Annotated in this window: 45 protein-coding genes (1 of these 45 running past the window's edge); 16 read left to right on the top strand and 29 right to left on the bottom strand. The window is 68.3% G+C overall.

The features are described 5' to 3' along the window. On the bottom strand, positions 1-606 hold the 5' portion of the coding sequence (locus tag ACWDRB_RS17170; RefSeq protein WP_449894794.1) for an intradiol ring-cleavage dioxygenase. It extends 294 nt beyond the left edge of the window; 606 of the gene's 900 nt are visible here — the first part of the coding sequence; its start codon is at positions 604-606; its stop codon lies off the left edge, out of view. Positions 607-714: 108 nt separating this feature from the next. After that, positions 715-1,506: an intradiol ring-cleavage dioxygenase gene (locus ACWDRB_RS17165; protein ID WP_449894792.1), complete on the bottom strand. Its 792-nt coding sequence runs from the start codon at positions 1,504-1,506 to the stop codon at positions 715-717. A gap of 327 nt (positions 1,507-1,833) precedes the next feature. Between ACWDRB_RS17165 and ACWDRB_RS17160 the strand changes: the two genes are divergently transcribed. Together ACWDRB_RS17160 and ACWDRB_RS17155 are read left to right on the top strand one after the other, a co-directional pair. Then, positions 1,834-3,225: a glycoside hydrolase family 43 protein gene (locus tag ACWDRB_RS17160; RefSeq protein ID WP_449894789.1), complete on the top strand. Its 1,392-nt coding sequence runs from the start codon at positions 1,834-1,836 to the stop codon at positions 3,223-3,225. Next, complete coding sequence (locus ACWDRB_RS17155) at positions 3,222-6,461, top strand: MGH1-like glycoside hydrolase domain-containing protein (protein WP_449894786.1); 3,240 nt, start codon at positions 3,222-3,224, stop codon at positions 6,459-6,461. The genes ACWDRB_RS17160 and ACWDRB_RS17155 overlap by 4 nt, the downstream gene beginning before the upstream one ends. 48 nt (positions 6,462-6,509) lie before the next feature. Here the strand turns inward: ACWDRB_RS17155 and ACWDRB_RS17150 are convergent, their stop codons facing one another. The 4 genes from ACWDRB_RS17150 to ACWDRB_RS17135 all read right to left on the bottom strand — a co-directional run bounded on the left by ACWDRB_RS17150 (position 6,510) and on the right by ACWDRB_RS17135 (position 11,297). Further along, complete coding sequence (locus ACWDRB_RS17150) at positions 6,510-7,232, bottom strand: SDR family oxidoreductase (RefSeq protein WP_449894784.1); 723 nt, start codon at positions 7,230-7,232, stop codon at positions 6,510-6,512. Between the two features lie 5 nt (positions 7,233-7,237). Continuing rightward, positions 7,238-8,071 (bottom strand): oxidoreductase, encoded by an 834-nt coding sequence (locus tag ACWDRB_RS17145; RefSeq protein ID WP_449894781.1) that lies wholly within the window; start codon positions 8,069-8,071, stop codon positions 7,238-7,240. A gap of 71 nt (positions 8,072-8,142) precedes the next feature. Beyond that, the gene (locus ACWDRB_RS17140; RefSeq protein WP_449894779.1) at positions 8,143-8,961 is read right to left on the bottom strand and encodes a helix-turn-helix transcriptional regulator; all 819 of its coding nucleotides are present in this window, start codon (positions 8,959-8,961) and stop codon (positions 8,143-8,145) included. 98 nt (positions 8,962-9,059) lie between these two features. Continuing rightward, a complete protein-coding gene (locus ACWDRB_RS17135; RefSeq protein ID WP_449894777.1) occupies positions 9,060-11,297 on the bottom strand; it encodes a pectinesterase family protein in 2,238 nt (745 codons plus the stop codon). A gap of 207 nt (positions 11,298-11,504) precedes the next feature. On the opposite strand from ACWDRB_RS17135, the gene ACWDRB_RS17130 reads away from it, so the two are divergent. After that, positions 11,505-14,474, top strand: coding sequence for an endo-1,4-beta-xylanase (locus ACWDRB_RS17130; protein WP_449894775.1), 2,970 nt, complete (start codon positions 11,505-11,507; stop codon positions 14,472-14,474). Between the two features lie 350 nt (positions 14,475-14,824). Here ACWDRB_RS17130 and ACWDRB_RS17125 read toward each other — a convergent pair whose 3' ends face one another. Next, positions 14,825-15,904: a serine hydrolase domain-containing protein gene (locus ACWDRB_RS17125; protein WP_449894773.1), complete on the bottom strand. Its 1,080-nt coding sequence runs from the start codon at positions 15,902-15,904 to the stop codon at positions 14,825-14,827. A gap of 208 nt (positions 15,905-16,112) precedes the next feature. Next, positions 16,113-16,835 (bottom strand): TetR/AcrR family transcriptional regulator, encoded by a 723-nt coding sequence (locus tag ACWDRB_RS17120; protein WP_449894770.1) that lies wholly within the window; start codon positions 16,833-16,835, stop codon positions 16,113-16,115. A gap of 115 nt (positions 16,836-16,950) precedes the next feature. On the opposite strand from ACWDRB_RS17120, the gene ACWDRB_RS17115 reads away from it, so the two are divergent. The 4 genes from ACWDRB_RS17115 to ACWDRB_RS17100 all read left to right on the top strand — a co-directional run bounded on the left by ACWDRB_RS17115 (position 16,951) and on the right by ACWDRB_RS17100 (position 22,149). Beyond that, the gene (locus ACWDRB_RS17115) at positions 16,951-18,219 is read left to right on the top strand and encodes a hypothetical protein (protein ID WP_449894768.1); all 1,269 of its coding nucleotides are present in this window, start codon (positions 16,951-16,953) and stop codon (positions 18,217-18,219) included. A gap of 74 nt (positions 18,220-18,293) precedes the next feature. Further along, positions 18,294-19,316 (top strand): LacI family DNA-binding transcriptional regulator, encoded by a 1,023-nt coding sequence (locus tag ACWDRB_RS17110; RefSeq protein WP_449894765.1) that lies wholly within the window; start codon positions 18,294-18,296, stop codon positions 19,314-19,316. Positions 19,317-19,724: 408 nt separating this feature from the next. Continuing rightward, positions 19,725-21,014 carry an FAD-dependent monooxygenase gene (locus tag ACWDRB_RS17105; protein WP_449894763.1) on the top strand — a complete coding sequence of 430 codons (1,290 nt, stop codon included), beginning with the start codon at positions 19,725-19,727 and terminating at the stop codon, positions 21,012-21,014. A gap of 217 nt (positions 21,015-21,231) precedes the next feature. Continuing rightward, complete coding sequence (locus ACWDRB_RS17100) at positions 21,232-22,149, top strand: endonuclease/exonuclease/phosphatase family protein (RefSeq protein ID WP_449894760.1); 918 nt, start codon at positions 21,232-21,234, stop codon at positions 22,147-22,149. Positions 22,150-22,278: 129 nt separating this feature from the next. On the opposite strand, the gene ACWDRB_RS17095 is transcribed toward ACWDRB_RS17100, so the two are convergent. The 4 genes from ACWDRB_RS17095 to ACWDRB_RS17080 all read right to left on the bottom strand — a co-directional run bounded on the left by ACWDRB_RS17095 (position 22,279) and on the right by ACWDRB_RS17080 (position 29,851). Further along, complete coding sequence (locus tag ACWDRB_RS17095; protein WP_449894758.1) at positions 22,279-22,614, bottom strand: prevent-host-death protein; 336 nt, start codon at positions 22,612-22,614, stop codon at positions 22,279-22,281. 381 nt (positions 22,615-22,995) lie between these two features. Next, the gene (locus ACWDRB_RS17090; protein ID WP_449894756.1) at positions 22,996-24,048 is read right to left on the bottom strand and encodes a LacI family DNA-binding transcriptional regulator; all 1,053 of its coding nucleotides are present in this window, start codon (positions 24,046-24,048) and stop codon (positions 22,996-22,998) included. A gap of 154 nt (positions 24,049-24,202) precedes the next feature. Beyond that, positions 24,203-28,465, bottom strand: a complete 4,263-nt coding sequence (locus tag ACWDRB_RS17085; protein WP_449894754.1) for a caspase, EACC1-associated type — start codon at positions 28,463-28,465, stop codon at positions 24,203-24,205. A gap of 141 nt (positions 28,466-28,606) precedes the next feature. Then, positions 28,607-29,851: a C39 family peptidase gene (locus ACWDRB_RS17080; protein ID WP_449894752.1), complete on the bottom strand. Its 1,245-nt coding sequence runs from the start codon at positions 29,849-29,851 to the stop codon at positions 28,607-28,609. Positions 29,852-30,165: 314 nt separating this feature from the next. On the opposite strand from ACWDRB_RS17080, the gene ACWDRB_RS17075 reads away from it, so the two are divergent. Next, positions 30,166-30,819 (top strand): adenylate kinase family protein, encoded by a 654-nt coding sequence (locus ACWDRB_RS17075; protein ID WP_350725282.1) that lies wholly within the window; start codon positions 30,166-30,168, stop codon positions 30,817-30,819. On the opposite strand, the gene ACWDRB_RS17070 is transcribed toward ACWDRB_RS17075, so the two are convergent. Next, positions 30,813-31,070, bottom strand: a complete 258-nt coding sequence (locus ACWDRB_RS17070) for a hypothetical protein (RefSeq protein WP_449894750.1) — start codon at positions 31,068-31,070, stop codon at positions 30,813-30,815. The genes ACWDRB_RS17075 and ACWDRB_RS17070 overlap by 7 nt on opposite strands. A 62-nt stretch (positions 31,071-31,132) precedes the next feature. Then, on the bottom strand, positions 31,133-31,858 hold the full coding sequence (locus tag ACWDRB_RS17065) for a class I SAM-dependent methyltransferase (RefSeq protein WP_449894748.1): 726 nt from the start codon (positions 31,856-31,858) through the stop codon (positions 31,133-31,135). Between the two features lie 130 nt (positions 31,859-31,988). Between ACWDRB_RS17065 and ACWDRB_RS17060 the strand changes: the two genes are divergently transcribed. Then, positions 31,989-33,224 (top strand): hypothetical protein, encoded by a 1,236-nt coding sequence (locus ACWDRB_RS17060; RefSeq protein WP_449894746.1) that lies wholly within the window; start codon positions 31,989-31,991, stop codon positions 33,222-33,224. Positions 33,225-33,227: 3 nt separating this feature from the next. Here ACWDRB_RS17060 and ACWDRB_RS17055 read toward each other — a convergent pair whose 3' ends face one another. Then, entirely contained in the window at positions 33,228-33,686 is a 459-nt protein-coding gene (locus ACWDRB_RS17055) for an Lrp/AsnC family transcriptional regulator (protein WP_397367196.1), read from the bottom strand. Between the two features lie 155 nt (positions 33,687-33,841). Here ACWDRB_RS17055 and ACWDRB_RS17050 point away from each other — a divergent pair, with 155 nt between their 5' ends. Then, a complete protein-coding gene (locus tag ACWDRB_RS17050; protein ID WP_449894742.1) occupies positions 33,842-37,195 on the top strand; it encodes an indolepyruvate ferredoxin oxidoreductase family protein in 3,354 nt (1,117 codons plus the stop codon). Next, the gene (locus ACWDRB_RS17045; protein WP_449894740.1) at positions 37,192-38,331 is read left to right on the top strand and encodes an acyl-CoA dehydrogenase family protein; all 1,140 of its coding nucleotides are present in this window, start codon (positions 37,192-37,194) and stop codon (positions 38,329-38,331) included. The genes ACWDRB_RS17050 and ACWDRB_RS17045 overlap by 4 nt, the downstream gene beginning before the upstream one ends. 75 nt (positions 38,332-38,406) lie before the next feature. Here the strand turns inward: ACWDRB_RS17045 and ACWDRB_RS17040 are convergent, their stop codons facing one another. The 8 genes from ACWDRB_RS17040 to ACWDRB_RS17005 all read right to left on the bottom strand — a co-directional run bounded on the left by ACWDRB_RS17040 (position 38,407) and on the right by ACWDRB_RS17005 (position 42,908). After that, the gene (locus ACWDRB_RS17040) at positions 38,407-38,589 is read right to left on the bottom strand and encodes a hypothetical protein (RefSeq protein ID WP_449894738.1); all 183 of its coding nucleotides are present in this window, start codon (positions 38,587-38,589) and stop codon (positions 38,407-38,409) included. A 264-nt stretch (positions 38,590-38,853) separates the two neighbouring features. Next, positions 38,854-39,258, bottom strand: coding sequence for a hypothetical protein (locus ACWDRB_RS17035; RefSeq protein WP_355207822.1), 405 nt, complete (start codon positions 39,256-39,258; stop codon positions 38,854-38,856). 232 nt (positions 39,259-39,490) lie between these two features. After that, positions 39,491-39,844 carry a cupin domain-containing protein gene (locus ACWDRB_RS17030; RefSeq protein WP_449894736.1) on the bottom strand — a complete coding sequence of 118 codons (354 nt, stop codon included), beginning with the start codon at positions 39,842-39,844 and terminating at the stop codon, positions 39,491-39,493. A 138-nt stretch (positions 39,845-39,982) separates the two neighbouring features. Continuing rightward, positions 39,983-40,798 carry an ExeA family protein gene (locus tag ACWDRB_RS17025; RefSeq protein WP_449894734.1) on the bottom strand — a complete coding sequence of 272 codons (816 nt, stop codon included), beginning with the start codon at positions 40,796-40,798 and terminating at the stop codon, positions 39,983-39,985. Further along, entirely contained in the window at positions 40,795-41,127 is a 333-nt protein-coding gene (locus tag ACWDRB_RS17020; RefSeq protein WP_355207814.1) for a hypothetical protein, read from the bottom strand. Before ACWDRB_RS17020 ends, ACWDRB_RS17025 begins: the two co-directional genes overlap by 4 nt. Before the next feature lie 255 nt (positions 41,128-41,382). Beyond that, positions 41,383-41,508, bottom strand: coding sequence for a hypothetical protein (locus ACWDRB_RS17015; RefSeq protein WP_449894731.1), 126 nt, complete (start codon positions 41,506-41,508; stop codon positions 41,383-41,385). 237 nt (positions 41,509-41,745) lie between these two features. Further along, positions 41,746-42,450: a DUF4386 domain-containing protein gene (locus ACWDRB_RS17010; protein ID WP_449894729.1), complete on the bottom strand. Its 705-nt coding sequence runs from the start codon at positions 42,448-42,450 to the stop codon at positions 41,746-41,748. Between the two features lie 110 nt (positions 42,451-42,560). Further along, positions 42,561-42,908 (bottom strand): nitroreductase family deazaflavin-dependent oxidoreductase, encoded by a 348-nt coding sequence (locus ACWDRB_RS17005; RefSeq protein WP_449894727.1) that lies wholly within the window; start codon positions 42,906-42,908, stop codon positions 42,561-42,563. 226 nt (positions 42,909-43,134) lie between these two features. Between ACWDRB_RS17005 and ACWDRB_RS17000 the strand changes: the two genes are divergently transcribed. Beyond that, on the top strand, positions 43,135-43,824 hold the full coding sequence (locus ACWDRB_RS17000; protein ID WP_449894725.1) for a TetR/AcrR family transcriptional regulator: 690 nt from the start codon (positions 43,135-43,137) through the stop codon (positions 43,822-43,824). Positions 43,825-43,885: 61 nt separating this feature from the next. Here ACWDRB_RS17000 and ACWDRB_RS16995 read toward each other — a convergent pair whose 3' ends face one another. Beyond that, positions 43,886-44,074, bottom strand: a complete 189-nt coding sequence (locus ACWDRB_RS16995; protein WP_449894723.1) for a hypothetical protein — start codon at positions 44,072-44,074, stop codon at positions 43,886-43,888. A gap of 266 nt (positions 44,075-44,340) precedes the next feature. Here ACWDRB_RS16995 and ACWDRB_RS16990 point away from each other — a divergent pair, with 266 nt between their 5' ends. Both ACWDRB_RS16990 and ACWDRB_RS16985 read left to right on the top strand, forming a co-directional pair. After that, on the top strand, positions 44,341-45,429 hold the full coding sequence (locus tag ACWDRB_RS16990) for a serine/threonine-protein kinase (protein WP_449894721.1): 1,089 nt from the start codon (positions 44,341-44,343) through the stop codon (positions 45,427-45,429). After that, a complete protein-coding gene (locus tag ACWDRB_RS16985; protein ID WP_449894718.1) occupies positions 45,419-45,733 on the top strand; it encodes a hypothetical protein in 315 nt (104 codons plus the stop codon). The genes ACWDRB_RS16990 and ACWDRB_RS16985 overlap by 11 nt, the downstream gene beginning before the upstream one ends. A 262-nt stretch (positions 45,734-45,995) precedes the next feature. On the opposite strand, the gene ACWDRB_RS16980 is transcribed toward ACWDRB_RS16985, so the two are convergent. The 3 genes from ACWDRB_RS16980 to ACWDRB_RS16970 form a co-directional block, all read right to left on the bottom strand. Beyond that, positions 45,996-47,324: a tyrosine-type recombinase/integrase gene (locus ACWDRB_RS16980; protein ID WP_449894716.1), complete on the bottom strand. Its 1,329-nt coding sequence runs from the start codon at positions 47,322-47,324 to the stop codon at positions 45,996-45,998. A 371-nt stretch (positions 47,325-47,695) separates the two neighbouring features. Further along, complete coding sequence (locus ACWDRB_RS16975; RefSeq protein WP_449894714.1) at positions 47,696-48,811, bottom strand: hypothetical protein; 1,116 nt, start codon at positions 48,809-48,811, stop codon at positions 47,696-47,698. A gap of 633 nt (positions 48,812-49,444) precedes the next feature. Then, positions 49,445-50,464: an SLATT domain-containing protein gene (locus ACWDRB_RS16970; protein ID WP_449894713.1), complete on the bottom strand. Its 1,020-nt coding sequence runs from the start codon at positions 50,462-50,464 to the stop codon at positions 49,445-49,447. 849 nt (positions 50,465-51,313) lie between these two features. Here ACWDRB_RS16970 and ACWDRB_RS16965 point away from each other — a divergent pair. Continuing rightward, positions 51,314-51,898 (top strand): hypothetical protein, encoded by a 585-nt coding sequence (locus ACWDRB_RS16965; protein ID WP_449894711.1) that lies wholly within the window; start codon positions 51,314-51,316, stop codon positions 51,896-51,898. 554 nt (positions 51,899-52,452) lie between these two features. On the opposite strand, the gene ACWDRB_RS16960 is transcribed toward ACWDRB_RS16965, so the two are convergent. Beyond that, positions 52,453-53,751, bottom strand: coding sequence for a hypothetical protein (locus ACWDRB_RS16960; protein ID WP_449894709.1), 1,299 nt, complete (start codon positions 53,749-53,751; stop codon positions 52,453-52,455). A 1,033-nt stretch (positions 53,752-54,784) separates the two neighbouring features. After that, positions 54,785-55,390, bottom strand: a complete 606-nt coding sequence (locus ACWDRB_RS16955) for a hypothetical protein (RefSeq protein WP_449894706.1) — start codon at positions 55,388-55,390, stop codon at positions 54,785-54,787. A 598-nt stretch (positions 55,391-55,988) separates the two neighbouring features. Here ACWDRB_RS16955 and ACWDRB_RS16950 point away from each other — a divergent pair. After that, the gene (locus tag ACWDRB_RS16950; RefSeq protein ID WP_449894703.1) at positions 55,989-57,611 is read left to right on the top strand and encodes an NB-ARC domain-containing protein; all 1,623 of its coding nucleotides are present in this window, start codon (positions 55,989-55,991) and stop codon (positions 57,609-57,611) included. The last annotated feature ends 60 nt before the right edge of the window (positions 57,612-57,671 follow it).

Genomic DNA, 57,671 nt, shown 5'->3' with positions numbered 1-57,671 from the left:
GCCGTCGGCGTTGGTGACCTGCGCGCCGCGGAGGTAGCGCTTGTCGTCGGTGGGCGTCAGATCCGCCATGTCGCCCCCACCGTTACCGGACCCGCCACCGGGACCGCCGCTGGGACCGCCACTGGGCGGGGCGCCGGTGGGCGCGCCGCTCGGGGGATTGCCTCCGCCGGGCGGGTTGCCGCCGCCCCCGCCGGTCGAGGCCGCCTCGGCCCCCGAGTAGAGCCCGGCCGCGTCGCAGTGCCAGATCTCCACGACCGCGTTGCCCAGCGGCTTGCACGTCTCGCTGTCCTGCACCTTGACGGCCACCCGCAGCCGCACGCCCTGCTTGTCCTCGCGGATGTCGCTGCGGATCTTGTCGGCGTCGAAGTAGTAGGGGCCCTGCGTCGTCGTGCTGGTCAGCTTGCAGGTGCCAGCCCCGTCGAACAGCGAGGTGAGGTCCTTGGCCGTGGTGGCGGCCGGCGTCACGCTCGCGCCCGTGGACGTCGTGACGGTCGCCGTTCCCTCGGCGCTCGAACAGGCCGCCAGCAGGCTGCCGAGCCCGAGCGAGCTGATGCCGGCGAACAGCCGTCTCCGGCTGACGCGCTGACCTTCGTGATCGTGTCCCACTATGGTGTCCTTGTCCGGGATGCTGTGGTGTTCCGGACCTCACCGTAGGACGGGACCTCTTGGGACCTCCTTTACCGCGGATGAAGTTCTCATGAGTTGGGGACGGGGTCAGCCGCCGTCCGTATCGGAGTCGGCGGACAGGATGATCGTGCCCAGGTAGCCGTCGCCGTCCTCGATGACCTGCAGCATCATGCCGTCACGGAAGATGTTGTCGGCGCTGTTGAAGGTGTCGCGCCCGGTGTGCGCCGCGTAGGGCGGCGTGGCCAGCACCCTGGCGTTGAGCGCGTCGTCGAACATGATCTGCGTGTTCAGCACGCGCCGGTCGCTGAAGTGGACCATGGTGTGGATGTGGACCGTCCGGCCCGGGTACCAGCCCGGCCAGATGGTCGTGAACTCCACGATGCCGTCGGCGTTGGTGACCTGCGCGCCCCGCAGGTAACGGTAGTCGTCCGAGGGCTTCATGTCGCTCATGAAGGCCACGTCGGTGAAGCCGCCCGGGGGAGGGCCGCTGGCGGCGTCGTCCTTCGACTCCTTCTCCGCCCCCGAGTAGACCCCCGCGGCGTCGCAGTGCCAGATCTCCACGACGGCGTTGCCCATGGCCGAGCACGTCTCGCTGTCCTGCACCCTGATGCCCATCCGTAGCCGCACGCCCGGCTTGTTCTCCCGGATGTCGCTGCGGATCTTGTCGGCGTCGAAGTAATAGGGGCCCTGCGTCGCCGTCGGGGTCAGCTTGCACACCCGCGAGCCGGCGAGCAGCGAGGCGAGATCCCCGGTGGCCGTCCTCGACGCCGCACCGGCCCGGGCGCCGGGCGCCGACAGTACGGCGCCGAGCCCGAGCGAGCTGATGCCGGTGATCAGCCGCCGCCGGCTGACCCGCTGACCTTCGTGATCGTGTCCCACTGGAGTTCCTTCTGGCGTTCCTGCACTCAGACGAACTTCTCACGGGAGGGCGGCCTTTCAACGGAGGCGCGGCCTGCGCTCGATGACAGTCGAGTCGAAAACCTTTTCTGTGTTATGAAACTGTAACTAGATGGCTCGCGAGCTGATCAGCGACCGTAGGGCCAGATAGGCCCAGTTGAAAGGACCTGCACACAGTTGCAGTGGCCGATTGACAGCCCCTGTCCGGTCGTTCTACTTTCCCGAAAACCTTTTAGGTTCACCGCTTCGATCCCTGTCCGTGATGTTAGCGCTAACAAAAGCAATCGCTAGATTGTAAGGGGCGAACACATGAGACGACGCTGGGCAGCGGCCCTCACCGCGGCACTCGTGCTCATCCTCGGCAACGCGACGCCCGCGTACGCGGGCGCGCCGATCACCACCTCGATCTACACGGCCGACCCGGCCGCGCTGGTCGTGGGTGACACCCTGTACCTCTACACCGGCCACGACGAGGCCCCCGCGGGCGGCACGAACTTCGTCATGCGCGACTGGCACGTCTTCACCTCGAGCGACGCCGCCAACTTCACCGACCAGGGCGCCAAGCTCTCGATCTCGAACTTCTCCTGGGCGGGCGCCGACGCCTGGGCGGGCGAGGTCGAGCGCGGCGCCGACGGCAAGTACTACTGGTACGTCCCCGTCAACGGCAACGGCGCCGGCTGGATGGACATCGGCGTGGCCGTCGGCGACAGCCCGCTCGGCCCGTTCCGCGACGCCAAGGGCGGCCCGCTGATCAGCGACAGCACCCCCAACTCCTCGCCCCTCAACATCGACCCCACCGTCTTCACCGACGACGACGGCCAGGTCTACATGTACTGGGGCTCCTACTACGGCCTGCGCGCGGCCAAGCTCAACGCCAACATGACCTCGCTCAACGGCTCGGTCGTCACCCCGAGCGGCGTGTCGAACTTCTGGGAGGCCCCCTGGATGTTCAAGCGCAACGGCGTCTACTACCTCGCCTACGCGGCCAACGACTCGGCCTGCTCCGCGCCGGGTTACGCCTGCATCAGGTACGCCACCGCCGGCAACCCGCTCGGCCCCTGGACGCACCGCGGCGTCGTGCTCGACCAGGTCAGCTCGACCACCAACCACCCGGCGATCATCGAGTACAAGGGCCAGTGGTACATGGTCTACCACAACGCCGCCGCCCCGGGCGGAGGCAACTTCCGCCGCTCGGTGACCATCGACAAGCTCTACTTCAACGCCGACGGCACCATGCAGAAGGTCGTCCAGACCAGCGGCGGCCCCACCACCCCGGGCAACCTGGCGACCAGCGCCACCCCCTACACCTCGTACGTCTCGTCCTGGGAGACGCTCGGGGCGATCAATGACGGCTACACCCCGGCGAACTCGGCCGACCACAGTCACGGCGCCTACGGCAACTGGGACCACCAGGGCACCGAGTGGATCGAGTACCGCTGGCCCAGCGCCCAGAACATCTCCAAGATCCAGACCTACTGGTTCGACGACGACCTGGGCATCGACCTGCCGGCCTCCTGCCAGGTGCAGTACTGGAACGGCAGCGCCTACGTCAACGTGCCCGGCCAGTCGTCCTGCGGCGTGGCGGGCAACACCTTCAACACCACGACGTTCACCTCGGTCAACACCACCCGGTTGCGGCTGAACATCACCTCCAAGTCCGGCTTCTCGACCGGTGTGCTCGAATGGAGGGCCTTCTCATGAGGCGCGCCCTATTAGCCCTGCTGCTGGTGGCGGGATTGGTCGTCGCCGGTGCGCCGGCGCACGCGGACCAGACCATCGGCTATCCGACCTTCAGCGGCCCGGCCGTCCCCGCTCCGCCGGGGTCGTACACGACCGGCAACACGATGCAGGCCATCTACGACGCCGAGAGCTCCGGCACCGACTTCTGGATGGACCGGCTGCTGGCCCGCTCGGGCAACGACCCGGCCGGCACGTGGCTCATGACGCGCGGCCGGGCGCTGTTCATGAAGACCCACACGCCCGGCACGCTCGGCTTCGCCGGGCAGGTGGCGTACTGGGAGAGCATCAACAACAACAACGCCTTCACCGTCGCCGTCACCCCCGGCACGTTCACCGAACAGGTGAACTCGCGCTGGCAGGCGCCCAGCTACTGGAAGAGCCGGCACACCAGCGGCTCGATCACGATCGACCAGACGAAGTTCATCACCGACAACAACGTGGCGGTGGCCAACCTGGCCATCACCAACGGCGGCTCCGCCTCGACGACGCTGCAGCTGCGGGCCACCTCGCCGTATGCCACCTCCGGCAGCGGCAGCGAGCTGACCGGCCAGGTGAACGCCTACAACAACCTCACCACCCTCTACCCGAGGCTGACCGGTGACGGGTTCACCGTCTCCAGCGGCGGGCTGAACAGGTCCGTCACGATCGCCGCCGGGGCGACGACGACCGTCAAGGTCGTCATGGGCTTCGTCACCAACGAGATCCCGGCCTCGCGCACCGACTACGACGCCTACGCCGGCTACACGCCCGCCACCGCGTTCGCCACGCACGTGCGCGCCTACAACAAGTGGTGGGCCGACAACATCCCCTACATCGACGTCCCCGAGCCCGGCATCAAGAAGAACATCTACTACCGCTGGTGGCTGATGCGCTTCAACAACCTGGACGCGGACATCCCCGGACAGACCTTCCAGTTCCCCACCTCCGTCGAGGGCGCGCTGGGCTACAACAACGCGATCGCGCTGACCCAGCCCATGCACATCGACGACCTCAAGTACCTGCGTAACCCGATCTACTCGTACGGCGACTGGCTGAGCGTCGGGCAGATCTCCAAGAACGGCCGCTTCCTGGACAACCCCGGCGACCCGGAGAACTGGTCGAACAGCTACACGCAGTACATCGGCGAGGCGGCCTGGAAGAGCTACCAGATCCACGGCGGCCAGCCCGCCATCGCCGCGAACCTGGCCCGCTACGCCGAGCAGGACGTCAAGGGCCAGCTCTCCTACTACGACCACGACAACAACAAGCTCATCGAGTACGACTGGGGCGCCCTGACCGGCAACGACGCCGACGCCGTGTCCTTCCACTGGAAGCCGGGCAACATGGACCGCGCCGAGTCCGCCTACCAGTACAGCGGGGCGCTGGCCGCCGCGCAGGCGTACGACGCGGTCGGCAACACGGCCAAGGCCAACGAGATGCGCACGCTGGCCACGCAGATCCAGAACGCCATCGTCAACGTGCTGTGGAACCCGAACAGGCAGCTCTTCGAGCACCGGCTGAAGTCCACCAACGAATGGGTGCCGTGGAAGGAGATCAACAACTACTACCCGTTCGCCGTCGGCGCGATCCCTAACACCTCCACCTACAAGCAGGCCCTGCGCCTGTTCGACGACCCGGCGCAGTACCCGATCTTCCCCTTCTACACCGCCAACCAGGCCGACAAGGCGGCCTCGGGCACCGGCAGCAACAACTTCTCCACGATCAACTCCACGGTGCAGTTCCGCCTGCTCTCCGCGGTGCTGCGGAACTACCCCAACGAGTGGATCGACCCGACCTGGTACAAGAAGCTGCTCTACTGGAACGCCTGGGCGCAGTACATCAACGGCAACACCCAGTGGCCGGACGCCAACGAGTTCTGGGCCGACTGGAACGGCTCGTCCATCACGTACCGCTCGTGGATCCACCACAACATCCTGGGCAGCAGCAACTGGACCGTGGTCGAGGACGTCGCCGGCCTGCGGCCGCGCAACGACGCCAAGGTGGAGCTCTCGCCGATCAACATCGGCTGGACCCACTTCACCGTCAACAACCTGCGCTACCGCAACGCCGACCTGACCATCGTCTGGGACGACCCGTCCGACGGCGTCGTGCGCTACCCCGGCGTGCCCGAGGGCTACTCGATCTACATCAACGGCAACCGGGCGGCCACGGTGTCGTCGCTGGTGCCGTTCACGTGGGACCCGGCCACCGGTGACGTCACCACCAGCGGGTCCGTCACCTACCACGTGGCGGTGCCCGGGCTGCAGGCGCCCGCGCAGGTCACCCAGAACAGCGCCCGCATGGTCGACATGCTGGCCAAGGCCGGCGTCGACCTGACCGCCAACCTCACCAACCTCGCCTCCGGCGCCACCGCCACGGCCTCCACCACGGCCTCGGGCAGCACCACCGCGGGCGCGGTGGACGGCTTCCCGATCAACGAGCCGTTCTGGGGCGGCACGACCGCCGGGCAGGACTGGTACGAGCTGAACTTCGGCTCCGCCAAGACGGTCAACGAGGCGCGGCTCTACTTCAAGGACAGCCGCCCGGCCAGCGCCACCTACCGGGCGCCGGCGTCGTACGACATCCAGTACTACAACGGCAGCGCCTGGGTGAGCGTGCCCGGCCAGGCCAAGACACCGTCCGCGCCGCGGGCCAACTACAACGTGGTGCAGTTCTCCGCGGTCAGCACGCAGCGCCTGCGGGTGCTGGCCACGGCCGCCTCCGGGGCCAGGACGGGGCTCACCGAGATCAAGGTGTTCAACCGGGGCGGGACGCAGCAGCCGAATCCCACCAACCTGGCGTCGTCGGCCACGCCGTCGGCGTCGAACACCTCGTCGTGGGAGAGCGTGGCCGCGATCAACGACGGGATCGACCCGCCGTCGTCCAACGACACCGTCAACCCGCGCTGGGGCTGCTGGCCGGAGACCGGGCAGCAGTGGGTGGACCTGACCTGGGGCTCGGCCCAGAACCTGAACCGGGCCGAGGTGTACTTCTTCGACGACGACGAGGGGATCGACATGCCCGCGTCGTGGAAGCTGCAGTACTGGAACGGCAGCGCGTACGTGGACGTGCCGGGCGCCTCGGCGTACACGCTGACCAAGAACGCCTACAACAGCGTCACCTTCAACGCCACGAGCACGACCCGCCTGCGGGTCCTGCTCACCGGTAACGGCAGCAACTCCGTGGGCCTCCTGGAGGTCAAGGCCTACGGTCCGTGACGCCGCGTGGGGGCGCGCCTCGGCGCGCCCCCACCCCGTCCCGCCCCGTCAGCGCTGCCTGGCCGGGCGGATGATCATCTCGTTCACGTCCACCTCAGCAGGCCGGCCGATCGCGTACGCGATGGCGTCGGCGATGGCCTCCGGCGGGATCGAAGCCGCCCGGTACGCGCGCATCGCCTCCTGTGCGCCCGGCTCGGTGATCGTGTCGGCCAGCTCCGACTCCACGACGCCCGGGGAGACCGTGGTGACCCGGATGCTCGGGTCCAGCTCCTGGCGCAGCCCCTCGGTGATCGCCCAGGCGGCGTACTTGGTGGCGCAGTAGACCGCGGCCGTCGGCACCACCCCGTGCGCGCCGATCGAGGCCACGGTGACGAAGTGGCCGCCGCCCTGCTGCTGGAAGTGGGGCAGTGCCGCGGCGATGCCGTGCAGCAGGCCGCGCACGTTCACGTCGATCATGCGCTCCCACTCGTCCACCAGCAGCGAGTCCAGCCGGGACAGCGGCATCACCCCCGCGTTGTTGACGATCACGTCCACCCGGCCGTGCTGCTTCGCGGCCGTGTCGACGAACCTCGTGACGTCCGCGCGGTCCGTCACGTCGAGGCGGCGCACCTCCACGCTGCCGCCCTCGTTCCTGATGTCCTCGGCGACGGCGGCCAGCCGGTCCTCGCGGCGGGCGCCGATGACCAGGTGGTGGCCCTCGCGGGCGAGGCGCACCGCGGTGGCCTGCCCGATGCCGCTGCTGGCGCCGGTGACCAGGACGATCTTCGTCATATCAGTCAGTTCCCTTGGTAGTCGGTGCTGAGCGTGATGTGGCGCCACGCCTCGAATCCGGTCCTGAGCGTGTCGAGCCGCGCGGAGGCGATCTCGTACGCGGCCCGGCCGAGCAGCAGGCGCAGCGGCGGCTCGGCCGCCCCGACCGCGGTGATGATCGCCTCGGCCGCGCGCACCGGATCGCCGGGCTGGTGGCCGTAGGTGGCCAGGGTGGAGGCGCGGCGCGTGCCCGCGCTCTCCGCGTAGTCGTCGATGCGGACGGGAGACTGCCGCATGGAGGGGCCGGACCAGTTCGTACGGAACGCCGCGGGCTCGACGATCGTGACCTTGATGCCCAGCGGCGCGACCTCCGCCGCCAGCGACTCCGACAGGCCTTCCACGGCGAACTTCGTCGCGTGGTAGTAACCGGTCGCCCCGAACGCGGCCAGCCCGCCGAGCGAGGAGACGTTGACGACGTGGCCGCTCCCGCGGGCGCGCATGCCCGGCAGGACGGCCTTGGTGACGTCGACCAACCCGAACACGTTCGCGTCGAACAGTGCCCGGACCTCGTCGTCCCGGCCCTCCTCGACGGCGGCCAGGTAACCGTACCCGGCGTTGTTGACCAGGACGTCGATGCGGCCGAAGGCGGACTCCGCCCGCTCGACCGCCGCCGCGATCTGGGCCTTGTCGGTGACGTCGAGCGGCAGGGCCACGGCCCGGTCGCCGTGCTCGGCGACGAGGTCGGCCACCTGCAGGGGGTCGCGGGCGGTGACGGCCGCGCGCCCGCCGCCTTCCAGCACGGCGGTGGCCAGCGCGCGGCCCAGGCCGGTGGAACAGCCGGTGATGAACCAGACGGACATGGTGGTATATCTCCAGGTAGATAGGCATGGCGAAATGGCGCCCCGGCCGGGCGCGGTTGGTGAAGGGTTGTTCAGCCGGCGGTCAGGGAGCCCAGCAGGGACAGCGACTCTTCCGACGGGCTGCCCGGGTCGGCGTGATAGACGACGAGCTGCTGCCCGGGAGCGCTGTTCACGGTCAGCGACTCGTAGTGCAGGGTCAGCTCGCCCACCAAGGGGTGGCGGAAGCGCTTGGTCTCGTGGGTCTTCTGGCGGATGTCGTGGCGGGCCCACAGCCTGCGGAAGGCCTCGCTCTTGACCGACAGCTCGCCGACCACCTCGATCAGCAGCGGGTCGTCCTGGTCGGCGCCCGCGCCGGCGCGGAGCCCGGCGACGGTGTTGACCGCCACCCGGTCCCAGTCGGGATAGAACTCCCGCGCGTCCGGGTCGAGGAACACCAGCCGGACCAGGTCCCCGCTGTAGGCGTGGCCGTCGAACAAGGCTCTGCCGAGCGCGTTGGCGGCCAGCACGTTCAGGCAGCGGCCCAGGACCACCGCGGGGGTGTGCGGCCAGCCCTCCATCATGCGCAGCAGGTTCGGGCTGACCCGCTCCCGCCTGGCCGGCGCCCGCCTGCGCCGGACCGGTTGGGCCAGCCGGTGCAGGTGCGCGACCGCGTCCTCCTCCAGGGCCAGGGCGTGGGCGAGCGCGTCGACCACCTGTGCGGAGGGGTGGCGCTCGCGGCCCTGCTCCAGCCGTACGTAGTAGTCGGTGCTCACGCCCGCGAGCCGGGCGACCTCCTCGCGGCGCAGCCCCGCCACGCGGCGCCGGGTCGTGACCGGCACGCCGGCCTCCTCCGGCTGGAGCAGCTCGCGGCGGGCCCGCAGGAACTGGCCGAGTGGGTTCTCCCTGTCCATGTCTTCGAGACTAAGCGCGGCCCGGGGTGCCATGGGGGCTTAAGGTGGCCGCGCCACTCCCACCTTCGGCCCCGTCAGCTGATCGGGCTCGGGCCGCCTCAGCGCAGGCGGCCCGCTCCGGCTCTGGCCGGGACGAGGGCGCGCAGCGCCTGCGGCGGGTGGACGCGGGTGAACAGCGCCGGGGTCCAGCCGGCGTCCGAGCCGATGGCCGTGCCGTGCGCGGCGTTGTACGCGGCCACCACGTCGGCCGGTGCGCCGTCCACCAGGTTGCCCTTCGCGGTGATCGCGGTGCCGTTGAACACCGACAGGACCTTGTCCGCCGCGATGCCGTCGAAGGCGTTGTTCTCGGCGTAGACCTTGGAGCCGAAGCCCACGCCGATGCTGTAGCCGTGGCCGTCGCCGCCCTTGTAGTAGTTGTTGTAGGCGTGCACCTGGCCGAAGCGCACCCTGGGCGTGCGCTGGCCGAGGCCCTCGAAGTAGTTGTGGTGCAGGGTGACCTTGAGCTTGTCCTCCTCGCCGTACCGCGTGGGGCTGTCGGTGTTGCCGATCAGGGTCACCTTGTCGTGGTCGCTGAGGTGGTTCCAGGAGAGCGTCACGTACGTGGAGGCGCGGACCACGTCCAGGAGGCCGTCGTGCACCTGGTACGGGCGGCCGAAGTAGCGCGGCTGGCCCGCGTCCGGGTTGTCGCCGTCGTTGAGCGTGTTGTGGTCGAGCCAGACGTGCGTGGAACCGGAGACCTCGACGTTGTCGAAGGAGGCGTTCCAGTTGCCGTCCGCGCCGTCGGTCGGGTCCCACTGCGGGAAGCAGTCGGAGGTGTCGGTGATGGTGAGGTTGCGGACGATGACGTTGTCGGCGTTGCTGACGCGCACGCCGAAGCTCTTCAGCGCCGCGTCCGCGCCGAGGCCCATGAGGGTGACGTTGGAGCCGACGGTGACCGTGACGTGCTCGGCCATCTTCGCGTACGACGTCTTGCGGGCGTCCTCCAGCGGACCCGAGGGGACGCTGGTCCGGCCCCAGACGGCCGGGTCGTACGCGGCCAGGTATGCGGGCAGGCCGTAGCCGTTGACGGCGTAGTCCTCGCAGGTCAGCGGGGTGCCGTCGGGGGCGGTGTCGGCGTCTATGGCGCCCTTCACGTACACGATCCTGGGGGTGTTGTCGGCCGGGTCGCCGAGCGCCGCGACCAGCTCGGCCCTGGTCCTGACCACGTGGACGTCCTCGGGGCGGGCGGCCGAGCCGCCGGTGGTGCCGGTGGTGGCCGCCGCCCAGCCGTCGTCGCGGGGGAGCACCTCGCGGCCGGGCTCGCGCGGGACGGGGCGGTGACGGCGGACCGGGTTCCAGCCGTCGGCGCCCGCCAGGTACCGCTCCGGGGTGAAGGCGGCCGCCTGGTCGGACGTGAGCTGCGGCCGGTCGTCGTTGACGGTCGCGCCGGGGCCGTGGTTGCGGTACTCGGACAGGCGGGCGTCCCGCCAGCTCAAGCCGGACATGTCGGTCCAGGGGGCGTCCTTGATCTGCTGGCCCAGCCACGACTCGCGCACCAGCACCTGGCCCCGGGCCGTGGTGGAGCCGCCGGCCGGCCACGGGCGGCCCAGGTGGAAGGTGCGGGCGGGCGCGTCGCTGGTGAGGTGGCTGCGGTAGATCAGGAAGCCGTACGGGTTGCTCAGCTCGGTGCTGGCGGCGGTGACGTAGCCGTTGTTGTCCGCGCTGCCGCGCGTCCTGCCCTTGATCAGGCAGTGGTCGAAGACGGCGGTGGCGCGGCCGAAGATGAAGTCGACGTCGCCCTCGACGTAGCAGTCGGTGAAGTACTGCCTGGCGACCGTCGTGGCCGAGGCGGTGTTGGCGTACAGGGTGTCCTGGTTGCCGATGAACCGCACGTTGTCGTACACCTGCCGGTCGCCCGTCGTCCGCACGGCCACGGCCTGGCTGTAGCCGTGGGCGGCCTCGTCGTAGGCGTTCTCGAAGGTGAGGTTGCGGGCGGTGAAGTCGGGGGCGCTGATCGTGTACGAGGCGCTGCCGGAGGTGCCGTACGGTCCCGAGCCGTCCGGCTTCTGCGCGGCCGCCGAGGCGTCGAACGTGAGCACCACCTCGCGCGGGTCCCGCGTGGCGCCGACCAGGGAGATGTGAGGTTTGTCGGCCGGGATCACCACCTGCTGCCGGTAGGTGCCCTTGCGGACCAGGATGGTGACCGGGCGGGTGTTGCCGGCGGGGACGGCGTCGACCGCGGCCTGCACGGTCGTGTGGTCGCCCGAGCCGTCCGCCGCGACCACGATGGCGGCGGGCGCCGGGGCCGCTGTCACAGGAGGCAGGGCGAGCAGGGGGAGAAGTAACAGGAAGCGCATGAGGCGACCTCGCCGATGGGGGTGCGGCAATCGGTTGCATGAAACGCTGACTCAGCCGCCTCACTCCGTCAATGCCCTGCAGTGAAACTGCACCACGCTGCAACAAGCGATTGCAAGATTATGAGTGATCTTGACCACGGGAGCGCGCCGATCTACAGTCCGCCTGATATTTATCGGCGCTTCGCTGAAACTTTCATCGGGAGCATCGTGCGCACCCTTCGAGCCCTGGTGGCCGCCGCCCTGTTATGCCTCGTTCCCGCGCTCTCCGCGCACGCGGCGGCGGACCTCACGTACGACTTCGAGAACGGGACCACCCAGGGATGGGGGCCACGCGGCGGCGGCGTCTCCGTCACGGTGACGCCGGACGCCGCCCACGGGGGCACGAGCAGCCTCCTGACCACCGGCCGGACCGCCACGTGGCACGGCGCGTCCATCTCCGCGCCGTTCGTCCGAGGTGTCGGCTACACCGTGACCGCGTACGCGCGGCAGGTGAGCGGCCGGCCCGCCGCCACGATCGCGCTGACCGTCCAGCGCACCCCGACCGGGGGCAGCACCACGTACGAGCGGGTCGCGGCGGCCACCGTGACCGACGGCGGGTGGACGCGGCTGTCGGGCAACTACCTGTTCACCGCCGAGTCCGCCGACGTGCAGCTCTACGCCGAGAGCTCCGACGCCACCGGCGAGTTCTACCTGGACGACATCGTCGTCACCCCGCTGGGCGACCCCACGCGCGAGCCCGTCAGCAGCGACTTCGAGGACGGCACCGCGCAGGACTGGGCGCCCAGGGCCGCCGCCACCCTCCAGCCGAGCGCGGAGGCCGCTCACGCGGGCAGCCGCTCGCTGGCCGTGAGCGGCCGCTCCGCCTCCTGGGACGGTCCCGCCCTCAACGTGTTCGGCCGGATGGCCAAGGGCGACAAATACGCCCTGTCGGTGTGGGTGCGGCTCGGACCGGAGGCCACGGCGGGCCGGCTCGGCCTGTCGATCGAGCGCAGGGCCGGCGGCACCCCCAGCTACGAGCGCGTCGTCTCGCCGAAGGACGTGCCGGCGGGGGAGTGGGTGCAGCTGTCCGGCACGTACACGCTCGCGTACGACGTCGACTTCCTCAGCGTCTATGTCGAGTCCGACACCGGCACGTTCCCCTTCTACCTGGACGACTTCTCCATGAAGTACATCCAGCCCAAGCCGATCCAGACCGACATCCCCGCGCTCAAGGACAAGGTGCCGTTCGTCATGGGCTCGGCGCTCACCAGGCCCGACGCGCTCGGCGTACACGGCGAGCTGCTGGCCAGGCACTTCAGCGGCGTCACCCCCGGCAACGAGCTCAAATGGGACGCCACCGAGCCCCGTGAGGGCGAGTTCACCTTCGCCGACGGCGACTTCCTGGTGGACTTCGCCACCCGGCACGGCATGACGATCCGCGGCCACACGCTCGCCTGGCACAGCCAGACCCCCGACTGGGTCTTCCAGAACGCCGACAAGGAGCTGCTGCTCAAGCGCCTGGAGACGCACGTGCGCACGCTCGTGGCCAGGTACAAGGGCAAGATCGCGGCCTGGGACGTGGTCAACGAGGTCGTGGACGAGAACCAGCCCGACGGCCTGCGCCGCTCCAAGTGGTACGAGATCGCCGGCCTCGACTTCATCCGCACCGCCTTCCGCGTCGCCCACGAGGCCGACCCGGACGCCAAGCTCTTCATCAACGACTACAACACCGAGTTCCCGCGCAAGCGCGAGGCCCTGTACGCGCTGGTCAAGCGGCTCAAGGCGGAAGGGGTGCCGATCGACGGCGTGGGCCACCAGCTCCACCTGAACATCGAGTACCCGCCCGCCGCCTCCGTCGAGGCCACGATCGAGCGCTTCGCCCCGCTGGGGGTGGACCAGCAGATCACCGAGCTGGACGTCAGCGTCTACACGGACTTCGTGTCGTCGTACGACACGATCCCGCCCGAACTGCTCGTCCAGCAGGGCCACCGCTACAAGGAGCTGTTCGACGTCTTCAGGCGGCAGGCCGCCAAGCTCAGCTCCGTGACCGTCTGGGGCGAGTCCGACGACGTGAGCTGGCTGCGGTCGTGGCCGATCCCGCGGCTGAACGCGCCGCTGCTGTTCGACGACGACCTGCAGGCCAAGCCCGCCTACTGGGGCGTCGTGGACCCGTCGCGGCTGGCCCCGCCGGTGCGCCGGCTGGAGGCACCCGCCGGGACGCCCAAGGTGGACGGCAAGCGGGACCTCGAGTGGGACCTGCTGCCGGACTCGCCGATCGCGCGGGTGGGCGATGTGTCGGCCGGGTTCCAGGCGCGCTCGTCGGGCAAGGGGCTGTACGTGCTCGCCGAGGTCACGGATCCGACGGCGGGCAAGGATGATCGAGTGACGTTCACGGTCGACGGCACCTCGTACGTCGTCAAACGAACCGGCGGCCCCAAGGCGGCGGTGCGGCCGACGCCGACCGGCTACCGCGTCGAGGCCCTGATCGCGACCGGCACCGACGCGGACGTGACAGCAAGCGACTCCCCGGCCTCGCCCGACACTGACGTGGAGGTGACCGTGAGCGACTCCGCCGGCGCGAGCACCTCCTGGACGGGGAAGGTGACCGCCGCACCCGCCGTCAAGCTCACCTCCGCCGCCCACCGCACGCCCGTGCTCGACGGCGCCGTGGACCGGGCCTGGTCGGCCGCGCCGGAGATCCGCACCGCGACCTGGATCCAGGGCACGTCCGGCGCGACCGCCAAGGTGCGCTCGCTGTGGAGCGGATCCACGCTGTACGTGCTCGCCCAGGTCGCCGATCCGACGCTGAGCGAGGAGTCCCCGAACCCGTGGGAGCAGGACTCCGTCGAGATCTTCGTGGACCCGGGCAACGGCAAGACCAAGGGCTACGAGGACGACGACGGCCAGTACCGGATCAGCTTCTCGGGCCGGATCACGGTTGGCGGGACGTTCGACGCGGGTGGGGTGAAGGACCACGTGAAGGCGGTGACCAGGACGGTGCCCGGCGGGTACGTCGTCGAGGCGGCTATCGACCTGCCCACGATCACACTCGCACCGGGGACGCTGCTGGGCTTCGACGCCCAGGTCAACGACGCCACGGGCACCGCCCGTACCAGCGCCGTGACCTGGAACGACAACACCGGCCGAAGCTACCTGGACACCAGCCACTGGGGCGTCCTCCGGCTCACCCAGGGGTAGGTGGGCCGGCTTCCACCCTCCCGTTGCCCGACTGGACGGTGGGCCTGCCGACACCCCCCAGGCCAAAGGGCCTTGCTCCGCTCGGACTGCCCTTCCCGGGGCGCGCCTTCGGCGCGACGCACCTTCGGCGTCCGGCCGAGACCGCCCGTTGCCCAGTTACCGGCTGGGCCTGCCGATGCCCATCCAGGACCGGGGCCCTCCCGGGCCGTGCTGCAACTACCGGGACCCCGTCGAGATCGAAACCGACAGAACCAAGCAGACGACCTGTGAAGGCACGGCAGTTCGTGCTGTCGTTCCCGGGGTGCGACGAGCGGCTCTGAGCTCAAGCGGTCCGCTCGGCCGACCCGGACTCAGCGGTCGCACATGGCGGCGACGAAGGCGTCGATCAGGTGCTGCCGCTTCTCGGGGACGCCCGTGACGTAGACGGTGGCCGCGCGCCCGGCCCGGTCCCGGCCGCTGAACACCGCTGCCCCCGGCATGTCGCCGGCGCCGAAGTAGGCATAGCCGCAGCCCGACTCCATCCGGGCCACCCCGTAGCCGTAGCGGGCGCCTTCGGGCCAGCCTTCCTGCTCGACCGGCACCGTTCTGGCCATCATTTTGCCCAGCGGGGCCTTACGCCAGAACCGGTTGAGGTCCTCCGGGGTGGAGACCAGACCGCCGCTGGGCCCGAACTCGTACGTGGGCAGCCGGTCGGTCAGATCCACCTCGCCGTCCTGCGGGCGGCCGGGGTGCACCCCGTAGGTGTGGGCGTGCGGGCCGCGGATGCCGTAGTCGCCCTTGGCCGGCCAGTACGTGTCCCGCATCCCGTACGGCTTCAAGATCAGATCTCGGCTCGCCTGCCGGAAGTCCTTGCCGGTCACCTCGGTCACGATCATGCCGAGGACCAGGTAGTTGGTGTTGGCGTAGGCGAACGAGTCGCGGGGCGTGGGCTTGAGCGCGAGCGCCACCTGCAGGAAGTCCGGGAACGGCTCCTTCCACTCGATCGCGTTGAGGAACTCGGGCAGGCCACTGGTCTGCTGCAGCAGCATCCGCACGGTGATCTTCCGCCCGTCGATCGCCGCACCGTCGCCCCGGCCGCGCAGCACGCCGGGCAGATAATGCTCCACCGGCGCGTCCAGGTCGATCTTCTTCTGATCGACCAGCCGCAGCACGGTGGCGGCGATGATCGGCTTGCTCGCGCTGGCGATCCGGAACCGGCCCTCGGGGCCGATCATCGGCTGGCCGGTGCCCCGCTCCGCGGTGCCGGAATGCAGGGTCACGGTCGTGCCGTCCGGGGTCCGTACCTCGCTCAACGCGCCCGCCAGGCCGTCCTCGGTGGTGAGCAGGTCAAGGCGGGACTGCGGCGAGGGCGTTGCGGCGGCAGCGAAGGCGGGAGCCACAGGGGCGATGACCAGACAGCCGGCGACAGCGGCGGCGAGCAATCTCTTCATGCCTCTAATGTGGCGAGAAGATCACTCATGTTCAGTCATGCCTACCTGCCTGTTGGGGTGGAGGTCTTCCCTACCTTGTCCACCCCGAGCCGAGGCCAAGCACCCGCTGACATTGACCATCACGCTCGCTGCTTTGTGGCTGATCAGGTGCGGGAGAAGCCCTCCGATCTCCCAGGGCCCTGACCGGATGTGGCCACGCCGGCCGACTTCACCCCAGGCGCAGGTTGGGGCTCCGCTTGAGCCCGAGGAGGCCGAGCAGGTCATCGATCATGTGCTCGAACAGCGGCTGCAGGTCGTCGAAGGCGAACTTGTGGTGCCCGTACACGGCCATGCAGAGCAGCCCGTAGATCTGCCGCCAGCAGACGACCATGAGGAACACCACGCCGATGGGGAACTCCAGGCCGACTTCCGAGCGGTAGGTGCGCAACTGGGCTGCCAGGACGGGGTCGATCTCCTCGTCCGCCGGGCAGGTCAGCCGCCCCTCGTTCCACAGGCGGGCGAACAGCTGCCCGAACAGGCCGCCCAGCTCGCGCGCGATGACCACCGGGATGCCCTCCTCCGACTCGGCGATCTTGGCGAAGCCGGCGCCCATGAGCAGGTCGAACTCGACCCTGTTGGCCAGCGACCAGTCGAGCACGGCCTGGGTGGCCGCGTGCAGCTGGGCGCTGACGTCGTCAGGGTCCTGGCGCCGCGCGGCCCGGTCCACGGTGTCGATGAACTCCGCGGTGATGTCGTCGTAGATGGCGCGGATGAGGCCCGCCCTGCCGTTGAAGTAGCGGTATAGGGCCGGGGGCGTCACGCCGACGCCGCGGGCCACGGCGGCGAGGGTGAGGCCCTCGATGCCCTCCTCCGCGGCGATCCTGCGGGCGGCGGCCTTGGCGTCGTGTTCGAGCTCGGCCCGCAGTCGTTCCCGTCGCGTCAACGCTGTCACCCGACCATCTTGTCTGGTCTCGCCTGCCGCGGCCACTTGCGGTGAATAGGCGACATATGGTTAATGGTATTCACTCTTTTAAGGATCATCATTGAAGGCGTGAAGGAGATCTTGGATGAGTTCCCGTAGCGGTGGCTGGCCGGCGACGGCGGTCGCGCTCCTCCTGGCGGCAACCGGCTGTTCGGCGGCCTCCGGCCCCGTCGCCCTGTCCCAGCCGAGCCCGCGCGTCTCCACCCCCACTCCGGACGCCAGGAAGACGGCACTGGCCGAGGCGGCGAAGAGCCTTCCGGCCGTGCTCGCCGCCCAGGGGCCGGTCGCCTGCTCGTGGAATGACGACGGGTGGCGGGCCACGGCCTACGACGACGCCTTCCGTACCGGTGTCGCGAGCTTCTCCGGCGTGACGCTCGCGCCGCTCCTGACCGAGATCGCCGCGACGGCGGGCGGAGAGAAGGCCGTCGTGCGCAGCCTGTGCGGTGAGGAGGGAGATCCCGGCGTCAGCCCGGTCTCGCCGGACGGCCGCCGGGTCGCCGTCCAGGTGGACTTCCCGTCCAGCGGCGACCCGACGCACGTCGGCTGGCTCGACCTCGGCACCGGGACGTTCACGGACCTCACCGACAGGTCGAACAAGAAGGGATACGTCAAGGAGACGTTCTCCGACAAGTACCCCGGATTCGCGCCCGACGGGTCGTTCTGGTTCCTGCGCGACTCCCAGCAGTACTTCTCGGCGGACCCGAACGGCCGGCTGACTCCGCGCAAGATCAGCCTGGCCTGTTTCACCAACAGCAACGACGACACCTTCTACCGCGTCGTGGGATCGGTCGCCGTCATGTGCCCGGGCACCGTCCATCCCTCCGGGAGGTTCGCGGCGAACCCCAGCCGGGCGGCCGTGGGGATCAACCTGGTCCAAGGGGCCGAACTGGAGATCCTCGGGAACACGGTGGACCGCTATGAGGACGCTCCGCTCCAACTGCCGTTCGGCATGAAGATCGTCGTACGTGACGGCGGCCTGCGCCACTGCGACCCGCTCGCCTGGATCAACACCACCGACCTGCTCTGCGCCGGCGGGAGCAACGACTTCTACACTGCGCGGATCAACCCTCGGCTTGCCCGGAACGACATCGATTACGTGCAGCACACCGAGGTGAAGGTGAAGAACGAGATCGCCCCGGCGACCGAGTCGTCGATCATCACGGTGGCCGTCTCCCGGGACCGCCGCTCCCTGATCATCGCGGCCAACGAGAACGACGACCCCGCCACGGCCAAGCTCTACCGCGCCGACCTGATCTCCCCCTCCGCTCCCGTGGAGATCGGCCCGATCCCGGCCGAGTCGAGGGAGCACTTCACCCTCCTGAACAACTACCAGCAGCCCGTACGAGCCGACTGACCGGCACTTCCGGGGACCTGGAGCTTCGGGAACTGCTCCCGACCTCCGCTCCTGGGCCCGACTACCATGTGACCGTGACCACGAGCCCCCGACATGTCCGTAAAGGGGCCGTCCCGAGCATCCGCGACGTCGCCGCCGCGGCCGGCGTCTCGCATCAGACCGTCTCCCGCGTGCTGAACGACTCACCTCGGGTGCGGCCCGACACCCGGGCCGCGGTGCTGGCCGCGATCGACCGGCTGGGGTTCCGCCCCAACCGGGCCGCCCGGGCGCTCGGCCTCGGCCGCGCCAGCGGCGTCACCGTCGTGACCTCCAACACCATGCTGTACGGGTACGCCTCCACCCTCCAGGGCATCGAGGAGGCAGCCAGGACCGAGGGCGTGGCGCTGGGGATCAGGGTCGTGGAGTCGGCCGAGGTCCGGCAGACGGTCGACTACGTCAGCGATCCGAGCGCGGGCGGCCTGGTGGTGATCGCGTTCGACCCGCTGGGCACGGCGGTGGCGCAGGCGCTGCCGCCGCACATCCCGGCCGTGGTGGCCGCCGAGCCGGTCGCACCCGATCTGGGGCGGGTGGCGATCGCGCTGGACGAGCGCCGGGCCGCCGCCGACGCCACCCAGCACCTGCTCGACCTGGGGCACCGTACCGTCCACCACGTGGCCATCCCGTCCGAGGGCCGGGCCGGCGGGCGGCACGCGGGGTGGCGCGACGCGCTGCGGCAGGCGGGAGCGGAGATCCCCTCGGTGCTGGGGTGCGGGTGGGACATCGAGTCGGCGTACGCGGCGGGGGAGCGGCTGGTCCGCTCGCCCGGGGTGACGGCGATCCTGTGCGGCAACGACGACATCGCGCAGGGGGTACGGCGGGCGCTCTACGACGCGGGCAAGGACGTTCCCGGGGACGTCAGCATCGTGGGCTTCGACGACATCCCTGGCTCGGCCTTCTGGACCCCGGCGCTGACGACCGTACGGATGGACTTCGTGGGGCTGGGCCGGGCATGCTTCCACGCGGCGCTCGCCGAACTGAGCGGCCAGCCGCAACCGGACATCTCCCTGGTCCCACCCCGCCTGATCATCCGCGAGTCCACCGCCCCACCACGGCAGTAGGTGCGCCTGGGCTCGCCCACCCCTTGACCGTCTGGGTGGTTGACCGACTGATGCCCACCGCTCGCGAAACGTTCGGACTAACCCTGCATCGGGAGGGATCGCGGCTGTCCGTTCTCACCGGTCCTTTCAGCGTCTCACTGTGTTGCGCGCAGATCTGGCGAATTCTCAGGTGGCGGCCTAGTTCGCCTGGTTTGCACCAGTCTGGGCTGACGTGAGTCTCGTCGGAGTTGGCGTTTCTCATCAATGTCTGCCGAGGCCGAGGCGATCATGACCATGCCCGTCGCACGCACATGCCGAGTTCAGGGTGTTTGCGGGAGCGTGGACGCGATTTCGGTCGTGCCGATGAGTTTTGTGCGGACCCGTGGTCGATACGGCTGGACACACCGACAGAAGCATGTGGAGGCAGTGATGAGCGTCGACGACTCCAAGCAGGAGCACACCATCCGGACTGGCGGGCAGGGGATGCGGGTGAGCGGTCCCAGGGTGTTGGTGGCGGGGGCGAGCATCGCGGGACCCGCGCTGGCCCATTGGCTGCGCCGGTGGGGGGCCGAGGTGACCGTGGTGGAGCGGGCTCCTGAGCTGCGTCCCGGCGGGCAGGGGGTGGACGCGCGCGGGGTCGCCAGGGAGGTCATCGGGCGCATGGGGCTGGACGCGGCGGTGCGTGCGGCGTGCACCGACACCGCCGGCGCGCACACCGTGGACGCGGACGGGCAAGTGCTGGAGACCTTCCGTGCCGACGACGACGGTGGCGACGGGTTCATCGCGGACATCGAGATCCTGCGCGGGGACCTGGCCCAGGTGCTCTACGACGACACCCGCGACGGCGTCGAGTACGTCTTCGGCGACCGAATCGCGGGGCTCGCCCAGGACGCGGACGGGGTCGACGTGGTCTTCGCGGGCGGCGACCGGCGGCGCTTCGACCTGGTGGTCGGGGCCGACGGGTTGCACTCGGAGCTGCGAGCGATGGTCTTCGGGCCGCATGAGCGGTTCCTCCGCCACCTCGGGCACGTGCTGGCCTTCTACAGTGTGCCCAACGAGTTCGGGCTGGACCGCTGGCTGCTCGAGTACCAGGATCAGGAGTCCGGGCGCTCTGCCCTCCTGCGGCCCATCCAGGACGCCACCCGGGCGATGGCCATGTTCTACTTCGCCTCGGCCGACGTCGACGTCGACTACCGTGACGTCGCGGCCCAGAAGGTCCTGCTGCGTGAGCGGATGGCGGGCCTGGGCTGGTTGACCCCGGACATCCTCGCGCACCTGGACGACACCCCGGACTTCTACCTCGACCAGGTTGCCCAGGTGGTGATGGAGCGCTGGTCGAGTGGACGGGTGGGACTGCTGGGGGACGCGGCGTTCAGCTCCTCGCCGATGTCGGGGCAGGGCACCGGGCTGGCGCTGGTCGGCGCCTACGTGCTGGCCGGAGAGCTGGCCGCCGCCGGATGGGACCCCGACGCCGGGTTCGCCCGCTACGAGGCGCGGATGCGCTCGTTCGTCGGGGCCAACCAGGAGATCGGCCGGTTGAACGCCCGCAGCCGCGACGTCTCCGGGCCAGACGCCGAGCCGAGCCCCGATTTCGCCGGCGAATGGTTCGCCGAGCTGGTCGGGCGCGCGATCAACGGCATCGAGCTGCCCGACTACGCGGGGGTGCCGGACTCCGCAGCCCCGGCCGGATCGTCGATCACCTCGTCGGCCAAGCGGTAGGTGTCACATAACGTGTCGAGAGGGACCACGCTTCGGTGGGACACCGCCGGACGACCTCCGCTCATGCCGCGTAGTGCGCGTTGGAGCGCCCGTTCGGCGGCCACGCCACGTTCCGACCGGTGGAGGGCCTTGCCACCGGATGGCCATGGAGCAGTGAATATGCGCGACATGATCAAGAGGGGATCCGGATCGCACCAAAGCCTGCAAGGATCTCGCCGTGCCGATCTTCCGTTTACTCCTGGTCGCACTCGCGGCGCTGACCGCGACCGTCATCGCCTTCCCCCGATCCGTGCCGAATGGGATCGGTCACCTCGGCAGCCTGGCCGAGACGTTCCTACCATGGCTCGCGCTGGCCGTCCCGGTGCTGCTCGGCCTGGCCTGGTGGCGGCGCTCCATGGCGGGCGCGCTGGCCGCGCTGGTGCCGACGGTCGCCTGGCTTACCCAGTTCGGCGGGCATTTGTTGCCCCGTGGGGACCAGCCGCATCACCTGGTCGCGGTACAGCACAACGTCAGTGACGAGAACGCCGACCCGGCCGGCACCGCGCGCAAGCTGATCGCGGCCCGGCCGGACGTCATCGGCCTGGAGGAGCTCGTGCCGGCGGCGCGCCCGGCCTGGGATGCCGCGTTGGGCGTCGAGTACCCGTATCGGACGGTGCAAGGCACGGTCGGCCTCTGGTCCCGCTATCCCCTCGCCGAGGCGGCTCTGGTGGACATCCGTCCGCACGGCGTCGGCCCAGACTGGAACCGCGGCCTGCGCGCGGTAGCCCGAACCCCGCAGGGTGACATCGCGATCTACGTCGCTCACCTGCCGTCGGTGCGAATCGGTCTGGGAGGCTTCGATTCCGTACGCCGAGACGAGAGCGCCCACCGGCTCGGCGCCGTGCTGGCAGCCGAGCCGGTCGATCGCATCCTTCTGCTCGGCGACCTCAACAGCACCGTGGACGACCGGGGGTTGCGCCCGGTCGCCTCGCTGATGGCAGCCCCACCTCGCGATTTCGCCTTCAGCTGGCCGGCGCGTGCCCCGCTGGCGCGCATCGACCAAATCCTGACCCGCGGAATGACCGTGACCAAGATCCGATCGCTACCCAGGACGGGCAGCGATCATCTACCGATCGCCGCCGACATCCGCCTCTGATCCACGACGCGGCGAGTTACCCAAAGATCAGGTGGCCCGCGCGGCTTCGCCCGCGAGCGTCCCGTGCCGGACGCCGGCCTTCGATCCGACAGAACCGATCGTGGCCCTCACGCGTGGGCCGGGGCCAGGTCACCGGGCCTTCCCCACCAGCCATTCACGCAGCTGATCGTCATCACTGAGGCTGATCAACTGCACCAGCCCCCAGTTCTCGCGGTGGTCGGGGGCGTCGAGCAAGCGGTCCTGCCAGTCTTCGGCGTATTCGCGCAGCGCATCGACCATCTCGATGACGGCCTCATCGAAGGTCCGGCCGTCGGCTGCGAGGGGCAGGCCAGGAATGAAGATCGACCAGCCGCCGTCCTCGGGAACCGTTTGTGCGCGCGATGGAGTGAACGCGGCGAGATGGTGGCGCAATCTATCGACGTCTACGAGGGCTGTCGTGGCCGACTCGCGACGCACTGTGGCCACACGGCCGCGTTCAGCCGCGTCCAAGAGTGCTTTGAGATGCGCACGGGCTCGGTGTAGCCGCCGAAATGAACGGCAGTCATTGTGACACCTCCGCTGAACGTGCCTCTACGAGGCCTTCCTTGGTCAAGTACGTCGTACGCTACGTGCCTGTGACGACGCCTCGGATGACGTTCCGAACTTTGGCTCGCTAGTGCTCTTATCCGTTCGCGGGTTGCGCGGACATGAGACCGATTCTTTCCCCGGATCGGGCTTGGCGTCTGGACGTACTTCGGCGACTCGGCCGCCGACTACGCCATTGCCCATCGGTCAACGACGGTGCCGGGGCGGGGTCCAGCAGGCCTACCACCCAGACGGGCAACGGGCGGGTGAGCCCCGGCCCACCTACTGCCCTCGCAGCGGGGGACGGACGGAGTTGCGGACGACGATGTGGGTGCCGAGGACCACGTGCTGGCGTTCCTCGCGGTTCAGCGCGAGCCGGACCGCCGTCCGCCCCAGCTCCTCCGTCGGGATGTGCACCGTCGTCAGCCCCGGCTCCAGGTCGGCGGCGAACGGGATGTCGTCGTAACCGACGAGCGACACGTCGTCGGGCACCCGCAGCCCCGCCTCCCGCAGTGCCGCCAGCACCCCGATGGCCACCATGTCGGTGGCCGCGAACACCGCGGTGAACCGCGTCCCGAGCGCGATCAGCCGGCGCGTGCCCTCGTAGCCGTCGGCCCGGCCGAACCCCGCCGGGATGACCAGGGCGGGGTCGTACGGCACCCCGAAGGACTCGTGCGCCCGCACGAACCCGCGTTCCCGGTCGACCTTCGTGGTGCTGCGGTCGGCGGGGGACGAGGCGCCGAGCAGGGCGATGTGCCGGTGGCCCTGCGACAGCAGGTGGCTGGTCATGGCGTAGGCGCCGCCCTCGTTGTCGTACTCGACGACGGTCGTGGGCACGTCGTCCCCGAGCGGCGGCCGCCCGCACAGCACCAGCCGGGAGCCCGCCTTGTCGAGGGCGTGGGCAAAGTGGGACATGCGCTCGCGGTACGTGTCGTCCAGCGAGCCGCCCCCCACCAGGATCACCGCGTCGGCCCGCTGCTCGCGCATCGCCTCCACGACGGCCAGCTCCCTGGCCGGGTCGCCGTGGGTGGTGCACACCATGCACAGCCGCCCCTCGGCGGTGGCCTGCTGCTCGACGCCCTTGGCCACGTACGCGAAGGACGGCCCCGTGACGTCGTCCAGCACGAACGCCACCGTCTTCGTGCTCGCCCCCGACAGGGCGCGGGCGTGCACGTTGAGCACGTAGTCGAGGTCGCGCATCGCCCGCAGCACCCGCGTCCTGGTGGCCTGGGCGACCGGGTAGTCACCCTTGATCACCCTGGAGACCGTGGTGGCCGACACGCCTGCCCGGGCGGCCACGTCGCGGATCGTGACACGCTCGTCGTCGGTGAGCACGCCTTTTGTGCTTACTTTTCGCGACAAGGTCGGCCCTTCACGGTTTTCGGCAGACGGAGCAGTGCGGGTGGATCATGGGAGATTACGCCATCTCCCCGAAGTCTATGGCCAGGGAGATCCGCAGGCGCAAGACGCGCGATCTCCACGACCGGCGTCACCCGGCCTGGCAGGGCGGGCTGTACGGGAGCCCGGGCACGTACTGGGCCCACTCGCTCCGGGTGATGGTCATTCCGGACACCTCGCAGACGTGCTGCCGCGCCCGCTCCACGTCCATGCTCCAGAGCTGCGCCGTCCCGTTGCCCGACGCGCTGGCCAGCACGTTCCCGTCCGGTGTGAACGCCACTCCGTTGACCCAGTTGGACCCGGCGAGCACCGCCCACGTGACCGGCCGGGTCCGGTCGGCGAGGTTCCAGATCCGGATGGTGCCGTCGTGAGCCCCCGTGGCCAGCCTGCGCCCGTCGGCGGCGAAGGCCACGCTGCCCACCGCGCCCGTGTGCCCCAGCAGGACCGCGACCTGCGCCGGCCGCTCGGGGTGGGTGAGGTCCCAGAGCCGGGCCGTCCCGTCGGAGCCCACCGACGCCAGCATCCTGCCGTCCCGGCTGTACGTGAGCCCCAGCACGCTGTTGGTGTGCGCGGGGTAGTTGGCCAGCAGTCGCGGAGCGGCGGGCTTGGACACCTCCCAGAGCCGGATGGCCCCGGTCCCCGAGCCGATCGCGAGCATGCGGCCGTCGGGGCTGAACATGGCGGCGTTCAGCCAGTTGTCGGCGTCGCCCGGCGAGGAGACCAGCTTGGGAGCCTGGGGATCGGCCAGGTCCCACAGGTAGGTGCGGCCGTCCCGCGACGTCGTCACCACCGTCCGCCCGTCCGGGCTGAACGCGCCGGACTCCACGACGTTCACGTGCTTCCTGATCGTCGCCAGCAGCTTCGGGGCGGCCGGCCGGGAGACGTCCCACAGCTTGGCCGTCTGGTCGGAGGAGCCGCTGACGAGCATGCGGCCGTCCGCGCTGAAACGGACCGTCTGGACGATGTCCGTGTGACCGGACAGCGTGGACAGCGACCTGGCCAGGCCCGGGTCGGAGACGTCCCAGAGCTTGACGGTCTTGTCGCCGGAGGCCGTGGCCATGATCCGGCCGTCCGGGGAGATCGAGAGCGCGTTGACGGGGCCGGTGTGCTCGCCGAGGCCGGCGCGGTAGGAGACGCGGGCGGGGTCGGAGACGTTCCACAGCCTGGTCATGGTGTCCGCCGACGACGTGGCGAGCGTCCGGCCGTCCGGGCTGAACGCGGCGGCGGTCACCGTGTTCGCGAACCCGGTCAGGGCGGTCGTGCGCCGCGGCTCGGCCGGGTTCGAGACGTCCCACAGGGTGACGGTGGCGTCGGTGGCGGCGCTGGCCAGCAGCTTGCCGTCGGGGCTGAACGTGACGTCGTACACGAAGGAGCCCTGGCCCCGCGCGGTGCCGACGCGCTTGGCCGCGGTGACGTCCCAGAGGTACAGCGTGCCGGTGGTGGAGGCGGTGGCGAGCCGGCGGCCGGCGGGGTCGAAGGTCACGCTCCAGGTGCTGCCGCCGTCCGGCGCGCTCAGCACCGTCGGGTCGCCGGGCCGCGCCGGGTCCAGCACGTCCCAGATCGTGGTGCTCCCGTCGCCCGCCGCGGTCGCCAGCAGCCGCCCGTCGGGGCTGAAGGCGACGTCGTTGAGCACGTACTTCTGCCGCAGGAGGGCGATCTGGGCGGGCCGGGCGGGGTCGGCGATGTTCCACAGCCGGGTGGTGCCGTCGAAGGAGACGGTGGCCAGGACGCCTCCTTTGAGGCTGAACGCGACCGAGCTCACCTTGTTCGTGTGGCCCTTGAGCGTGGCGAGGACCCGTGGTCTGGCCGGGTCGGAGACGTCCCAGAGCCGGGCGGTCCGGTCCACGGACGCGGTCGCGAGCACCCGCCCGTCCGGGCTGAACACCGCTCGCACCACGCTCGCGGCGTGGCCCTTGAGCTCGCTCACGGCCTTGGGGCGGGCGAGGTCGGAGACGTTCCAGAGCCGGGCGGTGGCGTCGCTGGAGGCGGTGGCGATCATGCGGCCGTCGGGGCGGTAGGACACCCACTCGACCGGGCCCCGGTGCCCGATCAGGCGGGCGCCGACCGGGTGCGCCAGCGTGCCGAGCAGCGCGCCGCGGGCTTCCGGGGTGTCGGCGATGCGGTAGGAGACCAGGGAGAGCTGGGCGCCGAGCGAGGCGTCGGCGGCGCCGTTGGCGGAGTCGGCGACCTGCGTGGAGACGGCCTGGTCACGTTGCCTGGTCACCTCGGCGGTCTGCCGCAGGGCCAGGACGCCGGCGGTCACGGCGGCGAGGAGGAGGACCGTGAGCGCGGCGATCACCTGGCGGACGATCCAGGTCCGCCGTCTGCGCCGCCGCAGCGCCGCGTCGAGGAACGCCCGCTCGGTCCCCGATCGCGCGCCCTGCGCAACAGCCTGTGCCGCCGCCAGGCGGCTGTCCGCGTACAGGTACGCCGGGTCCCGGCCCTGCCGCTGCCACGTCTCCGCGTCCTCGGCCAGGCGCTGGCGGACGAGCAGGTCGACCCGGTTGGTCTCGATCCAGTTCCGGAGCCTGGGCCAGGCGCGGATGAGGGCCTCGTGGGCGATCTCCGCCTCGTCCTCGTTCACCGTGAGGAGCCGCGTGCGCACGAACTCGTCCAGGACCCGCCGCGGGACGCCCGCGGGAGCCAGGTCGGCCAGGGCCACCCGCTTCCTCGTGTCGTCGGTCTGCTCGTCGAGGTGCACCAGCCGTACCAGCAGGTCCCGTGCGATCGGCTCCACGTTCGCGCCGAGGTGCCGCAGCGTCTCCTCGGCGCTCGTGGCCAGCGCCCGCGCGATGCCGCCCGAGGCCCGGTACGCGGCCATCGTCAGCGTTCGCTCCGTACGGCGCTGCCAGGTGGCCAGCAGCGCGTGGGACAGCAGCGGCAGCACGCCGCCGGAGTGCTCCACGTCACCGGCTCCGACGTCTTCGAGCAGCAGGTCGGTGAGCCCCGGCTCGAGCGAGAGCCCCGCCCGCGCGGCCGGGCCCTCGATCGCGGCGCGCAGCTGCGTCACGGTCATGGGCCCGACGATCGCGGGCCGCTGCATCGCCTCCAGCAGCCCCGGGTACGACGCGCAGTGCCCGAAGAAGTCGGCCCGGACGGAGGCCACCACGGCCGCGGTCCTGGAGAGCGCGACCAGCTCCTCGACGAAGCGCCGCCTGGCCGGTTCGTCCGCGCACGCGGTGAAGACCTCCTCGAACTGGTCCACCACCAGCAGTAACCGCCGGTCGCCCGGGGCCACCCTGCGGGCCAGCTCCGCCGACGGATCCGCGCCCGGGGCCAGTACGACGCACGACAGCTCCTCCGCCATCTGGTGCCGCAGCGCCGGGATCAGCCCGGCCCGAAGCACCGACGACTTCCCCGCCCCCGAAGGACCCGTCACGATCAGCGGGCGTCCGCTCCCGAACGCCTCCCGCACCCGCGCCACCAGCGACCTGGTCAGCTCCTGCCGCCCGAAGAACACCTCCGCGTCCTCGGGCCCGTACACGGCCAGTCCCCGGTACGGGCCGGCCTCGTCGCCGGGCTCCGCGACCGGCGGGACCGGCCGGGAGCGCGGGGCCACGTAGGCCGGGTTGACCGCGAACGCGCGGCGATCGCCCAGGTCGGTGGCCTGGCGGCGGGGCCGGGGGAAACCGGCGTCGGGGAGCCTGCGGGCGAGGCTGTGGTAGACGTGATCCAAGGTGAACACCGAGGGCCCCGCCGGGTCACCCGCGTTCAGCAGCCGCAGCAGCGCGCCGCTGAAGGCCGTGTGCCGGACGCCGGGCAGCGCCCAGGAGTTCTCGTCCCTGCTCGACGACGTGAGCAGGTACGCCCCCTGCCACATCGAGTCGAACACCCGCTCCACCGCCTGCGACGACGCCCCGCGGGCGCGGCCGGCGAAGCAGCAGTCCAGGACCACGACGACGAGCTCGGCCCGCGACGCGGACAGGATCTGGCGCACGACCCCGTACGGCAGCGCCTGGTACCCGGGCGCGCCCCGGCCGAGGTCCACGGTGGCGCGGGTGGCCAGGTGCAGCTCGTTGTCCGGGCCGACCAGGCCGTGGCCGACGTAGTAGAACATCAGGACGGACGTCGCCTCCTGGGCCAGCCGGTCCAGCGCCTGCCCCAGGTCGGCGGGGGTCGCCGGGTCCAGCCGTACGGTCAGGTGGGCCGGCGCCAGCCCGCCGCGCTCGACCAGGCAGCGCCCGACGTCCGCGACCGTCGCCGGCACGGCGGGCACCGCCGGCAGCGGCGACTCGGGCGGATGCGCCCCCGTGCCCGCCACCAGGACGCGGGCGCCGCCGGACGACAGCAGGAGAGGTGGACCGTTCCAGCGCGGTCGAGGCCTCTCGACGGTTGCGGATTCGTCGTCGGTCATCCGGCGCTCCACGGCGAGGAAGGTCGGCGGGCGGCACGAACTAGGAGGCGCCACTCCGAGCGCGCCTCGTGATCCCCCGACAACTCCCGGTTGCCAGAGTACGCACCCTTCCGACCTTCCGTCGAGATCCCGTGCCGGGGATCACCAGTTGGCGGGCAGCCCCGGAGTCGTGGCGGGCAGCGCGCGGCCGGGCGGGTGGATGATGTACGTCACGCCGCCGCTGCTGGAGCTCCGCAGCCACACGTTCTCGAAGTCCGCCCGGGGATAGACGTGCCGCACGGCGGCGTTGCCGGACGACGCCGGGTCGTTGGCGATCACGTCACCCGACGAGGTGAAGCCCACGATCGCCATGAGGTGCCCGTTGGTGCCGTAGCCGGCGCCGGGCAGCTCGCCCTTCTTGAACGACTGCGAGGTGATGACCGGGATGCCCGCCTTGATCAGCCGCTCCAGCTCGGTCAGCGACCGCAGCCGCGTGACGAACCCGTCCATTCCGTAGCGTCCGGCGTAGGCGGTGTTGAACGGCCAGTTGCCGGCGCCCTGGTAGGCGTGGTCGTAGGTGTAGCGGGCGGCGTAGTCGACCTCGGGGTTCGGGTCGGAGGGGTCGACCCAGGAGGTGTCCTGCGCGCTCGGCCACCTGTCCCAGTAGCCGAGGACCATGGTGGTCGAGGTCGGGCTGCACCAGGCCTCGCCGCCGCCGTCCCATTCGGGGTAGTGGCCCTGGTGCACGTTCTGGGAGCGGCGCGGTACGGCGAGCTCCGTCCCCCAGGCGCCCCCGCCCGGGCTGACCGGCACGGTCTTGCGCTCGGGCACGTTGGAGGCCATGACGCCGGAGGTGCGCACGCGCGGCGTGACCGCGGAGCCGGGCGCGCGGTAGAGGGTGAGGCGCAGCTGGTAGGCGGTGATGGGCTTGCCCGCCGCCGCGACCAGCGTGTCCACCGAGACGTTCGCGTCGGCGTCGCCCTGTCCCGGCACGGAGGTGCGGCGGATGTCGCCCTCCGCGTACGCCCAGCGGCCGAGCGAGAACCACTTGGTCAGCCCCTCGGCGTTCCTGGCCCGGGCCTCGACCTGCATCCAGCTGCCCGGGGGCACGTCCGCGGTCCAGGAGGCGATCAGCTCGGTGGCGTCGAACCCGATGGTCCGCTCGGGGCCGGTCCAGCGGGCGTACTCCCAGCTCTTCGTGCCGAGCGCGTCGGTGTAGGAGACGGTGCCGGCGGCCGTGCCGAACGACAGGCCGTCGCCGGCCGTGGTGCCCTCGTACGTGCCGGTGGCGAAGTCGGCCCGCTGGAAGACGACCTCGGACGTCAGGGCGAGCGGTTTCGCCCCGGCGGGTGCGGAGAGCGTCGTGGCGAGGAGCAGGCTGGACAGGAACACGGTCAGCGCGCGCATGAACCCACCTTCCGGCACAACCGCTGTGTGAAGCATCCGGAAATCTACGTATCAACTCACGCTGCGTAAGTTTCACAAGTGTCGAAATGTTTCGGCGAGAGTTTCCCCAAGTTATGGCAGATTATTACGGTCAGCATCGGCCTCCAGAGCCGATATCTTTCTATGATTCATTGACACATTTCGGAAATTTCCGCAAACTGGCAGTTCACCCCCTCGGTGATGGACGTGTGTGGTGTGGTGTGCTCCGGGTGCCGCCACACCACACACCTTCCCGACCATGATCCCGCTGGGTCGGTTGTGGGAACGTGGGGCATATGCGCAAATACGTGATCCTCGGCGTCCAGGGCAGCGGCAAGGGCACCCAGAGCGCCATGCTCGCCGGCGACCTCGACCTCGTGCACATCAGCGTCGGCGACATCTTCCGCTGGCACGTCAAGAACCACACCAAGCTGGGCGCCCAGGTCCGCCGCCTGGTCGCGGCCGGCGAACTGGTGGGGGACGACCTGGTGGAGGCCGTGGTCAGGGACCGGCTCCAGCAGCACGACTGGAACTACGGCTTCATCATCGACGGCTTCCCCCGCAACCGCCGCCAGGCGGAGTTCTTCCTGGAGAGCTACGACATCGACGGGGTGATCCACCTGGACCTGCCGGACGAGGAGGTGCGCCGCCGCGTCCTGGCCCGCCGCCTGTGCTCGCGCTGCGGCATGGACTACAACCTGATCGCCCACCGGCCGGCGGAGGAGGGCCGCTGCGACGTGTGCGGCGGCGAGCTGGTCTCGCGCGCCGACGACACCCCGGACGCCCTGGCCAGACGCCTGCGCGAGTACCACAGCAAGATCGACCCCGTGGTGGAGCTGTTCAGGGGCAAGGAGTACGTGATGACCGTCGACGCCCGGTCGGACAAGGCGACGGTCCAGCGGACCATCCGGACCCGCTTCAACCTCCCGCCCTACACGCCGCCTCAGTGAGTGATCAGCATGGTGAACCGGTAGAGGTCGACGGCGAGGAGGAGGGAGAAGACGACGAACGCCGACGTGCTCCGCCACACGAAGGCCATCGCCGTCAGGGTCAGGAGGACGGCGGAACCCGACGCCGCGGTCGCCAGCGTCACCATGTCCGGATCGCTGTAATCCGGCATCTCCGGGTCCCAGTCGTAGTTGGTCGGCATGAAGCTCGCGAGCATCGCGAACGCTCCGACGGTGCCGGTGAAGGCGCTCATGCTGATCCGAGCGGTCCTGGACGCCCTGTGCGCCGCCAACTGAGCCGCGGTCTCCGGATTTCTCACGACAACGCCCCCGTTTCCCGTAATTCCTTGACGCACTTTATGACGAGGAACACGGGGAAGCGGGCCGCTTCCGGTCGATTCGCCGCCCATTCGGGAGCCGGCTCGGGCTCGGCGAACTCGTCCACCCACAGGCCGTGGCGGCGGAAGGTGTTGACGTACGTCGAGAGCGTACGGTGGTTGGCGCCCACCTGGCGGCGCAGCGCGGAAAGCTCCCCGTCGGCGCGCCACCAGCCCTCCGCGTGGTAGCGCGCGTCCCCCGGCCAGGAGCCGGACACCCCCGGGCCGCCGGGAAAGCACGGGTGCAGGATCGAGCAGACGAAGACCCCTCCGGGCCGCAACGCGCCGGCGGCGGTCGCGACGGCGCCCTCGAGGTCGTCGATGTCGGAGAGGCCGAAGTTGCAGACCACCGCGTCGAACGCATCCGGCAGGCCGGGCCGGGAGGCGTCCGCGTGGAGGTAGCGGATGCCCAGCGGCGCGTCGCGCTCGGCGGCCCTGGCCTTCGCGATCAGGGCCTGTGAGACGTCCACGCCCACGACGGCGGCGCCCCGGCGGGCCAGCTCGCGGCTGACCCGGCCGTGGCCGCAGGCGATCTCCAGCACCCGCCTGCCCGCGACCGGCCCCAGCAGGTCGAGCAGGCGCGCGGAGGCCGGGTCGTCGATGACGTCGGTCCAGCCGGAGGCGTAGAAGTCGGCGATCTCGTCGTAGCGCGCGACATCGGGCATGACCCCGACGGTACGCGTCCTCGATCCGCGGCGGGCGGGTGTTCGTCGAGCGCGGAACGCCTGCCGGGCGGGCAAAGGGTTCGCCATGGCGGCGCATGGTTCCGGTCGGGCCGCCCCGTGGGCGGGGCGGGTGAGAGGAGGATCGTCCCCGGTCGAGCGGCACGGCGCGGTCAGGCGGGGGGACGACATGGGCATGCCCGGGATCGCGGCGGTCATCGCGCTCCTCGCCGTAGGCGGGTGGACCGGAGTGTACGGCTCCGCCCCGCCACCGCTGTCCGGCGCGGTTCCGGCCGCGTTCCACGTGCCCGGGAGCCCGGACCTGCGGATCATCGGGACCGTCAGCCCGGAGCCGATGGTCATCGGCGGGGAGTCGGTCTACTCGGTCACCGTCACGAACGCCGGAGACCGGGCCGCCCAGAACGTGACGGTCATCGACACGCTGGACCGCAACGCGATCCCGGGCCCGATCCCCGACGACTGCGCCCTCATCAGGCACGGCGGAGCCGTCGCCTGCGGCGGACCCGGGCTGACGCTCCCCGCGGGGCAGAGCGTGAGTTACGAGATCCCGGTCATGATCGACCCGGGAGTCCCGGAGGGCGCGCATGTCCTCAACCGCGCCGAGGTCACGGCCTGGGGGATGGGCAGCGGCACGACGCGGATGGTCAGCCCGACGCGGGCGCGGGTCGGAGGCCGTCCGGAGGCCGCGGGCCCGGACGGCGCCGTCGACGACTGCGCCCCCGGCAACACGGGAGGTTCCGAGGACGCGCCGGTGGAGGGCCCCGCCGGGGGTGGCGGCTGCGCGTCCGCCGTACCCGATCCGGCCCCGGCTCCGCGGCCGACGCCGAGCCCCGACACCCCCAAGGAACCGGACCCCGCGCCCACGGCCGATCCGGTGCCGTCCGCCACGGCTGAGCCGGGCCCCGTTCCGGGCCCGACTTCGGGTGATGACGCCGGGCCTCCGCAGCCCGTCCCCGGTGAGGGTTACGTTCCGCCCCTGCCCGGCCAGGATCCGCTCCAGCCCGTCCCCGGCCAGGGGCCGGTCCAGCCGGCTGCCGGTCAGCCGGGCCCCGGGGAGAAGGCCGGGCCCGGCCAGGTGCCGTACCCGGAAGGTCTCCATGAGGGTGGATATCAGGTGGGGGTCGGCGGGGGACCCGCCCATCGCGGGTCCCGGCCGGCGTCCGGCGGCGAGGAACCGGAGACGGAGGCCGACGACCTCCCCCTGGCCGGCGTGTCGGGCTGGGGGCTCGGCCTGGGCTTCGCCGTCCTCCTGGCGATCAGCCTGCTCGTGTGGCACTTCTCCCGCCGCGAGCAGGCCCGAGACCGTACCCGCAACCGGGCTCCCGCCGAAGCGGGCAAGAAGCGGTGAGGCTCAGCGGGCGCGAGGGGACAGCGCCTCGCGGGTCCACGAGCCGAGCACCAGCAGCGTCTTGGTCCCGGTCACGTCCCCGGCCCGCCGCAGCCGGTCGATGACCTGCTGCAGGTGCCCGAGGTCGCGTACCCGCACGTGGATCAGGGCGTCCGGATCGCCCGCGATCGTGAACACCGCCTGCACCTCGGGCACGTCCGTGGCGGTGCGGACGATCTCGCTCACGGGAGTCGTGCCCGGATAACGTAGCTCCGTGAACGCCTCGATCCCCCACCCCAGCTTGCCGTAGTCGATCTGCACCGTGAACCCCGTGATCACGCCGAGATCCCTGAGCCGGTCGACCCGCCGCTTCACCGCCGCGACCGACAGCCCCACCAGCTCCGCCATCTCCGAGAACGTCCTGCGCCCGTCCTCCCGCAGCAGCCGGAGGATGCGGTGGTCGACGTCGTCCACATCAGGCATGCGAGAACCCCTTCGTCCGGCGCAAAGAACCTCAGCCGCCAGGCCCAAGTGTTCACATAGTTTGCGTCTTCCGGGCACTTTCTCATCTAATACTTGCGCATATCATCCCGCATTGCTGTGCTTGGCACACAAGTACGAGGCCAGGAGGTTCGAGCGTGAGCGAGCCAACAGTGTCGCTCGACGACAAGTACACGGCACATGACGGCCGGGTCCTCATCTCCGGCATCCAGGCCCTGGTGCGCCTGACGCTGGAGCAGCGCCGGCTGGACGAGGAACACGGGCTGGACACGCGTGTGTTCGTCACCGGCTACCAGGGTTCGCCGCTGGGAGGCGTGGACCTGGAGATGAAGCGGGCGGCGCGGTTCCTGGAGCCGGCCGGCGTGGTCTTCCAGGCGGGCCTGAACGAGGAGCTGGCCGCCACGGCGGTGGCCGGCACCCAGCTGCTCGACCAGGTGCCGGGTCGCCGGCACGACGGCGTCACCGGATTCTGGTACGGCAAGAACCCCGGCCTCGACCGCGCCGCCGACGCCATCCGGCACGCCAACACGGCCGGCACGGCGCCCCTGGGCGGCGCGGTGGCCTGGATCGGCGACGACCCCGGCTGCAAGTCCTCCACGCTGCCCAGCACGTGCGAGCCCATGTGCCAGAGCCTGTCCATGCCGCTGCTCGCGCCCGGCTCGATCGCGGAGATCGTCGAGTTCGGGCTGCACGCGGTGGCCCTGTCGCGCGCCACCGGGCTCTGGGCCGGGCTGAAGATCGTCGCGGACATCGCCGACGCGTCCGCCACGGTGGATCTCGGCCGGCTCCGCGCCGGCATCCCGATGCCCGACAAGAGAGATCGCGGCGCGGCCCCTCTCCTGCTCGGCGCCGCCGCGCTGGACGCCGAGCACGACATGCTCACGCGCCGCCTCGACCTGGCCCGCGAGTACGCCCGCGAGCACGGCCTCAACCGGGTGACGGCGGGAGCGGGCAACACCGCCCTGGGCATCCTGGCCTCCGGCACCACGTACGCGGTGGTCCTGCGCGCCCTGGCCGACCTCGGCCTGGACGAGGCGGCGCTGGACGAGCGCGGGATCCGGCTGATCAAGCTCGGGATGCCGTTCCCGCTCGCCTACGACGACCTGGCCGCCATGACCGCCGACCTGGACAAGGTGCTGGTGGTCGAGGACAAGGTGCCGTTCCTGGAGGGGCAGCTCAAGCAGGCCCTGTACGGGCGGGAACGCATGCCGGCGGTCGTGGGCCGGGACCTGCTGACCGCCCGCGGCACCCTGGGCGCCGAGGACGTGGCCAAGGCCGTCGCCGCCTGCCTGGGCATCGATCTGGCCCCGCGCGCGAAGGTCCGGCCGAGGCGCATGCTGCCCCTGGTGGCCGCGCGCACCCCGTACTTCTGCTCCGGCTGCCCCCACAACACCTCCACCCGCACCTCCGACGGCACGCTGGTCGGCGTCGGCATCGGCTGCCACGCCATGATCGCCCTGGACGGCCACGGGCGCGGCACCCAGGTGGGCCTCACGCAGATGGGCGGCGAGGGCGCGCAGTGGTTCGGGCTGGCGCCGTTCACCGAGGACCGGCACTTCGTGCAGAACCTCGGCGACGGCACCTTCCACCACTCCGGCTCCCTGGCGATCAGGGCCGCCGTCGCCGCCGGGGTGACGATGACGTACAAGCTGCTCTATAACGACGCCGTGGCCATGACCGGCGGCCAGCGCGCCGAGGGCCGGCTGGACGTGCCGGCGCTGACGCACGAGCTGGCCATCGAGGGCGTGCGCCGGATCGTGGTCACCTCGCCGGAGCCGGAGACGTACCGGGGGGTGCGGCTGGCGGGGATCGCGTCGGTGCGGCACCGCGACGACCTGCCCGAGGTGGAGAAGGAGCTGGCCGCCCTCGACGGCGTGACCGTGCTGATCCACGACGACCGGTGCGCGGCCGAGGAACGGCGGCTGCGCAAGCGCGGCAAGCTGCCCACGCCCACGGAGAAGGTCGTGATCAACGAGCGGGTCTGCGAGGGCTGCGGCGACTGCGGTGAGGTGTCGACCTGCCTGTCCGTGCAGCCGGTCGAGACCGAGTACGGCCGCAAGACCCGCATCCACCAGGCCTCCTGCAACTCCGACCTGAGCTGCCTCAAGGGCGACTGCCCGTCGTTCCTGCTGGTGGAGCCGGGCACCGTACGCCGTCGCCAGGCTCCGCCGCCGCCCGCCGAGGTGCCGGAGCCCGCGAGCCGGCCCGTCGAGGCCCTGATCCGGATGCCCGGCATCGGCGGCACCGGCGTCGTCACCGTCTCGCAGATCCTGCAGATGGCGGCCCACCTCGACGGTCTGTACGCGTCCGGGCTCGACCAGACCGGGCTGGCGCAGAAGGGCGGCCCCGTGGTCAGCGACGTGCGGATCTCGGCGCGGCCCCTGGAGGGCTCCGTGCGGGCCACGCCGGGGAGCGCGGACGTGCTGATCGGGTTCGACCTGCTGGGCGCGGCTGCCGAGTCGAACCTGGCCACGGCCTCGCCCGAACGCACCGTCGCCATCCTGAACACCGCCGTCGTCCCGACCGCCGCCATGGTGACCGGGCGCGCGGCCGTGCCGGGGCACGCGGACGCGGTCGCCCGCGTCGAGTCCGCCGCCAGGCGCGTCGAGTGCCTGGACGCCCAGGGGCTGTCGGAGAGCCTGTTCGGCGACCACATGCCGGTGAACCTGCTCCTCCTCGGCGCCGCCTACCAGCACGGCTGCCTGCCGGTCTCCGCCGCCGCCGTCGAGCGGGCCATCACGCTCAACGGGGCCGCCGTCGAGCAGAACCTCGCCGCCTTCCGCTGGGGCCGCGCCACCGTGGCCGCACCGGCGCAGCCCGCTCCGTCGCCGGCCGCCGAGGGGCTGGACGAGGTGGTGGCCACCCGCGTCGCCGACCTGACCGGCTACCAGAACGCCGCCTACGCCCGTTCGTACGAGGAGGACGTGCGGCAGGTGGCGGACACCGCGGTCAAGCTGGCGGGCGAGGAGGCGGGCGCCCGGATCGGGCTCGCGTACGCCCGGGCCCTGCACAAGCTCATGGCCTACAAGGACGAGTACGAGGTCGCCCGCCTGCACCTCGACCCCGTGGAGAAGGAGCGGAGGGAGCGCGAGTACGGCCCGGACGCGGTCGTGTCGGTGCTGCTGCACCCGCCGCTGCTGCGGGCGATGGGGCTCAAGCGTAAGATCAAGGTACGCCGTTCCGCCGGGGTCCTGTTCCGCGGGCTGCGGGCCGCCAGGGTGCTGCGCGGCACGACGTTCGACGTCTTCGGCCACGCCCGCGTACGGCGGGTCGAACGCGAGCTGGTCGTCGAATACCGCGACCTGGTGCGGACCGCGCTGGACAAGCTCACGCCCGGCAGCGCCGAGACGGTCGCGGAGATCACGGGCCTGCCCGACCTGATCAGGGGGTACGAGGACATCAAGCTCGCCCGGGTCGCCGAGTTCCGCGACCGCGCCAAGGCCGCGCTCGCGCGGCTGGACGAGCCCGTTACGAGCCAGGAGAGATCGTGACCGTTGACCGGCTGCTGCCCGACCAGGACGCCAGGGATCTCATCGAGCTGACCCGCGAGATCGCCGACAAGGAGCTCGCGCGCCGGGTCGACGAGCACGAGCGCGCCGAGACCTACCCGGAAGGGCTGTTCGCCACGCTGGGCGCGGCGGGGCTGCTCGGGCTGCCGTACCCAGAGGAAATCGGTGGTGGCGGGCAGCCGTACGAGGTCTACCTGCAGGTGATCGAGGAGCTGGCGATGCGGTGGGCGGCCGTCGCGGTCGCCACCAGCGTGCACACCCTGGCCTGCTTCCCCGTCTCCGCCTTCGGCACCCCCGAGCAGCGCGAGCGATGGCTGCCCGACATGCTGGCCGGGCGCCTGATCGGCGGCTACAGCCTGTCGGAGCCCCAGGCCGGCTCCGACGCCGGGGCGCTGACCTGCAAGGCGGAGCGGGTGGAGACCGGCTACCGGATCACCGGCAACAAGGCGTGGATCACCCACGGCGGCCTCGCCGACTTCTACGCGCTCTTCGTCCGGACCGGGGAGGGGTCGCGGGGCATCTCCTGCTTCCTCGCGCCGGGGGCCGCCGACGGGCTGACGTTCGGGCGGCCCGAGGAGAAGATGGGGCTGCACGCCGTACCGACCACCAGCGCCCACTGGGACGGGGCGATCCTGGAGGAGGAGCGGCTGATCGGCGAGGAGGGCCAGGGGCTGCAGATCGCCTTCAGCGCGCTCGACTCGGGGCGGCTCGGCATCGCGGCCTGCGCCACCGGCCTCGCACAGGCCGCCCTCGACGAGGCCGTGGCCTACGCCAAGGAACGCCAGACGTTCGGCAAGCGGATCATCGACCACCAGGGGCTCGGGTTCCTGCTGGCGGACATGGCGGCGGGGGTGGAGAGCGCGCGGGCCACCTACCTCGACGCGGCCCGGCGCCGCGACGCGGGCCTGCCGTACGGCAAGCAGGCGAGCATCGCCAAGCTGGTCGCGACGGACGCGGCGATGAAGGTCACGACGGATGCGGTGCAGGTGTTCGGGGGGTACGGGTACACGCGCGAGTTCCGCGTCGAGCGCTACATGCGCGAGGCCAAGATCATGCAGATCTTCGAGGGCACCAACCAGATCCAGCGCCTCGTCATCAGCCGTCACCTGGCCAAGTAGTCCCTGACATGCGAAAACCCCGCCTGCCGGTCCTCGGAGGCGGGGTTCGCTGTCTTGCGCGTAGGGCTTAAATGATCACTGTTCCGTCCCTGTTCCGTGAGAGACCTCGCGGGGACGGAACAGCCGGTCGTCGATCGCCTTGCGAGCGCGATCGTGGGAGCCGGGCATCATGTGGGCGTAGACGCGGAGGGTGAACCCTGGGTCGGCGTGGCCGAGGTATTCGGCGAGGTCCCTGACCGAGACACCGCCGGCCAGCATGACGCTGGCGTAGTAGTGCCGGAGCTGGTGCAGCCCCTCTTTACGGGAGTGACGTAGCGCTTCCGTTGACGAGGGTCCTTGCCGGGCGGTGGGATGACGCCCGCTTGGACGAGTGCGGGCTTCCAGACGATCTCACTGTAGATCCTGGATCTGCCGACGTAGGCGGAGCACACGCTCCTCGAAGTCGATGTTCTCCAGAGCGAGGCCGAGCAGTTCGCCCTGCCGCAGCCCGCAGGCGGCCCCGATCATGGGGAGCAGGAAGCATCAGGACCAGCTCTGGTTCACCGGCGAGGTCGAGGACGTCTTCGACCTCGCCTTGCCCGGCGCTGCGGGCAGCCCGTACTCGAGGACTTGCTCGTGGGTGAGCGCGATCTGTTCCACGGCCAACCAGCAGCCGCTGGTTCGGGCGAGCCAGTCGGTCAGGATCGCCTCGCCGCTGGCGTCGTAATCGCCGACGTAGGCCAGCACCGCCGGGCGCGGATCGGCGGCCAAGCGCTCGCGGACCCGCCGCACATAGGTCTCGCTGGAAAAGCCGCGTAGCACCAGGACGGGCAGGCCGTACTCGAAGGTCCAGGTGCAGTGCCACCGGCTGGTTCTCCGTCCGGTCGCGCCGGTACAAGTCGGGGACTTGGGCGAGGATTTCGCCGGGATCGGTGTGTTCGCGGACACTCAACTTGGTGATGAACGCGTCATTCAGGATGGGGACGGGCAGGCGTCAAAAGACCCCGACAGGGCGAAGCTGTCGGGGTCTTGGTGTGCAGACTGACGGCCTGGTGTGCATCATGCCCGGCAGGGTTCGGGTCTTCATCGGCTCCGGGCTGCGCGTAAGAAGACGTCCTGAGACCCGGAAGGGCCTTGGGGAAGTTGAGCTGGATCAGACCGGGCCTTGGGGTGCGTTGCGTCAGTTCCCGTACTGCTTGGTGTCCGGGTGCTCGATGAGCAGGACATGGGCGGTCTTGTCGGCAACGGGACGGTGCCGCATTCCTCTGGGAACGACGAACAGTTCGCCCGCCTTCAGCACCACCGGGTTTTGCCCCTCCAACTGGATCTCAAAGCTGCCGTCCCAGCACAAGAAGAGCTCGTCCTCATCGTGGTGATGCCACGGGAACTCGCCTTCCAATCGAGCCAGGCGAACAACGGTGGTGTCGTTCACCGCCGCCAGATTGTGCTGCTGGAAGGGCCCTGGGAGCGCGGTGATGACCTCGGCCACCGAGACCGCAGCAAGGTGACGCGAAGCTTCATGCTGTGTGGTCATGCCACAATCCTTGCTTTTCAGAGTGGCCCGATAACAGAGCCAATCTGCGAAAATTGGTCCTTATGGCGGACCAATCGCCTGAAATCATGCTGATCCGAAGCAGGGTTATTGGACGATCCTCTTCGTGGCGGGTTGGCGTCACTCTGATGCGATGACTTCGTTGACGGCGGCCCGGGCGGCGGACTCGTCGACGATGGTCTTGTCGGCGATGAAAGTCGCCAGTAGAGCTTGGATGGCCAGGTTGTTGATCGCGCGGGGGTAGCCGCGGCCGGCAGTGTGGATGAGCGTGGCGGCGTCCTCGGTGAACAGGGGATCGGTGCGGCCGGCCAGGGCGAGGTGGTGACGTAGGTAGTCGACGGTCTCCTCGCAGGCCATGCCGTTCATGTGGTAGCGGACGGCGATGCGCTGATCGAGCGCGGCCAGCACGCCTAGCTTGATCTTGCGGCGCAGGGTCGGCTGGCCGATCAGCAGGCACGCGAACGGGCTGGAGGAGTCCATCTCGTGGTTGGTCAACATGCGTACCGACTCCAACTGGTCGTGGCCCAGCAGGTGGGCCTCATCCAGGATGAGCACCGGGGTGCGACCGCGTTCGGCCAGTTCGGTCGCCAGCGCGTCGTTGGCCTGTGGGATCAGGGTGGCCTTGTGCGGTTTGGGGACGCCGCCCAGCGCGGTGACGATGGCGGTGTGGATGCCGCGGACGCCGACGTCGGGATTGCCGATGTAGATGGGGATGTGCCGGGCGGGATCCAGGGAGGCGATCGCGGCCCGGGTGGCGACGGTCTTGCCGACGCCAACTTCACCGGTGATGACGCCCAGGGCGCGTTCGGTGACGCACCAGGTGATGCGGGCGGTGGCTTCGCCGTGGGCGCCATGCCGGTGCATCATGCTGGGGGCCAGGTCCCGGCCGAACGGCATCTTGGTGAAGCCGAAGAAGCCTTGCAGGCGATCGATCACAGCTGGTCCTCTCCGGTCAGTGCCGGGTCCTGCTCGGTCGGCGCTGCTTCTTCGTCTTCACCTTGCCGGTCGATGTTCTTGCTGGTCAGCGCGGTGTAGTTGATGCGGGTGGCCAGGGCGGCGGTGTGACTGTCATCCAACAGGCGCAGGTAGTCGATCCCGGTGCCCGGCTCCGGCGCAGCGGGCGCCGCCTGTTCGGGTTTGGCCTTGGGGTGCGTGTGCCGGCCGATGACCTGCGGGGTGGCCATCCCCATCGGCTCGCCCCGGAAGCGGACCTCCAGCATGGTCAGGTCGAAGGGATCGAAGACCAGCTCGACCTTCCGCCCCACCAAGCTCGGGTCGACGCAGTAGGAGTTGGCGAACAGCCGGACTGTGGCGGTCCCTGGTGATAGACGCGCTCGACCCAGGCAGTGAACAGCCGGTTCAGCTCGGCCAAGTCGTTCACCTTGGTGCCGGCGGTCTGCCCGTCGGCAGCGATCTCGACCTGGAATTGCTGGCGGACGGTCTTGAAGAACCTTTCGATCGTCCCGCGGCGATGCAGTCGAGGACGCGCTGGAGCCCGTACCGGAACTGGTCGTCGCGGCTCAGGTGCAGTCGGCGCTCGCACTGGTTGGATCGTCCGGCTCCAGCGGGTCGAGGTTCTCGTCAAAGGCGAACGCCGCGTTGCCAGGCTGATCGGCCAACTCCGCGCCTTGCAGGTTCAGCACCAAGAGTTGCTTCTTGACGATTGGCGTATGGGTCGAGGTGACTTAACCAATGCGGAGTGGGAGCGACTCGAGTCGCTGCTGCCCGAGGGGGTCGGCGGGGCGGGCGGCGGAACGATGGCGCTCTGGTGGGCGGCAAGCCCGGAGTGCCTCACGTGCTACGGCATGAGATGCTCCCTGGGTCAACGTCTCACGAGTGGCGGAATCCGCAGGCCGTCGCAACAAGGTGGGACGGCCTGCGCGTCAGCCGCGCCGGACGCCGTGCTGGTGGGCCGTGGTTGATGTATTCGTAGCGAAGCCTCTTATCATCAACCACACGGCGAAGACAAAGCTCTGCAGGCCCAGTGGCGCATTCATGGCCAGGTAGAGCGGCGTGACCACGTCAGTTAGGCGAAGTAGCACCAAGAAGCTCGCCGATATAGCTGCTCCGATTCCCAGAAATCCCCACCCGGATAGCCATCGAGGGACAGATCTCGACCGCCATAGAATGCGGAACAACAGGAGATCTCCGAGGCTCAGCGAGATGATCAATGCGACGTGATTGACCAGGTCGCGCGCCGTCCGCAGCAGCTCGCCCAAGACCTCGAGGTGGGATGCTTCCGAAGCGCTGGCCTGGGTGAATCCATCGCCCAGCACAAGAAACAAGGGCAGGATGATCACGCCTATGAAGTGGAACGTCGCTGCGATCAGTCTGAACCCAAGGAAACCCTGACTGAGCGCTTCGTTCTCCGCCCTCAATGTCGGATAAAGGTACAGCGCGAACCCGACATAGGCGGGGATCATGATGGACTGAGCAACTGCGCCGACGATGACCTGGCTCTCGTGTGCGGAAATGAGAGCGAGATAGCGTGGCTCCTCGAGAGCGGGAACGATGCTCAGCGCACCGGCGATCATGCCTACAATGACCAGTGTGCCCGCAATTGCGGTTGCCCGCCTGTTTGTATGCACGATGCTTGTCCTGTAATTGTCGTGGTGGCGGAGTGTGCCGGCGCCGGATCGGCGAGCCGGTTCAGGCTCCCCGACGCGCAAGACGGGGACTGCCGGGGCGGCGGCCAGGGTCAGCCTGTGAGCAGGTCCATGCGGAGGAACTCGGTGATGCGGAGCAGCTTCGGTGGGCGTGCCACCTCATGGGGGAGGGCCTGGAACGCCTCGTCCTTCCCGACAAGGCGTGGGGCGGTGAGTTCCATCGCTCTCCCGTCGACCCGGAGCCGCGCACCTCTGGCCGCCAGGACGTTCTGCACCCAATCGGAGCGCGATCCATACACCAGAACGAACAGGTAGCCGCCGTCGACGGGATGCGCATCGAGCGGCGTGCGGTACGTAGCGCCGGAAATGCGACCGATGTGAATCAGCACCGGCCATCTCCCGCCGGTTATCGCGCGGGGGTTGAACACCCTCTTGTTCACGTGCCCCCACCACCTTGGCATCGGCATCGAAATCTCCTTCTCTCGCCCCGGCGGGGCGCGTCATAGGTCAGGTGTTGGCTGAGCCCTGGCTGACGCCAATCCGGAGAGCCTTACGCCCGTAAGGCTACTTACGGATGTAAGGTTGGCTTACGCTCGTAAGCCTGTCAACCCGCCCACACCCGGAGCCGTCGTGCCACCACCACAACAACCGCTCAGCAGAGGTCTCGTGCTGGAAGCCGCGATCCGGGTCGCGGATCGCGGCGGCGTGGAGGCGATCACGATGCGCCGGGTGGCGCAGGAACTGGGCGTGGAGGCGATGTCGCTCTACCACCACGTGCCGAACAAAGACGCGATCCTCGACGGCGTGGTCGACATGGTGTTCGCGGCGATCAAGCTACCCGGTGTTGAATGCGATGATTGGCGCGATGCGATCCGTACGCGTGCCTTCTCCGCACGTGTGATCCTGTCGCAGCACAGCTGGGCTCTCGGCCTCATGGACTCCCGTCGCAATCCGGGACCGGCGACGCTGCGCCACCACGACGCCGTCCTGGGCGTCCTCCGGGAGGCGGGGTTCACGCTGCCGATGGCCGCGCACGCCGTCTCGCTCATCGACAGCTACATCGGCGGGTTCGTCCTCCAGGAGGCGAACCTGCCGATGACGACGCCGGACGATGTCGAGGAAGTGGCCGGCGGCATCCTCCGGCACCTGCCGGCGGAGGAGTTGCCGTACCTCACCGAGATGATCCGCGACCACGCCCTGCGGCCGGGCTACGACTACACCAGCGAGTTCAGCTACGGCCTGGACCTGATCTTGGATGCGCTCGAAGCTCGCCGAAGGGCCCCCGCTCGGGTTCGTGCGATGAGCCCCAAAGAGGCTTTGTGCAACGACAGCGACAGTTCGTGTTCTCGGAAATGAGAGGAAATCCACAGGCATGAGCAGGCACGCTAGGGCGCTCAACCAGGGCAAACAGCCGTCGTCACCGAATCGTCGTCAAGATCGACTCTCTGGCGCCAAAATCCGGTCCGATGCTCCCCGGAGGCCGATCGGGGAAGTTGGCGCGCCGGCGCGCCTCGGCGAGATGGGCGGAAAGCTTGCGGTAGGCCGCCGCGGTGTTCGGGATGGCACCGGTCACGGCCAGGCGGTAGAAGCACTGCCGCAACGTCACTCCGCCCTCGTAGGCGTCGCCTGCGACTTGCACATCGCCAACGCCGACCTCTGATCACCAGCCGCATCCCACCAGTCAGAAGTCAACCCCGAGAAACTTCCAGCGCGCACCACTTAACCTAGATCGAGTGCACCCGCTCCGGCCTCGAAGCTAAACTAACGGCGACCGCGTACCGGCTCGCCACCGTGTCAACGCTCGGAACCCGCGGCTCATGAAGCATCCAGCAGGGTTGGCTTTCGTCTGACGGCACGTCGGGGTGGAACGCATTGTCAGAGCTTGGACGGTTAGGCCCCTACCATCTCATCCGGGTGCTAGGCGAAGGTGGTCAGGGCAAGGTCTACCTGGCCATGGCCCCCCAAGGATCACGAGTCGCCGTCAAGGTCCTCCATCCGGGCACGGTCTTGGACGAGCAGTCACGGCGGCGGTTTATGCGCGAAGCCGACCTGGCGCAGCGAGTGGCGCCCTTCTGCACGGCCAGGGTGCTCGATGCCGGTGTTCTCGATGGTCGTGCCTACCTCGTCAGTGAATACGTGCCCGGCGTGTCGCTTGAGACACTGGTCAACACTGAAGGGCCGCGCAGCGGGAGCAGCCTGGACCGGCTGGCCGTCACGACGCTGACCGCGCTCGCCGCGATTCATCGCGCAGGCATCGTGCACCGCGATTTCAAGCCCAGCAACGTGCTCCTTGGGCCAGAAGGCCCAGTTGTGATCGACTTCGGCATCGCCCGTATGGCTGAGCAGTCCACCACCGGCTCCGGCCTGGTAGGCACCCCGGCCTACATGGCGCCGGAGCAGTTGAACGGCGTTCCTGCCACCGCTGCCTCGGACGTCTTCGCTTGGGCCGCTACCATGGTGTTTGCCGCGACAGGGGGCCGCGCTTTCCGCGGTGACACACCCGCAGCCGTGATGCACGCCATCTTCAACAAGCAACCCGATCTGTCCGGTGTGCCACGAGAGTTCGCCGGCCTTCTCGACGCGTGTTTGGCTAAGCAGCCAGAGCACCGCCCAACCGCTGCCGACGTACTGCGCCACCTCACCGGCGAATCGGCCGACTCGGGCCGCTCCAGCATGGCGCCAGCCATGCCCCCACGAAATCAACACCTGGACCGCCCTCGGCCCTTCATAGTCGCCAGCTTCACCCAGTTCGCTGTGGGGATCGCGACACTGGTCACGCTCAACGCCAGCACCGGTCCCAACGCGCCAGGCCTATGGGAGACACCCATATTCTGGGCCTTGACAGCACTACTGGTGGTCGTAACCGCCGTGACCGTCGGGCTCCGAATCACGCAGCCGCGCACGCCGTCGTCAGCCGAGCGAACCCTGGATCACCTACCCGGAGAACCCCATGGCCATTAACGCACTGTGGCCGGTGCCTATCGTCATGCTGATGTGGTTCACGCTCATGGCACTGCGCCCGGTCCGAAGCTTCCTCAGCCGCCGCCGCGTCCTCGTCGCCGTGTTCATCCTGCCGCTCCAGCCGTTCGCCCTCATCGGCCTTAGCGTGGCTGTCTGGACTGCCTTCACCGAGCCCTCTAGGGTCAACTGGCCCGTCGGGCTCATGTTCGGTCTGGCCTACCTCAATGGTCTAGCAGCGTTCGCCCTGGTCACGAGCCTACAGGATCGCTTTATCCGCCGCCGCGCACGATATCCTCGTGGTTGACCTCCTCGGGTGCAGATCCGAGACGAAAGCAAGGCCGCAAGGCCACCCACGCCCGGGGCCAGGGCCGCTGCTCATCTACATGATCGGTCTATATCCGCAGGTGACTGCATCGTGGGTCGGAGATTAGATCTTCGAGGGCACCAACCAGATCCAGTGCCTCATCATCAACCGCCATCTAGCCAGGTAGCCCCTGACATGCGGAAACCCCGCTTCCCTGTGCTGGGAGGCGGGGTTCTTCATCTTGGGATTGGGCCCTAGATGATCACTGTTCCGTCCCCGTTCCGTGAGAGACCTCGCGTGGGTGGAACAGCCGGTCGTCGATCGCCTTCCGGGCGCGGTCGTGAGAGCCGGGCATCATGTGGGCGTAGACGCGGAGGGTGAATCCAGGGTCGGCGTGGCCGAGGTAGTCCGCGAGTTCCCTGACCGAGACGCCGCCGGCCAACATGGCGCTCGCGTAGTAGTGGCGAAGCTGGTGCAGCCCCTCCTTGCGGGAGGTGGTGTAGCGCCTCCGCTGGCGTGGGTCTTTCTCTGGTGGCGGGATCACGCGTGCTTGGACGAGTGCGGGCTTCCAGACGGTCTCGCTGTAGGTCCGGGACCTGATGTAGCGGTCATCGGGCCAGCGGAACAACAGGTTGTGCGTGCGTGGCTTGCCGTCCAGCTTCTCCCAGGGCAGGGAGCAGATCAGCGGGGGATAGGCCGAGAGGTGCCGCTTGACGGCCTCGGCCGCCCAGTTGGGGAGCGGGACCACCCGTTCCCGGTCGTTCTTCGGCAGGGCGTAGGCGTGATTGCTGCCCAGCTTCTTGATCTGTCGGCGTACGCGGAGAACACGTTCCTCGAAGTCAACGTCCTCCAAGGCGAGGCCGAACAGCTCACCTTGCCGCAGCCCGCAGGCGGCTCCGATCATCGGGAGCAGCCGGAACAGGGGCGGGTGGGCATCAATCACGGCGCTGACTCTCTCGTCCGACCAGGCGATGATTTCCTCGGCAGCTCTCTTGGGTACCTGGACGACAGGTGACTTGGCTGGACTGCGCTTGATCACCTCATCGGCGACGGCGAGGTTAAAGACGCCTTGGAGGACCAGGAAGGCCGTCTGCACGGTCGAGGTGCCGAAGCGGCTGCTCAGGTTGCTGATCCAGGCCTGGACGTGTGATGGCTTGATGCTCTTCACCTGGCGCTTGGCGAAGGTCGGCGCGACGTGCAGACGGTGGATGTACTCGTAACGGATCTTCGTTGCTGGGTCGACGATGCGCGAGGCCAGCCAGCGCTCGGCCAACTCGCCGAACAGCACCTTGCCCGCATTAGGGTCGATGTAGTCGCCGCGGGCGATGTCGGCGCCCATGGTGGCGATCTTTCGCTCGGCCGTCACGAGCGCCGGCCGTATGGCCATCGTCCGTTCTCCCCACCACGCGTCCGGCCGTGAGCAGGGAAGCGACACCAGGAGGACGCGACCAGACGCGTCGGCCAGTTCCACCGCGAACGTCATCGGGCCCCAGCTGTTCCCCTGGCAATACGTGGGCTTACGACGGACACGCCAGCGAAATATAGTGCCGTCGACGGTGATGAGCCGCGAACCTCTCTTCGGGATCGCCATGAGCAACCTCCTGCCCTGTTTCGTCACTGTTCCGTGGGATGGCCGAGAACAGCGAGAAGCGACGAGAGCCAGTCGCAACAGTAACCTTGGTCATGCTCCTGATCGACAGGTTTCCGCAGGCGGCTGCGTAGGGCATCGGAGATCACCCAAATTTCCGAGGGGTGTGACCAGGCGAGAAGGGTGCCGTGGACGCCCGCGGGCGACCCGATTACTTTTCGTAATGCATAGGTCGAGGGTTTCGGCAGGTGTGGGTGGCGCCGTTGTGGATGTGGGCCCGTACCGGCAGGGCTTGCCAGCCCGGAGTCCGGCGTTGACGCTTTGGACGTGGTTTGACAGCGAATCGCGGCAGTGTCGGTTCGTTGAGTCGTCGCCTATTCCGCCGGCTCTGTCCCGGCGTTGGCAGGATTGTTTGTGAACGCTCGGAGGTGCAGGCGTGCCGCCACGTTGTTTGCGAACCAGCTATCTGAGGCGAGTTCCATCCGAGCCGTTTCACTCCAGTCATCTCGGTTGAGCACCGCGAGGTACTGCTGCAGGAGGCGACTTCGATCTTCGAGGGTGCAGCCGAGTCGTTCCGGTGGCTTCTGCGCCAGGTGGTCGGCGATGACTGCCGCATTGATGTACCTGCTTAGTGTCGGTGTCTGGCGACCGAGGTGACCGGCATGCGCCTGCAGGACGATGTGTGCGGGTGGATAGTGCTCTAGGGTTAGGCCCATGCCGGAGCAATCCGCCATGATCGCCAGTAGGCAGCCGGTGTGGTCGACCAAGTCGTCGTCGGCTTCAGCCCTGGTGATCGCTTCATGCAGGTGGGCCGAGGTGGCGACTTTGCCGGCGAAGTAGCCGTTCAGGTAGTCGCCGTCGCAGGCGTGACGCAGCAGCCACGAACGTGATGCGCGCCCGTCGGCCAGGCAGAGTTCCTCGATAACATAAACACGACCCCAGCCGGTGACTCGCTCGGCAAGCCACTGCAGCACCTCTGAGCCGCCGCGGCGGCGGAGAGCATGAGCAGCCAATGGGCCGAAGCGGTTCGAGAGCAGACCGATGGTCTGGATGAGCGGGATGTCCTCCTCCGCCCAGTCGGCGGCGAGTAGCGCCAGCCCAACGGTGGCCGAGCATCGATCGGTGCTGTGCTGCACCAGCCACTGCCCAGTCCGCTGAACTCGATGCCGGTCCGCTCGGAGCGCTGCGGCAGCGATGTGCTCGTTGTGATGGATGGGGACGTAGACATCGTGGAACGCATCGGCTAGCGCGCTTGGCGGTGCCTTGGGCTTGGCGAAGTGTGCATCCAGGATGCGGGCGACGTCCGCGCCTTCGAGTCGTCGATCTTCAGGCGGGCGTGGCCGAGATCGTCGACGGTGAAGTTCGTCGTCGGGGTACGGCTCCCCGTCACGTGGCAGGGGCGAGTCCGGATCTTGGAGGTGCAGGTGCACCGCGTAGTCGAACAAGCTGATCTGGGGTCCGAGCGATCCAGGCTCGGTCGCCGCGCTCACCGGCGGAGGGAGGACTCGATTCTCTCGATCATGCTCGTCATGATGCCAGCACACCCTGGCGGGCGGCAAGGGACCCAGGCTGCCTCATGCTGTGTGCCTCACCGCCGATGTAACGGTGGTCGCACAGTGGATCTGCACAGTCCAGGTGTGTTGACCGCAGTGGATCGTGTTGCCCTCAATTGCTATACAGCGGTGCTGTACAGCAATACCGTCACACCCGACCGCGCGCCACCGATCCGTATCCACCGCTTCACCAGGGCAGGAGGCCGTTGACGAGGCATCTGCCCTTCCCTACGGGTCAGAAGGTTAGGGGTTCGAGCCCTCTCGGCCGCGCACATGCGAAAGGCCCGTTACCAGGGCTTCCTGGGAGCGGGCCTTAGTGTTTGTTAGGACAATTTGCAGATCTCGCTAGCACGGACCCTCCTCAGCCGCCGATCGATTGAGGGAGGTGTCGGCTGCTGAAGTTCGGCGGCGCAATCACATGGGCGTAGACCCGGAGCGTGATCGACAGGGCCGCGTGGTGGAGGCGGGCGGCGACTACGTGAACAGGCACGCCTGCCAGGAGCAGGGTCGTCTCATGGATAGGCCGCAAGGCGAGCGTGCGACAGACCGTTCTCCGGGCCTCTGAGACTCCTATTGCTGGCTTGTGGAATCTCGACCGTCCGAAGGTTGGTCGAGATTCTGTTCCCTCTGCCTTTGCTCTGCCTTGATTCTCTCAACTTCCTCAACAAAATCAGCGAGCGCATCTTCTGGCTCGAGGCGCTTATATCTTCCTATGCCTAGATCGTAGATACTCCATTCATGCTCTAGTGCATCAGCTGTTTGCTGGAGATAGAATCCTCTATCCTTAAATTTGAAATATCCAGTGAAGCCCGCCGAAATGCCAACCAGGAAGGTCGAAACAACAGTAGCCCATCGGAAATTTTCCTGTTCAACCGCGAGGCTACTCATAGAGGCCGCGAACAGGGAACCTACAATGACGAGCGATTGGAAAACGTTGTTAATTCTTCGATAGCGCCTACTGTCTCGCCTAAAGAGATCAATATCTCGGTTTGTGTCATCCTTGTATATGGATCGTCGCTGGGAAAGTGTGAACATAAGATTAAGTGCCATGAATCTCTTGCGCTCGCGTAGAACGCTTAGGTCGAGCTCGACGTCCCCCACCAGCTTAAGTGCTCCGATGCGCCCAGCTCTACGGTTATAATAGTAGGCTATAGCGCCACCAATAAGCAGAATATCCACTGGAACTGCAATGGCGTTGATCGGCGCCATGTCGAACTTCCCGTACGTTGCCACAGTCGATATATAGATTGCGAAGAACATGGCAGGCCCGAGCACAAGGCCAGTCCGAAACGCCAATCGCTGCCTTTTAGTGCGCTGCAGCTCGAGTTCCTTCTGTAGGATCTCTCGATTGATCTGCAACAACTGCTCGGCAGGTCCTGTGTATTCCTGCGTCGTCACTGACTCAACCTCGCTACTCTCGGATGGCAGTATTTTTCTTATCCAGGATGCCGTGTGGACAGGATCAATTATTGTGCGTATTAGAACGTAGCCCACTATTGCACCGAGGGCCGTCTGTGCAAATAGCCAGAGATGAGCCTCCGGCGCGAGATTTAGTAAGATGTCCAATGGCCCATCAGCAAAATTGATCATTAGTAAGGCTCGTTACATCAATTTCTCCATGGACGCCCCTATATGAGTGAGAGTAGAATGGTAAAATCATTCCGATATGTTCAACTTATCATGGACCAAAGAGCGCGGCGAAATTCGTTTACGCTGCATCCTTGAGTAGCTGTCCTCCTCGCCGTTTCGCCATTTCTGCTACATGAGATGCAGGCGGTGCCTGTCTTTTTCATCGCAGAAGCAGAAAGAAGTGTTACCTGTGCAACGCATGCTGGCCAAGGCTGGTGCACCTTGCGAGATCTTGGCATGGACCTGTCTGCAGGGGCTCTGCCCTCCGGTTGTGAAAAGGCAGCCATGTGAGCAACGCCCGTACACCGGTCCACGAGGTTAGCGATCTTGCTACCGCAGGTGCTGACAACGGTGCTGGACGATCACGGATAGGTGTGGGTAGCCGACCCTTCAGAAGTGACGGGCACCTGGGGTGGGGGGAGATGCATGGACGTCCATGGATGATCTCGAACTGGCTAGGGTCAGAAGACGGCACGGTGGCTGAGGCTGTGACGATCGCGGACTTCGGTACCTGTCGTACGGGCTGGGGCGATCGCCGGCAAGGCCCTCCTCCGTCGGACCTTGCCACCGGGTGACCATGGCTGAGGTGACAGCAGCACTGACAGCAACAGCCCCACACCGGACGCATCCGCGCTACCGTCTACGCGCGCCTGACCACAATCTCGACTGGCCGAGCTGGGTGATTGGTCCGCCTGAAAAGCGGACGGTCAGGTCCGGAAGTGAGCGGTTGGGACAGTCCAGTAGTAATGTCCCCGCCAGCGCCGTTGCCGAGTTGGTGCCTCCCGGCGTCCAATTGGCTAGCCTTTTTCGGTGAGCTTCGCCAGCTTTGCCCGTAGGGCACGTGATCCTGCCTTGCCTTACCGATGGCGGGTGTCAGCGTTCCGGTCCTGCGTGCAGTTGTATCGGCCACTCGGATTCGAGGCGACGCTGAGTTTCCTCGAGTTCCAGGCCGGGAGGTTTCAACACGATGAGGCGGCACTGCTTCAGGCCCTGGACGCTATCGAGGCCAGCCGCGCTGCCTGGCATGCCGAGCTCCACGCCTACGCGACAAGGCGTCGGGAGGCCAAAATGCAAGGCCGGCGATCTCCGCGTGCAGAGGAACCAAATCCCAACCTTCAGGTTCGCTGGTACTGGTACGGCAATCCCCGGAAGGCCGCGTTGCTCGCATTGCGGTTTTGGCGCCGCCAACGCTTCCCTCGTCTGCTGCCCTCCTCGGACCCCGTTCTCCTGGAGATCACCATATGCGTCAGCGAGTGCCTGGACTTCGGCGCCGTCTTCACGGACGCGCAGCGCGACCTCCTCGGCGTCCGATTAAGCGAGATTGAGCAACGTCTGCACTCGGCGGATCTCCTGCTCGTCGTTCGGCACATCGAGGTGGCATCGGGTTTGAGGTAGCTCGAAGCGGCGAGAGACCGAACCGTGCGGTTGAGGGGGGTGGGTTTCGGCCGGCGCATCGTCAGACGGTGCTGACGTTCGCGCGTGGTGCTGTACAGCAGCCAGATACAGCAACGCTGCCTCACCCAATCAAATGCCACCAGTCTCCAACGACCGCTTGAGCAGGGAGTAGAAGGTTCTACGTTGTGACCGGCTCCCGTTTGCAAGCAGGAAGTCAGGAGTGCGAATCTCCTATTCGCCACCGGTACAAACGCACCTCTGCTAATGATCGTTAGTGGGGTCCGGGACTCGGCCTCTTCCGCTGTGGGGAAGACGCTGTTCATGGCTTTGGCGCCCTCCGGCGGGGCAGCGACGCACCCTCGGTGGCCACCGTGTTCGCGTGACCGACTAGGCGTGAGATGTCCTCGATCGGGGCACCGAAGTTCGACAGGGACGCGAAGCTATGCCGCAGGTCACGCGGCGTCCGCTCCGCGCCAACCAGGCCTCATGCACGATTACTTTCTGGAAGTCGCGCCGCGCGTTGGTGGCGAGGCCGCCGCCCCCCTCGGGGACGCCTACGTGCCTGCCGCGATTTCTGCGGCGAGCGCGGCCACGTCCACCCGAGCTCCATTCGGGGCGATCAGGACGCGGCGCGCGAGCGGGTGCGCGTAGGCGTGGCCGCGCTCGCGCAGTTCGCGGTGGAGTACCGGGAACAGCGCGCACACGGCGGGACCTCTATGGGGGCACAGCCAGGTGCGGTGGTCCCAGGCGAGCTCGCTGGCTCGGCCGGCGCGGGCGACGTCCATGACGTCCTGGAACGTCGCGTCCCTTCGGCCGAGCAGGGCGGCGACGACGGCCAGCACATCGGCGCGTTCCCGCTCCAATAGGCCGTCCCAGACCCGGTCGGGCACCTCACGCAGTGGCACGGCTCGAACGGCCGGATGGGCCAGCAGTTCGCGCATGCAGGCCCTTGCCAGCCGTCTTTCGACCCTCTCCGGCAGCCCTTCGGCCAGCACCGCCGATCCGGCACCTTCTGCTCGAACCCCGATCGCATCGGTGGTGGCAGCAGGGTGCTGCTCCAAGACAGCGCCGATCCCGGTGGCAGCGGCATCGGCGCCGGTGTAGGCGGCGATCTTGGCGGCGACGGTGGTGGGTGTCTCGCCGGTGAGAGCGGCGATTCTGCTGGTGGTGGAGCCAGCGCGATCGTCCTTGGCGACCGAGCGGGCGAAGGCGGTCAGGAGGCCGTCGTGGCGCGCCTTCCAGCGCCAGCTCGCGTACAGGTCGGGCGGGAAGCCGTGCGACTCCGCAGCCGTAGCGCCGTACCGTACGGCGAACCAGGTGAACGAATTGGTGATCAGGCTGCCGCGGAGCAGAGCCGACGCGGTGGTCGGCACCCCGGCCACGCGGGCCGCCGCGGCGTCAGCTCTCCGGAACATGTCGATCAGGACAGCCTCGACCTCGGCTGGCAAGGGCCGACCCCGCCGTATGTCCGTCATCCACCACCTGTGCACGGCGTTGCCGAGCGGGGACCGGCGTAGGGCGAGCAGGGCGAGCTCGTGCGCGACCACGGCGCGTAGTTCGTCGCGCTCCATCTCCGTCAGGTATGGCAGGCCCAGCCGTAGCTCGTCCCGCCAGGGAGCGACCCGTAAGGCTAGCGCGTCGGGATGCGCCCACGCGTACGCTCTCACCGGCCGGCGCAGTCTCAGCTCGGCGGCCACCTCGGCGATCAGCCGGTGCAGTTGCTCGTCTGCCAGGGGCACCCGCGACTCGTCCGGATCCATCATCTGGAACGCCGCGGCCACCCCACCCGCGACCAGGCCAGCCGCCACGGCGGGAAGGGCGGCCGGAACGAGCACGACCACGACCCCAGCCACGGCGATCCCGGCCCCCACTGGCACCAACCACCGCCGCGCCCACCTCGGCACGAGCAACTGCGGCCGCGCCTTCATTACCGCCCAGAGCGCACGAAGCCGCGGAATGGAGAGGTGCTCTTCTTCTAACCGGGAGTTCACGAGGTCAAGCTAGGGAGGATGGGGAAGGGCAGGCAAGGCCACACGCTCCCGGCCGAGCCGCTCATCTTTCCCAGCGGCAACCCCACGACCGCCACATCGGCTTCTCCTTCCAAGAGGCCGGACTGGCCGCGGCTCTCCTTCGTCCGGGGTCTGCGGCAGGGCACGGCGGGTTCCATGACGGCAACGCTGACGGCAACGTCGGCCACCAAGCTCACACGAAGGGCACCATGGACGGCTGGCTGCCTCCTGGTAGCAGCTGGGGAGCAGGGTGATTGCTACGCCTGAAAAGCGGATGATCGGCAGTTCAACTGCTATCCCTGATCGCTCTCTCCAGCGCTTCCGTGTGATGATCGTAGTGATCGACGTTTCAGGGCTTCGTGCCTCTGACAGCGACGTCAGTAGCCGTATGTGTCGTTGTAGTATTCCGCGTTCATCTCGGCCTGGAGGTCATATGTTCTCGGGGCCCGGCCGATGCGATCAAGGCAGCAGTACGTTTCGTAGGCTGTCCAGATGACCTCGCGGTTACTCAGCCCCCGACGCCGGTCGCGTGCCGTGGATGTCGGCCTCGATTTCGGCCATCGGTGGCACCGCCCCCCACTCCGATCCTCGACTGGCACCACCCGAGCGTTGTCGAGTTGGCGGCGCGCGTAGAGATGACTCCCCAGTTCTCCGATCAGATGGGTGCACGCTCGCCTCAGCGCGAGGTGGTGAGAGTCGCGCATCGGCTGATCGGCGAGTGCCTCCTCCGCGAGGCTTTGCGCCGGACATGAGCCCCTTCATCCCGAGTAGCGGCCCTCTTCGATGAGTCACAGGACGAGGATGGATTGTGCGATCGCATTGGCGTGGCACGGGCAGCAACGCTGCCGGGTCAAGCTTTCGCGTCGTACCACCTATATCAGCTTTTTTGGTTAGTTATGACTGGTATGGCTTTTGTGGTACGACTTCGACGGTTAGCCAACAGTTGTGATTGCTGGGCTTGAAGCGTTTTGAATGATTCCGCCACATAGTCGGTGAACTCTTGAGGGTAGGGAACCAAGCTAAACAACTCGGCGTACTCGCCGGCCTCCCACTGGGCCAGGACGACCTCGTAGCCCCGGACATGGGTGAAGTACTTCATGGCACATTCTGGCATCGCCTCATCCAGCAGCAGATGAGCATGTGTGAGCAGGAGATCGCACACCGTACGAGACGTAGGCTGGAGTACGCTGGTCATCCAAAGGCGGTATATCTCACGCTGGTTCTTGTCAATCTGCTCGATGCTCTCTGGCGTCCTCTGGTCAAATAACCCCTCAGGGTCGTATCGATCCCGCATGGCCCGGTAGGCGATGCCATTCGACTGGGTCATGGCGTACATCGGTCCATACAACTGACTCAGTTGAGTCTGCACTCGGGCCAACTGGTCGCGGTGACGGTTGTTCCGGGCAGTGCTCCAATGGGTCAACAGGAACCCGATCCCTACCGCGAGAATACTGGCAGTAGCGGTGATCAGAGCTGTGTTCACACCGGCCCCCTGGTGTAGCGGTATGGCATGTTGACGGCCGTCTAATTCGGCAACTCGCCTTCGGCAACTCGCTACTGACGGCAGAGTACCTCTCAGGATGATCCCTTGCCCAACGCTTGCCCAATTTGCTTAATACGGCATTAAGTGTGAGGCCCTTTTCCTAGGCCAGGTGCGAGGCGTGGCAGGGCCGGGTTGCAGAGGGAGAGGTGGCGAGCCGTTTGTCGCATGCAGGCGTAGCGGTCATACAGCAGCGCCGTACAGCAACACCGCCTTACGCGATCACACGGCTTCATCCTGCATCCACCACTTGACCAGGATGGGCCGCCGTAGAGGAGGTGTCTGCCCTTCCCTACGGATCCGATGGTTAGGGGTTCGACTTCTCTCGGCCGCGCAAAGCGAAAGTCCCTAGTCATCACCACGATGACCAGGGCTCTTTCGCATCTTCGACAGGTGGCAATGTCCAGCTGAGTCCGACTGTGTCCTGCCAAACACGACTAATCGTTCCCAATGCCTTCCCGAACGGGCGTAGCTTCAGATGCAGCTACAAGGCGGAACGACCGGGAAGGGTGTGATGGGTGTGGGGCCTGGCAGGAGGCGGGTGCCGAAGGTCAGCGAGGGGATCTTTGTCTTCGGTGTGATCCTGATACTGGCCGGGACATTCGGCCCTAGGGTGACCATTTCCGATACTCAGCTAGACCTGTCTGCCTGGTGGCAGCGCGGCATCGTGGTGACCCTAGGAGCGATGCTGGTCATCTATGCGATGCTACTAGCGAGTGAACCGGTACGGCCTGCATTACGGACCGGGAAGGGCTTTTTAGGAGCACCGCCGCGCTTGCCTCAACACTTCGTGGCACGCCCAGAACTGTCAGGCCACCTGCTCTCAGTCTTGACCGAGGGCAAGTCAGAGGCGCTACACCCGGTTGGATTATGGGGCATGGGTGGGACAGGCAAGTCCACCTTGGCGGTGCAGGCATGTCAGGATCGCCGCGTCCGCCGACGCTTCCCTGACGGCATCGTATGGGTGGAGGTGCAGCCTCAACAGGACTCGGTGGCGCTGCTAGCTGACGTAGGGCGGCGGCTTGGCCTGTCCGATGCAGATTTAGGCTTTTCTGACCTCAACGGTGGGCGACACGTGCTGAGCACAGCGATACAAGGTAAGCGGCTCCTGATCGCGTTGGACAACGTGTGGGAACGTGGACCTTTAGATACGCTCGCAGGGTTGACCCCGACCTGTCAGGTACTCTTCACCACGCGCGATGAGGATCTCGCCAGCATTATTAGCTCGATCGGCATTAAGGTCGACGAGCTGACGCGACCCCAGGCGCTGGAATTGTTAGCCTCGTGGGTCGGCAAGCCGGTTAACGAGTTGTCACCGGAGGCGAATCGTCTGTGCGAGCGCCTAGGCAATCTAGTGTTGGGCGTGGCCATCAGTGGTGCCATGATTCAGCGCCGTCGGACCTACACCGACGTGCTGGACCTGATTGATCAGGATCCCGACCGCATTCGAGCTGAGTTGGATCCGAACTACCGCTATGAGACACTGCACGCAGCCATCGGCGCGGGCATCAGCGATCTGACGGAGGCTGACCAACACCGCTATCACCAGTTATCGGTATTCATGGGGCGCGGTTCGTTCCCCAGGGAAGCTGCTCACGCTCTATGGGCACGCCAGTTATCAATGCCCCAGACCGGTGACCTGCTCGCTCAACTAGTAGGACGGTCTCTGCTCAGCCTCGTGGGCAACGAGTGGTACATCGCCCATGACCTGCAATACGACGTTATGGCCCGCCGTTTGACCAAGGCCCAGCACAAGGCTGCGCATCGACGGCTACTAGATCACTATTACCGTCACTATCGCCAGGATTGGACGCAAGCGGTCACAGACCGCTACCTGGCCTCCAGCCTAGTCAGCCATCTCTACGCTGCTGGGCGGCAAGATGAGCTTTGTGAGCTTTTGAGCAATTTAAGCTGGATTCACGCACGGCTTACCAGTGGCCAACTGGCCGACCTCATCCCTGACTACCGTCACACCGACGACGTTCTCACGCGCAACGTCCTGCGTGCTCTACGTCTGTCAGTCCATGCTCTGCGTCTTGGACATGAGCACGTTTATGTTCAGCTGCCAGCACGTTTGATGGGCCACTCTGATAGCGACATCATCACCTGGGTACGACGGAATACTCCTCTGAGCTTCCCCCCGTTCTCCGGACACTTGACCTGAGGTCACCCTTGATCATCAGGAAGGATGTCCCCATGCCCTCGCCACACCCTCCGGAGTTCC

Source organism: Nonomuraea sp. NPDC003707 (assembly GCF_053587055.1).
This window is presented reverse-complemented; position numbering and strand designations above follow the sequence as displayed.

Excerpts from the sequence above, each read along its gene's own strand:
- ACWDRB_RS17160 (WP_449894789.1), top strand. The coding sequence starts at position 1,834 with ATGAGACGACGCTGGGCAGCGGCCCTCACCGCGGCACTCGTGCTCATC.
- ACWDRB_RS17155 (WP_449894786.1), top strand. The coding sequence starts at position 3,222 with ATGAGGCGCGCCCTATTAGCCCTGCTGCTGGTGGCGGGATTGGTCGTC.
- ACWDRB_RS17150 (WP_449894784.1), bottom strand. The coding sequence starts at position 7,232 with ATGACGAAGATCGTCCTGGTCACCGGCGCCAGCAGCGGCATCGGGCAG.
- ACWDRB_RS17145 (WP_449894781.1), bottom strand. The coding sequence starts at position 8,071 with ATGTCCGTCTGGTTCATCACCGGCTGTTCCACCGGCCTGGGCCGCGCG.
- ACWDRB_RS17140 (WP_449894779.1), bottom strand. The coding sequence starts at position 8,961 with ATGGACAGGGAGAACCCACTCGGCCAGTTCCTGCGGGCCCGCCGCGAG.
- ACWDRB_RS17135 (WP_449894777.1), bottom strand. The coding sequence starts at position 11,297 with ATGCGCTTCCTGTTACTTCTCCCCCTGCTCGCCCTGCCTCCTGTGACA.
- ACWDRB_RS17125 (WP_449894773.1), bottom strand. The coding sequence starts at position 15,904 with ATGAAGAGATTGCTCGCCGCCGCTGTCGCCGGCTGTCTGGTCATCGCC.
- ACWDRB_RS17115 (WP_449894768.1), top strand. The coding sequence starts at position 16,951 with ATGAGTTCCCGTAGCGGTGGCTGGCCGGCGACGGCGGTCGCGCTCCTC.
- ACWDRB_RS17105 (WP_449894763.1), top strand. The coding sequence starts at position 19,725 with ATGAGCGTCGACGACTCCAAGCAGGAGCACACCATCCGGACTGGCGGG.
- ACWDRB_RS17085 (WP_449894754.1), bottom strand. The coding sequence starts at position 28,465 with ATGACCGACGACGAATCCGCAACCGTCGAGAGGCCTCGACCGCGCTGG.
- ACWDRB_RS17080 (WP_449894752.1), bottom strand. The coding sequence starts at position 29,851 with ATGCGCGCGCTGACCGTGTTCCTGTCCAGCCTGCTCCTCGCCACGACG.
- ACWDRB_RS17075 (WP_350725282.1), top strand. The coding sequence starts at position 30,166 with ATGCGCAAATACGTGATCCTCGGCGTCCAGGGCAGCGGCAAGGGCACC.
- ACWDRB_RS17070 (WP_449894750.1), bottom strand. The coding sequence starts at position 31,070 with ATGAGCGCCTTCACCGGCACCGTCGGAGCGTTCGCGATGCTCGCGAGC.
- ACWDRB_RS17065 (WP_449894748.1), bottom strand. The coding sequence starts at position 31,858 with ATGCCCGATGTCGCGCGCTACGACGAGATCGCCGACTTCTACGCCTCC.
- ACWDRB_RS17055 (WP_397367196.1), bottom strand. The coding sequence starts at position 33,686 with ATGCCTGATGTGGACGACGTCGACCACCGCATCCTCCGGCTGCTGCGG.
- ACWDRB_RS17040 (WP_449894738.1), bottom strand. The coding sequence starts at position 38,589 with ATGCTGGCCGGCGGTGTCTCGGTCAGGGACCTCGCCGAATACCTCGGC.
- ACWDRB_RS17030 (WP_449894736.1), bottom strand. The coding sequence starts at position 39,844 with ATGACCACACAGCATGAAGCTTCGCGTCACCTTGCTGCGGTCTCGGTG.
- ACWDRB_RS16985 (WP_449894718.1), top strand. The coding sequence starts at position 45,419 with ATGGCCATTAACGCACTGTGGCCGGTGCCTATCGTCATGCTGATGTGG.
- ACWDRB_RS16980 (WP_449894716.1), bottom strand. The coding sequence starts at position 47,324 with ATGGCGATCCCGAAGAGAGGTTCGCGGCTCATCACCGTCGACGGCACT.
- ACWDRB_RS16970 (WP_449894713.1), bottom strand. The coding sequence starts at position 50,464 with ATGATCAATTTTGCTGATGGGCCATTGGACATCTTACTAAATCTCGCG.